General features: G+C 69.8%; 37 protein-coding genes. 16 read left to right on the plus strand and 21 right to left on the minus strand.

Translation table 11 applies throughout. The features are described 5' to 3' along the window. Positions 1-192 precede the first annotated feature (192 nt). Positions 193-1,272: an IS30 family transposase gene (locus ACSDQ9_RS14120; RefSeq protein ID WP_435143774.1), complete on the plus strand. Its 1,080-nt coding sequence runs from the start codon at positions 193-195 to the stop codon at positions 1,270-1,272. A gap of 80 nt (positions 1,273-1,352) precedes the next feature. On the opposite strand, the gene ACSDQ9_RS14125 is transcribed toward ACSDQ9_RS14120, so the two are convergent. From ACSDQ9_RS14125 to ACSDQ9_RS14140, 4 genes are all read right to left on the minus strand, one after another. Then, on the minus strand, positions 1,353-2,207 hold the full coding sequence (locus ACSDQ9_RS14125) for a sugar phosphate isomerase/epimerase family protein (protein ID WP_435148026.1): 855 nt from the start codon (positions 2,205-2,207) through the stop codon (positions 1,353-1,355). Between the two features lie 48 nt (positions 2,208-2,255). After that, positions 2,256-3,470, minus strand: coding sequence for a Gfo/Idh/MocA family protein (locus ACSDQ9_RS14130; protein WP_435148027.1), 1,215 nt, complete (start codon positions 3,468-3,470; stop codon positions 2,256-2,258). Between the two features lie 68 nt (positions 3,471-3,538). Further along, on the minus strand, positions 3,539-4,549 hold the full coding sequence (locus ACSDQ9_RS14135) for a Gfo/Idh/MocA family protein (RefSeq protein WP_435148028.1): 1,011 nt from the start codon (positions 4,547-4,549) through the stop codon (positions 3,539-3,541). Positions 4,550-4,841: 292 nt separating this feature from the next. Beyond that, entirely contained in the window at positions 4,842-6,017 is a 1,176-nt protein-coding gene (locus ACSDQ9_RS14140; RefSeq protein ID WP_435148029.1) for an MFS transporter, read from the minus strand. A gap of 79 nt (positions 6,018-6,096) precedes the next feature. On the opposite strand from ACSDQ9_RS14140, the gene galE reads away from it, so the two are divergent. Together galE and ACSDQ9_RS14150 are read left to right on the plus strand one after the other, a co-directional pair. Continuing rightward, complete coding sequence (gene galE, locus ACSDQ9_RS14145; RefSeq protein WP_435148030.1) at positions 6,097-7,086, plus strand: UDP-glucose 4-epimerase GalE; 990 nt, start codon at positions 6,097-6,099, stop codon at positions 7,084-7,086. A 71-nt stretch (positions 7,087-7,157) separates the two neighbouring features. After that, on the plus strand, positions 7,158-7,286 hold the full coding sequence (locus tag ACSDQ9_RS14150) for a DLW-39 family protein (RefSeq protein ID WP_435148031.1): 129 nt from the start codon (positions 7,158-7,160) through the stop codon (positions 7,284-7,286). A gap of 22 nt (positions 7,287-7,308) precedes the next feature. Here the strand turns inward: ACSDQ9_RS14150 and ACSDQ9_RS14155 are convergent, their stop codons facing one another. Then, complete coding sequence (locus ACSDQ9_RS14155) at positions 7,309-9,165, minus strand: hypothetical protein (protein ID WP_435148032.1); 1,857 nt, start codon at positions 9,163-9,165, stop codon at positions 7,309-7,311. Positions 9,166-9,357: 192 nt separating this feature from the next. Here ACSDQ9_RS14155 and ACSDQ9_RS14160 point away from each other — a divergent pair, with 192 nt between their 5' ends. The 3 genes from ACSDQ9_RS14160 to ACSDQ9_RS14170 all read left to right on the plus strand — a co-directional run bounded on the left by ACSDQ9_RS14160 (position 9,358) and on the right by ACSDQ9_RS14170 (position 12,599). Beyond that, a complete protein-coding gene (locus ACSDQ9_RS14160) occupies positions 9,358-10,611 on the plus strand; it encodes a sensor histidine kinase (RefSeq protein ID WP_435148033.1) in 1,254 nt (417 codons plus the stop codon). 37 nt (positions 10,612-10,648) lie between these two features. Then, positions 10,649-11,308, plus strand: coding sequence for a response regulator (locus tag ACSDQ9_RS14165; protein WP_435148034.1), 660 nt, complete (start codon positions 10,649-10,651; stop codon positions 11,306-11,308). A gap of 133 nt (positions 11,309-11,441) precedes the next feature. Continuing rightward, positions 11,442-12,599, plus strand: a complete 1,158-nt coding sequence (locus ACSDQ9_RS14170; RefSeq protein ID WP_435148035.1) for a Gfo/Idh/MocA family protein — start codon at positions 11,442-11,444, stop codon at positions 12,597-12,599. A 51-nt stretch (positions 12,600-12,650) separates the two neighbouring features. Here ACSDQ9_RS14170 and ACSDQ9_RS14175 read toward each other — a convergent pair whose 3' ends face one another. Beyond that, on the minus strand, positions 12,651-13,760 hold the full coding sequence (locus tag ACSDQ9_RS14175) for a hypothetical protein (protein WP_435148036.1): 1,110 nt from the start codon (positions 13,758-13,760) through the stop codon (positions 12,651-12,653). 287 nt (positions 13,761-14,047) lie between these two features. On the opposite strand from ACSDQ9_RS14175, the gene ACSDQ9_RS14180 reads away from it, so the two are divergent. Together ACSDQ9_RS14180 and ACSDQ9_RS14185 are read left to right on the plus strand one after the other, a co-directional pair. Further along, positions 14,048-14,923 carry an ABC transporter ATP-binding protein gene (locus tag ACSDQ9_RS14180; protein WP_435148060.1) on the plus strand — a complete coding sequence of 292 codons (876 nt, stop codon included), beginning with the start codon at positions 14,048-14,050 and terminating at the stop codon, positions 14,921-14,923. Beyond that, on the plus strand, positions 14,923-17,433 hold the full coding sequence (locus ACSDQ9_RS14185; protein WP_435148037.1) for an ABC transporter permease: 2,511 nt from the start codon (positions 14,923-14,925) through the stop codon (positions 17,431-17,433). The genes ACSDQ9_RS14180 and ACSDQ9_RS14185 overlap by 1 nt, the downstream gene beginning before the upstream one ends. A gap of 58 nt (positions 17,434-17,491) precedes the next feature. On the opposite strand, the gene ACSDQ9_RS14190 is transcribed toward ACSDQ9_RS14185, so the two are convergent. Beyond that, the gene (locus ACSDQ9_RS14190; protein WP_435148038.1) at positions 17,492-18,334 is read right to left on the minus strand and encodes a MerR family transcriptional regulator; all 843 of its coding nucleotides are present in this window, start codon (positions 18,332-18,334) and stop codon (positions 17,492-17,494) included. 196 nt (positions 18,335-18,530) lie between these two features. On the opposite strand from ACSDQ9_RS14190, the gene ACSDQ9_RS14195 reads away from it, so the two are divergent. Beyond that, positions 18,531-19,343: a DUF4397 domain-containing protein gene (locus ACSDQ9_RS14195; RefSeq protein ID WP_435148039.1), complete on the plus strand. Its 813-nt coding sequence runs from the start codon at positions 18,531-18,533 to the stop codon at positions 19,341-19,343. Between the two features lie 321 nt (positions 19,344-19,664). On the opposite strand, the gene ACSDQ9_RS14200 is transcribed toward ACSDQ9_RS14195, so the two are convergent. Continuing rightward, the gene (locus ACSDQ9_RS14200; RefSeq protein WP_435148040.1) at positions 19,665-20,054 is read right to left on the minus strand and encodes a hypothetical protein; all 390 of its coding nucleotides are present in this window, start codon (positions 20,052-20,054) and stop codon (positions 19,665-19,667) included. A 391-nt stretch (positions 20,055-20,445) separates the two neighbouring features. On the opposite strand from ACSDQ9_RS14200, the gene ACSDQ9_RS14205 reads away from it, so the two are divergent. After that, entirely contained in the window at positions 20,446-21,804 is a 1,359-nt protein-coding gene (locus tag ACSDQ9_RS14205; protein WP_435148041.1) for an MFS transporter, read from the plus strand. A gap of 20 nt (positions 21,805-21,824) precedes the next feature. Here ACSDQ9_RS14205 and ACSDQ9_RS14210 read toward each other — a convergent pair whose 3' ends face one another. The 9 genes from ACSDQ9_RS14210 to ACSDQ9_RS14250 all read right to left on the minus strand — a co-directional run bounded on the left by ACSDQ9_RS14210 (position 21,825) and on the right by ACSDQ9_RS14250 (position 30,431). Continuing rightward, entirely contained in the window at positions 21,825-24,527 is a 2,703-nt protein-coding gene (locus ACSDQ9_RS14210; RefSeq protein ID WP_435148042.1) for a LysM peptidoglycan-binding domain-containing protein, read from the minus strand. A 22-nt stretch (positions 24,528-24,549) separates the two neighbouring features. Then, positions 24,550-24,945: a TadE/TadG family type IV pilus assembly protein gene (locus ACSDQ9_RS14215; RefSeq protein ID WP_435148043.1), complete on the minus strand. Its 396-nt coding sequence runs from the start codon at positions 24,943-24,945 to the stop codon at positions 24,550-24,552. A gap of 32 nt (positions 24,946-24,977) precedes the next feature. Further along, positions 24,978-25,358 carry a TadE family protein gene (locus ACSDQ9_RS14220; RefSeq protein ID WP_435148044.1) on the minus strand — a complete coding sequence of 127 codons (381 nt, stop codon included), beginning with the start codon at positions 25,356-25,358 and terminating at the stop codon, positions 24,978-24,980. Between the two features lie 4 nt (positions 25,359-25,362). Then, entirely contained in the window at positions 25,363-25,569 is a 207-nt protein-coding gene (locus ACSDQ9_RS14225) for a hypothetical protein (RefSeq protein ID WP_435148045.1), read from the minus strand. A gap of 78 nt (positions 25,570-25,647) precedes the next feature. Then, positions 25,648-26,553, minus strand: a complete 906-nt coding sequence (locus ACSDQ9_RS14230) for a type II secretion system F family protein (protein ID WP_435148046.1) — start codon at positions 26,551-26,553, stop codon at positions 25,648-25,650. Next, complete coding sequence (locus ACSDQ9_RS14235) at positions 26,550-27,413, minus strand: type II secretion system F family protein (protein ID WP_435148047.1); 864 nt, start codon at positions 27,411-27,413, stop codon at positions 26,550-26,552. Before ACSDQ9_RS14235 ends, ACSDQ9_RS14230 begins: the two co-directional genes overlap by 4 nt. Beyond that, entirely contained in the window at positions 27,401-28,969 is a 1,569-nt protein-coding gene (locus tag ACSDQ9_RS14240) for a CpaF family protein (protein WP_435148048.1), read from the minus strand. Before ACSDQ9_RS14240 ends, ACSDQ9_RS14235 begins: the two co-directional genes overlap by 13 nt. Further along, positions 28,966-29,748 (minus strand): hypothetical protein, encoded by a 783-nt coding sequence (locus tag ACSDQ9_RS14245; RefSeq protein ID WP_435148049.1) that lies wholly within the window; start codon positions 29,746-29,748, stop codon positions 28,966-28,968. The genes ACSDQ9_RS14240 and ACSDQ9_RS14245 overlap by 4 nt, the downstream gene beginning before the upstream one ends. Then, positions 29,748-30,431 carry an SAF domain-containing protein gene (locus ACSDQ9_RS14250; protein WP_435148050.1) on the minus strand — a complete coding sequence of 228 codons (684 nt, stop codon included), beginning with the start codon at positions 30,429-30,431 and terminating at the stop codon, positions 29,748-29,750. Before ACSDQ9_RS14250 ends, ACSDQ9_RS14245 begins: the two co-directional genes overlap by 1 nt. Before the next feature lie 200 nt (positions 30,432-30,631). On the opposite strand from ACSDQ9_RS14250, the gene ACSDQ9_RS14255 reads away from it, so the two are divergent. Beyond that, complete coding sequence (locus ACSDQ9_RS14255) at positions 30,632-31,459, plus strand: hypothetical protein (RefSeq protein ID WP_435148051.1); 828 nt, start codon at positions 30,632-30,634, stop codon at positions 31,457-31,459. Positions 31,460-31,556: 97 nt separating this feature from the next. Here the strand turns inward: ACSDQ9_RS14255 and ACSDQ9_RS14260 are convergent, their stop codons facing one another. Then, positions 31,557-31,751 (minus strand): hypothetical protein, encoded by a 195-nt coding sequence (locus ACSDQ9_RS14260; RefSeq protein WP_435148052.1) that lies wholly within the window; start codon positions 31,749-31,751, stop codon positions 31,557-31,559. 13 nt (positions 31,752-31,764) lie between these two features. Here ACSDQ9_RS14260 and ACSDQ9_RS14265 point away from each other — a divergent pair, with 13 nt between their 5' ends. From ACSDQ9_RS14265 to ACSDQ9_RS14275, 3 genes are all read left to right on the plus strand, one after another. After that, on the plus strand, positions 31,765-32,172 hold the full coding sequence (locus ACSDQ9_RS14265; protein ID WP_435148053.1) for a sortase domain-containing protein: 408 nt from the start codon (positions 31,765-31,767) through the stop codon (positions 32,170-32,172). Positions 32,173-32,258: 86 nt separating this feature from the next. Continuing rightward, positions 32,259-32,846: an ECF RNA polymerase sigma factor SigK gene (gene sigK / locus ACSDQ9_RS14270; RefSeq protein WP_435148054.1), complete on the plus strand. Its 588-nt coding sequence runs from the start codon at positions 32,259-32,261 to the stop codon at positions 32,844-32,846. Then, positions 32,843-33,571 carry an anti-sigma factor gene (locus ACSDQ9_RS14275; RefSeq protein WP_435148055.1) on the plus strand — a complete coding sequence of 243 codons (729 nt, stop codon included), beginning with the start codon at positions 32,843-32,845 and terminating at the stop codon, positions 33,569-33,571. The genes sigK and ACSDQ9_RS14275 overlap by 4 nt, the downstream gene beginning before the upstream one ends. A 51-nt stretch (positions 33,572-33,622) precedes the next feature. On the opposite strand, the gene ACSDQ9_RS14280 is transcribed toward ACSDQ9_RS14275, so the two are convergent. The 3 genes from ACSDQ9_RS14280 to ACSDQ9_RS14290 all read right to left on the minus strand — a co-directional run bounded on the left by ACSDQ9_RS14280 (position 33,623) and on the right by ACSDQ9_RS14290 (position 40,732). Continuing rightward, positions 33,623-37,093 (minus strand): hypothetical protein, encoded by a 3,471-nt coding sequence (locus ACSDQ9_RS14280; RefSeq protein WP_435148056.1) that lies wholly within the window; start codon positions 37,091-37,093, stop codon positions 33,623-33,625. A gap of 187 nt (positions 37,094-37,280) precedes the next feature. Further along, positions 37,281-38,429, minus strand: coding sequence for a glycoside hydrolase family 43 protein (locus ACSDQ9_RS14285; RefSeq protein ID WP_435148057.1), 1,149 nt, complete (start codon positions 38,427-38,429; stop codon positions 37,281-37,283). Then, positions 38,426-40,732 carry a family 43 glycosylhydrolase gene (locus tag ACSDQ9_RS14290; RefSeq protein WP_435148058.1) on the minus strand — a complete coding sequence of 769 codons (2,307 nt, stop codon included), beginning with the start codon at positions 40,730-40,732 and terminating at the stop codon, positions 38,426-38,428. The genes ACSDQ9_RS14285 and ACSDQ9_RS14290 overlap by 4 nt, the downstream gene beginning before the upstream one ends. A 118-nt stretch (positions 40,733-40,850) precedes the next feature. Between ACSDQ9_RS14290 and ACSDQ9_RS14295 the strand changes: the two genes are divergently transcribed. Next, positions 40,851-41,870 carry a LacI family DNA-binding transcriptional regulator gene (locus ACSDQ9_RS14295; RefSeq protein ID WP_435148059.1) on the plus strand — a complete coding sequence of 340 codons (1,020 nt, stop codon included), beginning with the start codon at positions 40,851-40,853 and terminating at the stop codon, positions 41,868-41,870. Positions 41,871-42,170: 300 nt separating this feature from the next. Then, positions 42,171-43,250 carry an IS30 family transposase gene (locus ACSDQ9_RS14300; RefSeq protein ID WP_435143774.1) on the plus strand — a complete coding sequence of 360 codons (1,080 nt, stop codon included), beginning with the start codon at positions 42,171-42,173 and terminating at the stop codon, positions 43,248-43,250. Positions 43,251-43,262: the final 12 nt, after the last annotated feature.

Genomic DNA, 43,262 nt, shown 5'->3' on the forward strand with positions numbered 1-43,262 from the left:
CAGGGTGGAGTCAGGGTGTCAGTGCAACACGTTGTTCGGAGGTGTTGCATGCGTCGTGGGAATCCGGGTTACCCGGGGTGGATGCGGGAGTGGGTGCTGTGGTTGGCGGCGTCGGGGTACTCGGCGCAGAGGGCCGCGGATCAGGTGGGTGTGAGCGCGGGGACGGCTGCTGGTTGGTTGCATGCTGCTGGCATGGATCTGAAGCGTGGTCGTCATGGCGGTCTGGTTGTTGAGGTCGAGGTTGTACGGCCGGTGCTGCCGCACCCGGCGCCGTCACACGGGGCCCGGTTGTCGTTGGCGGATCGGACGTTGATCCATGTCGGGTTGGTCCAGCGGTGGTCGTTACGGCGCATCGCCGGCCAGCTGGGGGTGTCGGCGTCGACGGTCAGCCGAGAGATCGCCCGCAACTCGACACCGACCGGGTATCGGGCTGAGGCTGCCGAGACCGCGGCCGCGGGCCGTCGGGGACGTCCGAAACGGTCAAGGTTGGACGATCCCGTGCTGCGGCAACGGGTCGTCGAGGGGTTGAACTCTCACTGGTCGCCCCGGCAGGTGTCGATCCGTCTGGCGGCGCAGCATGGCAAAGATGGTTCCGTGAGCCACGAGACGATCTACCAGGCCCTCTACGTCCAGGGCAGGGGTTCCCTGCGCGAGGAACTGAGGATCGACAAGGCACTGCGATCCGGACGGACCCACCGCATCCCCCACTCGAAGCTACCGCCCCGGACGGGACGACCATGGCTGCAGGGTCATCACATCTCCACACGACCGGCCGAGGCAGCCGATCGAGCGATCCCGGGCCACTGGGAGGGTGACTTGGTCCTCGGAGCACGCAACCAGACCGCCATCATCACCTTGGTCGAACGCGCCTCACGGTTCGTCCTGCTCCATCGGCTGCCCGACCAACACGACAGCACCACCGTTGTCGACGCGTTGATCGCCATGGCCGCCACCCTGCCAGCGCAGATGCAGATGAAGTCACTCACCTGGGACCAAGGATCCGAGATGGCCGAGCACCCCACGTTCAGCCTCGCCACCCACACCCAGGTCTACTTCTGCGACCCCCACAGCCCGTGGCAACGAGGCAGCAACGAGAACACCAACGGCCTGATCCGCGACTTCTGGCCAAAACCCACCGACTTCGCCCAGATCACCGACGCCGAGATCCTCCACGTCCAGAACCTCCTCAACGACCGACCCCGCGAAACTCTCAACGCCCTCACCCCACGTGAGAAACTGCAACAACTACTCACCGTTGCACTGACCGATTGAGACCACCCAGGAAATTTCCTGGGGGTCGCACTCTTTCGTAGGAGTTTGCGCACTGATGGGGGCGGACGAACCCCGGCCGATCAGTAGCCGATGGAGGCCAGGTACTCCTTGGAGTCCTTCAGGCAGTCGAACGGGTCGCGGCCGTAGGTCTCGTCCTGCTCGACGAAGAAGTAGCTCGCGCCCGACTTCTCCGCGGCCGGAATGATCGCGGGCCAGTTCATCGTCCCCTGACCGACCTCGGCGAACTGCACGACGTCGTTGCGGAAGATGTTGAAGAACTCACCGCGCTTGTCGGGGTCGGCCAGCAGCTCCAGCGACTCCGGGGGCAGGGTGCGAATCCGGTAGTCCTTGAGGTGGATCAGGTCGCAGACGCCCGTGTACTTCTCGAGCATGTCGACGGGGTTCATGCCGCCGCGCTGCACCCAGTGCAGGTCGACCTCGAAGTGCAGGCTCGGGGCCACACGACGGACGATGTCGAACAGCGTCTCGCCGTCGAACTTCGCCAGGTCGACGTGGTGGTTGTGGTAGCACAACTGCACCCCCTCGGCGAGCAACCGCTGGGCGGCCTGCTCACACTCGGCGGCCCACTCCTCGCAGGCCTGCTTCGAGGCCATCGCGGTGAACGGCATCATGCCGATGCGCACGTGGATGACGCCCAGCCGCTTGCAGTCCGACACGATCTTGTCGAAGTGCTCCTCGAGGTTGTCGCCGGTGGCGGTGGGGCCACCCTTGAGCGCCACCGAGAGGGCGCCCACCTTCAGCCCGAGCTCGGCGACGCCGCGCTCGAGGTCGGCGGTGTTCTGCTCGTCCATGGGAATCTGCGAGACCTCGACGGCCTGGAATCCCAGGTCGGCGATCCGCTGCAGCACCGCGAACATGCCCTGCTCCGCGACCTGCTCCTTGACCATCATCATCTGCACACCAATGACTGCCATGTGTGTCCTCTTCTCTTGCGTCGTGTCGTTGTTCGTGGAGTCGGTCGCTCAGGAGCGGGACGGCCAGTCGCCGCCCTCGGCCGAGATGCGCGCGTTGAGCTCGGTCAGGTAGGCGTCCTCGTCGAAGTCGTCGATCGAGACCTCGCGCCCCTGCCAGCTGGACAGGTGGATGGCGTTGGCCAGGCGCACGCCGTGGATGCCGTCGGCACCGGGAGCGATCAGCTCCTCACCGTCGAGCACGGCGGCCGCGAAGTTCTTCAGCACCGTCGAGTGCTGCTGCCCGAACGCCGAGGTGTACTCCTTGGTCTCGGTGGTCAACAGCGAGCCCGAGTCGAGCTTGCCGCGGAAGAGCTCGCGCACCTCTTCCATCGACATCTCCTGGCTGAGCTGCTGCTCGGGCTTGGCGAAGCGGGTGATGGTGACGGTGCGGGAGTTGTCGACGACGATCTTGCCCTGGTCGCACAGGATCTCGAGACGGTCGGTGCCGGCGAGGTCATGGGTGGCCGTGATGAAGGTTCCGGTCGCACCGTTGCCGAAGTCGACGAGGGCGTTGACCTCGTCCTCGACCGCGATGTCGCGCTTGAAACCGTAGGCGACCTTGGCGAAGACGCTCTTCGGCACACCACAGAGCCACTGCCACAGGTCGAGCTGGTGGGGAGCCTGGTTGACGAGCACGCCGCCACCCTCGCCGCCCCAGGTCGCGCGCCAGGCGGACTGGTTGTAGTAGCCCTGCGGACGCCACCAGGTGGTGATGATCCACGAGGTGTGGCGCAGCGCGCCCAGCTCACCGGAGTCGAGCAGCGCCTTCAGGTCCTTGTAGAGCGGGTTGGTGCGCTGGTTGAAGAACACCCCGAAGGTCTGCTCGGGCTTGCCGGCGGCGTGGTCGATGACCTCGCGGGCCTGCTTGGTGTAGACGGCGACCGGCTTCTCGAGCAGCGCGTGCAGCCCGGCGTCGAGGGCCTTGATGCCCATCTCGGGGTGCAGGTAGTGCGGCACGGTGGTCACGACGGCGTCGACGGCGCCCGAGGCGATCAGCTCTTCGTAGTTGGTGAAGAACGGCACGCCCAGCTCGTCGGCGCGCTCCTTCTTCGACTCGTCGACGTCGGCGATGGCGCCGATGCTCATGTTGGGCACCTGGCCGTCGCTGATGAGGTTGGCGTACATCGAGCCCTCGGTGCCGAGGCCAATGATGCCCAGTCGCACCGTGCCCTCGTTGCTGGGGCCCTCGGTGCTGGTGGCCTGCTCGGTGGTGGTGTCGGTCATGGGGTTCCTTCCGTAGAGGTGCTCGGGATGTGGGAGATCGGGGTGTGCGTGGTGTGACGGACGAGGGCTCAGCCCGCGACCATCGGGTGATCGAGGTGGCCGCCGGAGCGGAAGATGTCGCCGATCATGCGCATGGTCACGTCGGCCTCGCGGGCAGAGATCCAGAACGGCTCGTCGGAGCCGAGCTGGGAGTAGAAGTCGCGGATGAGCAGTTCGTGGCTGAAGCCCCAGTACGCCTTGCCGGCCGTCGGCGAGACCTGGTCGGGGGTGAACTCGGTTCGTCCGCTGTCGAAGTGCGTGACGGTCAGGCCCTCCGAGATGCGCGCGTGCGCGTCGGTGCCCCAGACCTCGATCTCGACCGGACGATGCACCGGCGTGTTGAGCGTCGCGAAGAAGGTCGACTCGGCCCCGCTCGGGTGCTTGATGTAGGCGGTGGCGGTGTCTTCGACCTCGATGACGTCGGCGAACTTGGTGGTGGTGCCGTCGCCGGTGACCTCGGTGACACCGCCGAGGAACCACTGCACCAGGTCGAGGGTGTGGATGGACTGGTTGATGAGCACGCCCGAGCCGGCCTCGGCGAGCTTGCCGCGCCAGGGGCGACGGGCGTAGTAGTCGGCGGTGCGGGTCCAGACCACGTTGGCCCAAGCACCCTTGATCTCGCCGAGCGCACCCTCGTCGATCAGCTTCTTCAGCTGCACCGACGAGGCGTTGTAGCGGTTCTGCAGGCAGACGGCCAGCTTGCCGTGGGCCCGGTCGGCGGCGGCGACGAGGGCGTCGGCGGCCGAGCGGGAGTTGGCCAGCGGCTTCTCGAGCAGCACGTTGGCGCCGGCGTCGAGCAGGTCGATGGCCACCGGGGCGTGCTGGTGGTGCGGGGTGGTGACGTGCACGACGTCGGGATGAATCTCGCGGTACATCTCGAGGTGGTCGCTGAACACCGGCACACCGTGCTCGCGGGCGGACTCGGCGCGCTCGGGATCGCTCTCGACGAGGGCCACCAGTTCGGCGCCCTCGATGGACGCGATGGCTTCGAGATGGACGACGGAGACATCTCCGACGCCGACGAGTGCTGCTCTGGTCATGTGAACTGCTGCCTGTCCGCTGCGGTGCAAGAGACCCACGCATGGTGGGGGTGGGCTTTCCAGCCACCCTAGGCAGGGGTGTCCGAGGCCCCCATGGGTTGCCAACACTTGCCGGTGGCGGCCCGCGCGGGTGTGGTTGCGGCGGCTCCCCGATCCGTAACGGTGTCACGGTGCGAGTTTTTTTCCCCCCCCGGAACAAGCCCCCCCACGGTGACACCGTTATGGGGCGCGGAAAGCTGGGGACCCCCGCCAGAGAGCTGGATGCCCACCCCCGGGAGAGGTGGAAAGCCCCTCAAGCAGCGGCCACGCGTCCACTGCGCCGCGCCGCCAGCAGCGTGAACCCCAGCGCGAGCACCATCAGTACCAGGCACAGTGGGAACACCCAGCGGTAGTCGCCCAGGGTGCCGCCGGCCAACCCCAGCAGTCCGCCCGAGATGATGTTGCCCACGCGCCGGGTGTTGGTGTTCAGACCAGCCGCCAGACCCGGGCGGGGAATCATCTGCTGGAACAGGGTGATCCCCACCCCCGAGATCGTCGACACGAACCACGCGTTCAACACCTGGGCCGCCAGCAGCACCACGGGGCCGGTGGCCATCCACATGACCAGCGCGTAGAGCATCCCGGCCACGGCTCCGGAGGCAACCAGGGCCAGACTCGAGAAGCGGGTGACCAGTCGTCCGACCACCAACAGACCCGGAATCTCGAGCCCGGCGGCCAAACCCAGCGCCAGACCCGCCCACCACAGCGGCAGGTGCAACGACTCGACCACGAACAGGTTGATCACCGAGGTGACGGTGGCGCTGACGGCGCCGAGCAGCACGAAGGCGGCCACCACGAGCACCACCACCAGGCGGGGCAACGACAGCTGGTCGTCGTGGGCGACCGGCTTCATCCCGGCGGCCTTCAGCTGCATGTGCTCGCGGGCCATCAACCAGGTGAGGACGAGGTTGCCCACGGCCACCGCCGCCACTGCCCAGAGCACCGCCTTGTTGCCGAAACCGCTGATCAACCCCGTGGCGAGCGGGGGTCCGATCACCCACGCGAGCGAGTTCACGGTGCGGGTCTTGACCACGTCGGCGGTGGGCAACCCCGAGGCACGCAGGTGCCCGTAGAGCATCGACATGCCCACGCCGGCGGGCCCACCGAAACAGACCAGCCCCGCCACCACCAGCGGCAGCCGGGTCGTGCTCGCGAGCACCGCCACCAACCCCAGGGTGAGCACACTGGCGACGGCGAGCCAGCGCAGGTAGTTGCGCTGCCGGTCGGCCAAGGCGGGCAGCACCAGCGCAGCCACGAAGCCGCCGGCGTTGTAGATCGCCAGCGTCCAGCCCATCTCGGCCGCGGACATGTCCAGCAGGGCCACCAGGATGAACGCCAGCGCCGGGGTCAGGAAGGCGAAGTGCAGCCCCCACAGGCCGGCGGCGGCGGAGGCGGTGATGCGGTTGGGTACGCGGTCAGGGGAGCTCACGAGCGCCAACGCTAATCGGGGCTGATCGCGCCAGACAGGTACTGCCATACCCCGGCAGTCGTCCCACTAGGGTGAAGCCATGCGCATTCTGATCACCGGCGGCGCCGGCTACATCGGATCCACCGTCGGCTCGGCCTGCGAAGACGCCGGCCACGAGGTCGTGGTGCTCGACGACTTCTCGACCGGACGACCCGAGTTCCTGCTGGATCGCACCCTCTACCAGGGCGATTTCGCCGACCGGGAGCTGCTCGACCGCGTGTTCACCGAGCAGCAGATCGACGCCGTCATCCACTGCGCCGCGAAGATCCTGGTGCCCGAGTCGGTGGCCCAGCCGCTGGCCTACTACGAGAACAACGTCGGCAAGACCCTCGACCTGCTGACCGCCATGCGCGACCACGGGGTGAACCGCATCCTGTTCTCGTCGTCGGCCTCGATCTACGCCACGGACGAGAACTTCCAGGTCACCGAGACCTCGGCCCTCGACCCGCAGTCGCCGTACGCGACCACCAAGTTCATGGTCGAGATGATCCTGCGCGACGTCGCCCACGCCAGCGACCTGCACGTGCTCAGCCTGCGCTACTTCAACCCGATCGGCACCGACCCGCAGCTGCGCACCGGTCAACAGATCGAGAAGCCCAGCCACGTGCTCGGCAAGATGATCGAGGCCTGGGTCAACCACGCCACCTTCACCGTCACCGGGGTCGACTGGCCCACCCGCGACGGCTCGGGCATTCGCGACTACATCCACGTCTGGGACCTCGCGCAGGCGCACGTCGCCGCCGTGGAGAAGTTGGACGAGATCACCCGCGACGACAACTACCAGGTGATCAATGTCGGCACCGGCAACGGGGTCACCGTCAAGGAACTGGTGCGGGCCTTCGAGGCGGGCACCGGTGAGCCGCTCGACGTCGAGTTCGGGCCGGCTCGTCCGGGCGACGTGGCCGGCGCCTACACGATCTCGAACCGGGCGACGGAGTTGCTGGACTGGAAGCCGCAGTTCACCGAGGCCGACGGTGTGCGCGACGCCATTGCCTGGCTGCCGCGCCGCAAGGAGCTGCTGGGCTACTGAGCCGCGGCTCGTCCCTCACCCCCGACTGCCCCGGCTCCGACCACGCAGACCGGACGACGTAGGCTGGGCGCATGAACAAGACGCTGCTGCTGATCGCCGCGATCCTGGTCGCTCTCGGCTTCCTCGCGGCGAAGCGCCGGGTGCGCGAGGCCGAGCAGGAGGCCGCCCTCTGGGCCGAGGCCACCGACCCCCTGGAGTGAGACCACCCCGCTTGATCAGGGCTCAGTGCTCGTCCCTCGTACCCGCCATCCAGTCGAGCGTGAGGGTGGACGAGGTTCCGCGCACCACGCAATGGGTGCCCCCACGGGGCATGTCGACCCACTCCGTCTCATAGCGCGGGTGGTCGCTGGCATGGGTCACCCCGTTCACGCGGAACTCCGAGTGCCAGCCCAATTCATAGACGTGCCGCGCGGAAGAACTGCCGAACCCCGCCACGTGGCGCGCCGACAGCACGAGCCCGGCTCGTCCGAGATCGAGACTCCACTGCGTGGCCGCCGCGACGAACTGCGCGAAGTTGGGGAACTCGCTGCGGTCGGCGAGCACGACCCCCCAGGCGGTGACCGGCCCCCGCTGCAGCACCTCGTAGTCGCTGACCACCTCGTAGGGGTGCGCGGTGAGCACCGCCAGGTAGGAATCGCCCTTGCGGCCGAGCAGCGCGCGGTCGGTGAGCGTGGTCTCGTCGAAGGCAACGATCGGGAAGTGCAGGTGCGACAGCTCCGGCCGGCGCCCCTCGAGGTAGCCCTTGCGGGCGCGTAGGTCGTGCAGCACCAGCACCACGTTGTCGGACTGGGCGATGTCGGGGTTGATGCCGTTGCCGATCCAGTCCGAGGGGGTGGCCGGGCGCGACTCGGCCTTGGCCCCGACCGAACCGGGGTTGGTGGAGAACACCACGATGCCTCCCGGCAGCGCGGCCTCCCACAGATGCTGTTGGTCGCCGAAATCGCGCGGACGGTAGTGCTGGGCGCTCGACAACAGCAGGTTGGGGGTGCGGAAGGTGGTCACGTCGACCCGCCCCAACTGCATGCCGATGGTCACCGGGTTGATGCCCCGCACCAGTAGCGGCGCCATGCCCGGATTGAACTTCCGAAACGGACGAAGGCCCGCGAAGAAGCTGTTCTCCCACATTCCCAGCCGGTTGATCACCGCGATGGTGTCGCCGATGATCTCGGGATCGGTGATGGCCTGCATCGACCAGCACGCCCGCACTCGTTCGACGGCCAATTGGGCCGATGAGATCGCCGGCGTGCGGGCCCGGTGCCGCTCCTCGGTCTGGACGATGGTCTCGTCGATGCTGCGGCCGTGGCTGACGTGAATGCGATGGGCGCCCCCCTGCAGGGCGATGTCGATCACCGCCTGCGGAACCCGATAGCGCCGGCGCGAGCAGAAGATGCCCGAGAGCTGGTCGACGCGGAACGGCTGCGGTTCACCGAAGGCGTCCGCGACGATGGCCGAGACCTCCTGCACCGTGGGGTCGACCTTCTGCCGTCGGTAGGCCCGCCCCTGGGAGCCGTGCAGGCGTCCGTCGAAGTGGTGCAGGGCGAGGTCGAGCATCAACAGGTCGAGCACCATGCTCGCGCGGTGGGCCAGCTCCTCGTCCGCGTGGTCGACCAGCAGGGTGAGCGCCACGGCGTCGAGCTCGTAGTAGGTCGCCGACAGCCATTCGGAGAATCCCCAGCGGAAGCGGTCCTCGAGCCAGTCGAGCAGGCGCCGCCGGGCCGCCTCGGCGTGCGCAGTGCCGGATCGTCCGTCGTTGGTGAACAATCGGTCACCGAGCAGCCGGCCGGCCAGGTACTCACCCGCGCCGAACAGCACCTGGTGGTTCTCGCTCCACGAACACATGGAGTCGTCGCCGGGCTCGGTGAAGGAGTACTTGAAGCCGGCCAAGCACTTGTCGATGGCGGTGCGCAGGTCGTCCGGGAGCAGGGCGCCGGCCTCGATGCGCAACTTCAGCAGCACCAGCAGGCGGTGGTCGGCCAGGTCGCGGCGCTCGTCGAGCATCGTCATCAGGCGGCGCACCCACTCGTCCGATTCGCCCATCGCGAGCAGCGTGGCGGCAGCGCGATACGCATTCGGGGTCATCGCCACCTCCTCGCCCACCACCTCGCCACCCTGCACTCGGTCACGCTACCGGCTGAACGCCCCCTCGGCGCCGCCGTGGGAACAACCGGGAGCCCCGGCCCCACCCCCTGCCGTGGTGGCACACCAGCCGTGCGCACGTCGCGACCCTCGTCCGATGTGGGCACCGGCCCCGCCGCCTAGGCTGGAACAACCATGTCTGTCCCGCATCGCCCCGATGGGCTCCTCGGCGATCGGCCGCGCTCGCGCGACGCCGACATCGTGCTCGCCGTCGTGCTGTTCGGGGTGCTCTGCGGCCCCTACGTGCTGTTCGGGCTCACCAGCCACGCGGGCTACGAGCTGTTGTTGGCCGGGGTCACCACCGCCATGATGTGCGCGGCGATGGTGTGGCGGCGCAGTCGTCCGACCCTGATGCTGGGCATCGTCACGCTCGCCGGGGTGCTGCAACTGCTGGTGCTGCGCTACCCCACGACCTCGGTGATGATCATCCCGCTGGCCTGCTACTCCTTCGCGCGTTGGACCGACGGCAGCCGGTCGCGTCGGGTGCTGCCGTTGGGCGCGGCGGCATCGCTGCTCGGCCCGTTCACCTGGATGCCCGGGTTGGTCGGCTACGACAACCCCCTTGACTACGGCGGCGTCGGGCTGCTGAGCGTCGCCATTCTGTACGGCATCACCGTGATGGTCTGCGCGGGCTTGGTGATCACCCCCTACGCGATCGGGCGCCGCATTCGCGAGTCGGCGCTCACCAAGCAGCAGGCCGAGCAGGCCGAACTGCAGCGCTACCAGGCCGCCCTGCACCAGCGCGAGGCCGCCGGACGCATGGCCGAGGCCCGCGCCCGCGCCCAGATCGCCCGCGAACTGCACGACATCGTCGCCCACTCACTGTCGGTGATGATCGTGCAGGCCGAGGGTGGCCGCGCGATCGCCGCCAAGCGGCCCGAGAAGGCCGCCGAGGTGCTCGACACGATCGCGTCGACCGGACGAGATGCCCTCGGCGAGATGCGGCGCATCGTCGGGGTGCTGCGCGGCACCGACGAGGGCGACGCCGAATATGCCCCCACCCCCGGGCTGGCCGACATCGCCGAGATGGTGGAGCGGGCCGGCGACCGCATCTCGTTGACCGTCACCGGCGAGGCCCCGGTGGTGCCCGACACCCTCGGGCTGACCGTCTACCGGGTCGCCCAGGAGGCGGTCACCAACGTGCTCAAGCACGCCGGCGCCGATGCCCACGCCGAGGTCACGCTCACCTATCTGCCGACCATGATCGTCGTGCAGGTGACCGACGACGGCCCCGGTTCGACCCCCTCGGACGGCAAGGGGCACGGCCTGCGCGGCATGCACGAGCGCGTGCAGTCGATGGGCGGACGACTGCTGGCCCGCCCGCGTTCGAGCGGCGGCTTCCTGGTGCGCGCCCAGTTCCCCCTGCCCGGGCACCGGCTGGTGTCATGATGACCACGATCCCCCCATCCATTCTTCGGAGGACACGATGACCGCACCCATCCGCGTGCTGCTCGCCGACGACCAGGCGCTCGTGCGCAGCGGGTTCCGCATGCTCATCGAGTCCGAGGACGACATGGAGGTGGTGGGTGAGGCCAACAATGGCCTCGAGGCGCTGCAACTGCTGCGCACCACCCCGGTCGACGTCGTGCTGATGGACATCCGCATGCCCCAGCTCGACGGCGTCGAGGCCACCAAGCGCATCGCCGCCTCGCCCCTGCCCACCCGGGTGTTGGTGCTCACCACCTTCGATCTGGACGAGTACGTGTTCTCCGCGTTGAAGGCCGGGGCGTCGGGGTTCCTGCTGAAGGATGCGCACCCGCACGACCTGCTCAACGCCATCCGCAATGTCGCCGCCGGTGACGCCGTGGTGGCACCCAGCGCAACCCGACGCCTGCTGGAGCAGGTGGTGCCGGGGTTGCCGTCGTCCCCCGGGCAGACCGACGAGCGGCTCGACCTGCTCACCGAACGAGAGCGCGAGGTGCTGGTCGAGATCGCCAAGGGGGCCAGCAACACCGAGATCGGGCAGCGGCTGTACATGGCCGAGGGCACGGTGAAGACCCACATCGGGCGACTGCTCAGCAAGTTGCAGTGCCGCGACCGGGTGGGGCTGGTGCTGTTCGCCTTCGAGGTGGGCCTGGCGCGCTGAGGGCACGGGTCCAGATCGCCGGGCTGCGGTGCTCACCTCGTGACCTGCCCTTGCCGCCCGGCTGCGCCCGTGATCGGGTGATGCCAGCACGCCCAGCCGGCGAGGAACCCGCAGGCACGAAGAAGGAGTCACCATGGGACAGTTCGCCATCATCGGGGCGGGCGACCGCTCGTACCTCGGTCAGGTGATCAGCAAGGTCGATCCCACGTCGCGGGTGACCGACGTGGTCGACCCCTTCCCTTCGGGCCGGGAGCGCGCTCGCGCCATGTTCGGCGACGATGTGCGCCTGCACGACACGGTCGCCGACCTGCTGGCCGCCCGCCACGCCCTCTCCCAGCAGCACGAGGGCGCCGAGCAGCTCGACGGCGCCCTGGTGACCTCGCCCGACGCGGTGCACGCCGAACAGGCCCGCGAGTTGCTGCGCGCCGGCGTCACCACCTACCTCGAGAAGCCGATGGCCATCACCACCGAGGACGCCGACGACTTGCTGCGGCTCGCCGATGAGACAGGCACCCGGTTGTTCGTGGGCCACAACATGCGCTTCATGGGGGTCGTCACCATCATGAAGCGGTTAATCGACGAGGGTCGCATCGGACGAGTGCAGGCGATCTGGTGCCGCCACTTCGTGGGGTTCGGCGGCGATGCCTACTTCCGCGACTGGCACGCCGAGCAGCGCTACGGCAACACCCTGCTGCTGCAGAAGGGCGCCCACGACCTCGATGTCATCCACCACCTGGCGGGTGCCTACACCGAGCGGGTGCAGGCATTCGGACGACTGGCCGTCTACGGCGACACCACCGATCGGAATCCTTCGCAGGGCCTGGACTGGGTGAACCGCCGCCCCATGACCAACTGGCCGCCGCGCGAACTCACCGGCCTGAACGCCGAGCTCGACATGGAAGACCTCGCCCAGGTGAACCTGCAGTTGGCCGGCGGCATCCTGGCCAGCTACCAGCAGTGCCATTTCACGCCCGACTACTGGCGCGACTACACCGTGATCGGCGATCTCGGACGCATCGAGAACCAGGGCGACGGCGAGGGTGGGGTCGTCCGGCTGTGGAACCGCCGCGTCAACAGCGCCTACGAACCCGACGAGGAGTTCCCGATCACCGGTGACGCCGGCGGTCACCTTGATGCCGACGAGAAGATCATCTCGGAGTTCCTGGACTACGCCTTCGGCCGCATCGACGAGACCCGCGTGCCGTCGATCGCGGCACGCCACGCCGTGGCGACGGGCGTGGCGGCCGCGTGGTCGATGCGCAACGGCGGGGTGCCGGTCGACGTCAGCTGAGCCAGCTGCCCCGAGTGAACCAGGTGTCGCCGATCACCCAGTACGAGAACCTCAGTTGTCGCGGGCGGCCGTCGCGAACCCGGTCAACTGCTTGCCCGGGTTCTTGGTACCACCCGCCACCACCACCTGAGACCCCCCGGTGGCGGTCGACTGGGTCACCAAGAAGCCCTGGTCACCGCATCCCCCGACCCGCACCACGGCGCGCGTGGCTCCGGCGTAGAAGTCGACCAAGCTGCGCTCGCCCCCTTGGTTGGGGATCGCCGTCCAGCGGGTGCCCGAGACGAAGCCCCACTGGGCCGCCCCACAGGTGGGGGTCTTCGCCACGGCCAGCCCCTTCGCGGTCTGGCGGGCCCCGATGTAGCCGTACGGTGCGCGCGGGAGCGACCCGCTGAGGGAGGTGAATCGTCCGGTGTTGGTGTCGTAGCGGTAGACGGTGGCCGCATTGGCGCCGATGCAGCTGACGGTCACCGACACGTTCGACAGCGAGTACCCGGGTTGGCAGTACTGGCCGGCGGGGGTCGCCGAGGTGCGCATCAGCCGCCCGGTGGCGTTCGAGCTCACGGTGATCTTCCCGGCGGACGACCGCCCCACCACCAGCACGCCGTCGCGGGTCTGCACCAGGCTCTCGAGCGGCGAGGCACCGGGGAAGGTGGCTTGGAGTCGTCCCTGCAGGTCGCGCCGCTGCCACGACGTGTCGGTCGCGACCAGCAGATTGAGGCCACTGGGATTGGTGAACCGCACGGTGTTCAGACCGGGAACACTCCACGAGGTCTGCTGGCGGGTGAGGGTGTCGACGATGATCACCCGCGTCGAGCCGCCGCTGGTGGCCGCGGTGAGCACGACCCGTCGTCCGTCGTTCGACAGGTCACCGACGTTGGCACCCGTCGGCACCGTGCCCAGCGAGGTCTGCACCGCCGTCGGTGACGCCATCACCAGCGTGCTGGCGCCGGTGGGTCGGCCCTGCGAGTCGACGGACGAGAGCGTGGCCGCGGTCCAGCCCTCGGGGTGGGAGATCCAGCCCGGGGTGGTGACGGCGGACGAGGACGACGACGACAGCCCGGTGAGGGCGATGGCCGCGACCGCGGCGACGGCGGCGCCCGTACGGGTGACCGAAGTGCGGGTGACCGAGGTGCGGGTGAGGGCGGGGCGGGCGATGACCATGGGGAACTCCTGGGCTGGGTGGGTGAGGCCTGTGAAACTGAGGTTCACCTGCATCACTCCCCGGGGGCCGTCGTCGTTGCCGAGTTGCGCATGGGAATCGGCTGAGATTGTCCGGCGCCTTTCTCAGCCGACCCGTGCCGGCCCGACCCGTCCCCGGTTCCTCGTTCAGACCCCGGTCTGACCCCGAACCACGCGATTCACACCCGTGGCGGGGGGCCGCGCGCCACCGTCGCCTCCTAGGCTGGCGAGTGCTCCGCACCACCGTTCGAGCTCCGACAGAGAGGCCCATCGTGACCCAGCAGCATCCGACCGACCAGAATCCCCGTCGGGCGATGACCGAGACCGTCGACGAGCCCCAGCAGTCAGCCGCCGCCGAGCCTCAGCACGGCATCGTCCCTCGTGGTGACGGTCTGCGGGGCACCGCCGTTGCCACCGGCGATGACATCGTCGCCGAGGCGCGCGAGCTGGTGAAGGTCTACGGCTCCGACAAGACGCAGGTGGTCGCTCTCGACCGGGTGTCGGTGAGCTTTCGGCGCGGCTCGTTCACCGCGATCATGGGCCCGTCGGGTTCGGGCAAGTCGACCCTGATGCACTGCCTCGCCGGCCTGGACCGCATCACCGACGGCCAGGTCTTCCTCGCGGGCGAGGAGCTCAACCGTCTGCCCGACTCGAAGCTCACCAACGTGCGCCGTGACCGGCTCGGGTTCGTCTTCCAGAGCTTCAACCTGCTGCCGACGCTGACCGCGCGCCAGAACATCGTGCTGCCGCTCGACCTGGCCGGCAAGCGCCCCGACGAGGCCTACTTCACCCAGCTCACGCAGTCGCTGGGCCTCACCGAGCGCCTGGCCCACCGCCCGTCCGAACTCTCGGGTGGCCAGCAGCAGCGCGTCGCCATCGCCCGCGCCATGGTGACTCGTCCCGACGTGATCTTCGCCGACGAACCGACCGGCGCCCTCGACTCGAAGACCGGCACCGCGCTGCTCGACTACCTGCGCCGTTCGGTGGACGATCTGGGCCAGTCGATCATCATGGTCACCCACGACCCGAAGGCCGCCGCCTACGCCGATCGCGTGCTGGTGCTGCTCGACGGGCACATCGTCGACGACCTCGCCGACCCCGACGTCGACCAGGTCACCCACGCACTCGCCTCGCTGGAGCGCTGATGTTGCGCAACGCACTCGCCGAGATCCGGCAGCATCCCGGGCGCATGCTCGCCACGCTGGTCGCGATCGCCATCTCGGTGGCCTTCATGGCCGGCACCTCGATCTACCTGGGCACCGAGAAGAAGGGCCTCGCGGGTCAGCTCAACCGGCAGGTGGTCGCCAGCGACGTCATCGTCCGGCAGTTGCCCGAGCCGGCCCCCACCGACGACCCCGCCACCGTCGACCAGCAGAAGAACGCGGACGCCTTCGCCGCCACCCTCGCGAAGGTGCCCGGCGTCAAGGCGGCCGAGGCGGTCAGTTCGACCGGCGGCACCCTCGACAACGGCAACCAGGTGGTCTTCCTGCAGTTGTTCGTGCTGACCGGTGACGACTTCCGCTGGGCGAGCGTCACCGACGGCCGCTGGCCCGAGTCGGCCACCGAGCTCGCCCTGCCGCCCGACATCGCGCGCAAACTCGGCCTGTCGGTGGGTGACACCGTCACGTTCAACGGGCAGGTCGAGCTCACGCTCGTCGGCATCACGGACGATCCCAAGAGCCTGCTGAACCCAGCGGGCTACGTGTCGAAGGCGGCCGCTCAGGCGTCCGGTGCCTACCCGAGCATGGTGCTGGTCAAGGCCGAGCCCGGCACGTCCGCCGACACCCTGACGACCGCCGTGAAGGCCGCGGTGCCCACCGAACTGCGCGACGGGGTCGTCTCGAAGCAGGCGTTCATGGACGAGCAGTTGCAGGAACTGACCCAGGGCGTCGACGCGATCCGCACCTTCCTGATGGTGTTCGCCGGCATCGCGCTCGTGGTCGGCATGATCATCATCTCGAACACGTTCACGATCCTGATCACCCAACGGCGGCGCCAGATCGGCCTCCTGCGGGCGGTGGGTGCCAGCACGGGTCAGATTCGCGGGCAGCTGCTCGTCGAGGCGGTGCTCACCGGGTTGATCGGCTCGGTCGTCGGCGTGCTGGTCGGGGCCGGCCTGGCCGCGGCCGGCGCCACCTACACCGGCTCGATCTTCTGGGGCATGGAGTTCCCCATCGGCGAGATCGCCATCGAGATCGGGGTCGGCGTGCTGATCACGGTGCTCGCGGCGCTGGCGCCGGTGTGGAAGACCTCGCGCGTGAAGCCCCTCGAGGCCTTGCAGCCGGTGCTCAATGCCGACGCCGCCAAGAAGGTCTCGCTGGTGCGGGGCATCATCTGCGGCGTGCTGTTCGCCATCGGGATCGCGTTCATGGTGATGTCGCTGATGCAGGGCATCAACCGCGACGGTGACCAGACCAAGGCGCTGGCCACCATCGGTTTCGCGGTGATCGCCGCCGCCTTCATCGCGATCGCCGTGCTGGCCGCCGCGCCGCTGTATGTGTCCGGGCTGATCCGGCTGGTCGGCAAGGTGACCGGGCTGACCGGCCCGACCGCGCGCATGGCCACCATGAACGCCTCCCGCAACCCCAACCGGGCGGCCGCGACGGCGGTGGCGCTGATGCTCGCGATGGGTCTGATCGTGACCCTGCAGGTCGCGACCTCGAGCGTGCGGACGACCGTGCTGCAGCAGATCGACGAGCGCTACCCGGTCGATCTGCAGGTGACCGCCACCGGTGAGGCCGGGCTGACCAGCGAGGTGATCGCCAAGCTGGACGCCCTGCCCGGGGTCGAGCGCAAGGCCGTGCTGCCCGGTGGCATGGTCGAGACCAGTGACGGCAACCAGTTCTACGTCAGCGGCCTGACCGCCGATGCCCGAGCCGTGGCACCGACCCTGCCCGCCAACCTGCCCGACGGCAGCGCCCTGGCCAATGGCGAGACGGTCACCTACGCCAAGCAGGCACTCGGCGGCGACACCATCACCCTGAAGTCGGGCACGACCACGGTCACGGTGAAGCTGGTGAAGAACAATGCCGCGCCGTCGCAGGGGATCGTCGTGAACGAGGCCGTGCTGGCGAAGCTGGTTCCCGACGCCAAACCGAGCTCGTACTGGGTGAAGCTCACCAACCGAGACGACTTCGCCCGCACCCTGCTGCAGTTGGAGTCGCTCCCCCAGACCGAGGGCAACTACCTGATGATCTCGGGTGGGGCCACCGAGGCCTACATCATCAACCAGGCGCTCAACATCATGCTGGCGATCGCCACGGCCCTGCTCGGCGTCGCGGTGCTGATCGCGCTCGTCGGCGTGGCCAACACGTTGGGGCTCTCGGTGATCGAGCGCACCCGCGAGTCGGCGCTGCTGCGGGCCCTGGGCATGCACAAGTCGAAGCTGCGACTGATGCTGTGGCTCGAGGCGGTGGCCCTCGCCCTGGTCGGCGTCGTGGTGGGCATCGTGGCGGGCTCGTTCTTCGCGTGGCTCGGGGTGGGCGCCATCTTCCGCGGCACCGGCCTCGACGCCGCCCAACTGAAGTTCTCCATCGATCCGTGGCAGACGGTGGCCCTGGTGGCGATCGCGGTGATCGCGGCCTCGCTGGCCTCGATCCTTCCCGGACGACGCGCCGCCAACGCTGCTCCGACGGAGGCGCTGGCGGCGGACTGATCGGGTCCGACTGATCGGGTTCGTCCGATCAGGGACAGCAGCAGGCGGTGGTCAGGGCTCAGGCCTTGGCCACCGTCGCCGCTATGGCGGCGGCCGCATCCGACAGGGTGCCGGGCAGGGTGATCGCCGCGTCCACCCCGGACGCGGCTCGTCCACCGACGAAGACGTGCCGCAGCCCGGCTGCGTGGCACGCACGCACCGCCTGCTGGCCCGAGTCGACGTCGGCGACTGTCGCGACCCCTACCACGGCGGCGGCGGGACGATAGCGGTGGGCCACCACCTGCCAACTCTGCGCGGGCACGTCGGCCCCGAGGTAGATGACGTTGACCTCGAGGCGGCGCAGGCACAGGGCGAGCGCCAGCGCGGGCAGTTCATGGCGCGCCTTGGCGGGCAGTCCCACCGCCACCCTGGGGCCCGAGGCGCGGGTGGCGGCGTAGAAGGCGGCCAGGCGGTGCATGACGGCCGCACTGATGAGGTGCTCGGTGGCGACGTCGAGCTCACCGGACGACCAGGCCTCTCCCACCCTTCGCAGCGATGGCATCAGCCACTGGTCGATCACCGTCTCGACCTTGCCCTGGGCGAACTGTCGGTCGATGAGTGCCTCCAAGGCCTGGGGGTCGCGCGGAGAACGCAGCAAGGCCTCGTGGTCGAGCAGCGCCGATACTGGTGGCGCCCCGGGCGTGATGTCGAGCAATTGGGCCGCCTTGCGGGGAGGGATGCCGGCCTCCACCAGGTCCCGCATTCGACGCAGCCGGGCGACCTGCTCGTCGTCATAGCGACGGATGCCATTGTCGTGGCGGTGCGGCTCGACCACGCGGTAGCGCGTCTCCCAGGCCCGCAAGGTGGCGATCGGCAAGCCCGTCAACCGGGCCACGTCGCCGATGGCGTGCGGTGCGTCCATGATCGTCCTTTCGCCGGCTGAGCCCCGGCCCACTACGCAGCCTAGGGACACCGGGACAAAAAGCTAGACAAAACAGCAGTCTGTCTAGATTCTTTGTCGAGCTTTGCGCAGTATGGAGCTCACGAGGAGGGGGGTCGAGGATGACCATTCGCCTCGCACCACCGACCCAGACGCACCACCTTCCAAGGAGACTCCCATGCGCACCATTCGTCGAGTAGTGGCGGCCCTCAGCGCCACCCTGCTCGCCATCCTGGGGATGGCACTCACCTCACCCGCGGCACACGCGGCACCCCAGACCTCCCAGGTCAGCGTGCTGCACGCCGTGCCCGGCGCCACCGTCGACGTGTGGGCCAACGGCAAGCCGCTGCTCACCAAGTTCACTCCCGGCACGCTCACCCAACCGATGGCGTTGCCCGCCGGCAGCTACGACATCAAGATCGTCAAGGCCGGCGATCCCGCCACCGCGGCCGCCGTGATCGAGGCCAAGGGCCTGAAGGTTCCCGGGGGCGCCAACCTCACCCTCGTCGCCCACCTGGATGCCATGGGCAAGCCGGTGCTCACCGCCTTCGCCAATGACACCAGCGCCTCGTCGAAGGGTGCCCGGCTGACGGTGCGCCACGTCGCGGCAGCCCCGGCGGTGGACGTTCGTGCTGGCGGCAAGGTCGTCGTCCCCGGTTTGGTCAACCCGAAGCAGGCTGCCCTTGACCTCATGCCCGGCACCGTTTCAGCCGACGTCGTGCTTGCCGGCACCGACACCGTGGCCATCGGCCCGGCCGACGTGAAGCTCAGCCAGGGTCACAACACCATCGTCTACGCGTGGGGTTCGGCCGAGGGCAAGAGCCTCGCGCTGGCCGTGCAGCAGGTGAGGCTGTCGGGCGTTGGACTGCCCCACACCGGTGTCGCCGACGAGCCCACCAGCAACACGCTGCCGATCGTCGCATCGGCCGTGATGGTCGCGCTCGTCGGAGCCCTCGCGCTGCGGCGCACCCGCTCGGCGGTCCGGAACTGACAGGTCGCCCCCCGGCGAGGCCGTGGCTGAGAATATTCAGTCACGGCTTCGCCGCGTGAACGCCCTGACCGTGAGGGAAGTGGCTTGTCGCATTCGCAGAACCGGTCAACTCGCGGCGGGCAACGCCGCCGCATTCCTTGACGGAAGCTGAGACCGCATGCATCATTGTCACAAGCTTGAAGTGAGACACGGTGCAGGTGGCTCCTTGACAGGCTGCACAGACGCCCGGGGGGCTGTTGGGGGTGACCAGCAGTCCCCCGGTGCATGTCCTGGGCCATGCCTCTTCCGCACCGACCCGACGATGTCGGATGTCCCAGACGGTCAGTTGGCCAGTCGCCAGGCCAGGAAGTCGGCCAGGTCGCCGGCATCGCCGTCTCGTCCGCCGCGATTGACGACCAAGACCGGTTGGGTGGGCTGCAACCGCACCCCGCGCAGGCGATCCATCAGCGACCCGGGCACGGTGAGCTGGTAGAACTCGCCACCCTCGCCGATCGCCAGCGACTTGTTGGCGCGGATGTACCAGCCGCTCTGGTCGGTCTTCACCACCTGCCCGGTCATCAGGCGGGCCTTCAGCGGCTCGGGAGCGATACCTCGGGCGCGGCAGGTGTCCACGAACTCGTCGATGAGCTTCTGCGCGGCCACGGCCTCGTTGCGGGCCTGACCCTGGCTCAACTCGAAGCGGAGTTTCGCATCCTCGCGGCGCTGGTTCATGCCTCGAGCGTAGTCACCGCGCGGGCTGGGTGGGAGGTGGCCGGGGTGGGTCGGCAGCGGGCGGGGTGGCGCTGGCGGCAGGTGCTGGGGGGCGCTGCAGCGGGCCGGGCGGGCTGGTTGCGGCCGAAGAGCGATCCATAACGGTGTGGGGTGGGGACCGCTCGTGCCAATGCCCGAGGCGAGGGGCCGAGAGAGGCTATGACCGTGGGAGCAGGGCCGGGCCGCCAACCCCGGTTCATCCCGGACGAGCCCGAGCGCCCCTGTGCAGGCGACGCCGGGGTGGCGCGCCCGGCGGCTAGGCTGGCGCCGTCGGCCGCTGACCACAGCCGCCCGCGAGTCCCGTCGCCGATCCCGAAGGACCTTCGTGCAGTTCTGGCGCAGCATCAAACGCATGGCGCGGCACCCCAAGTTCAAGCGGTTGCTCGCCGTGCGGATCGCCACGCAGGCCTCCGACGGCACCTTGCAAGTGGGCATGGCCAGCTACGTGCTGTTCAGCCCGCAGTCCCAACCGAATGCCGTGGCCATCGCGACCGTGCTGGCGATCACCCTGCTGCCGTTCTCGTTCCTCGGCCCCTTCGTCTCGGTGGTGCTCGACCGCTGGTCGCGGCAGCGGGTGGTGGTGTGGACCGACGCCCTGCGCGCCGTGATCGCGCTGGCGTTGGCCGCCCTGGTGTTCACCGGGAACCGCTCGCTCGAGGTGCAGGCCGTGATGTTTGGGCTGCTGCTGGTGGCGATGAGCGCCAACCGGTTCCTGCTGGCCGGGTTGACGGCCGGCCTGCCCTACACCGTGAACAAGTCGGAGTACCTGACGGCCTCGTCCATCATGCCGACCATCGGCCCGACCGGCGTGCTCATCGGCGGTGCCATCGCCGGTGGGCTGCGGCTCGCGCTGGCGCCGCGGTACCTGGCCACCCATCAGGCCGACGCCGTGGTGTTCGTGGTGGCCGCACTGATGTTCTGCACCTCCGTGACCCTGGCCTTCGGCTTCGGGAAGCACGAACTCGGCCCCGAACCGGGTCTTCCCCGCGCCCGGATGACTCCGTGGCAGTCGGCCCGCAAGGTGCTCGCCGAGCTGCGCGACGCCCTCGTGCACATCGGCCAGCAGGGCCCGACGGGGGTGTCGCTGGCGACCATCTTCGGCGCCCGGGTCTGCTTCGGCCTGATCTCGGTGGGCGTGATCCTGGGCTACCGCAACTACTTCCACACCGTCTCGCAGGTGAACAAGGCGATGGCCGACATCGGGCTGTGGGGGGCGCTGACGGGCGTCGGGTTCGTGCTGTCGGCGGCGTTGGTGCCGCCGCTGGCACACCGGTTCGGGCTACGCCGGACGATGCTGGTGCTGCTGGTCGCGAGCGGTTTGGTGCAGGCCATTCCGGGGTCGATCTTCCACCGGGTGCCGCTGCTGATCGCCGCCTTCGGCATCGGGCTGTTCGCCCAGTCCATCAAGATCGTGGTCGACACCGTCTGCCAGATTCACGTCGACGACCACTACAAGGGTCGGGTCTTCGTGATCTACGACATGATCTTCAACGCCGCGATCGTGGTGGCGGCGGCGCTGGCGATCTGGGTGCTGCCGGCCGACGGTTTCAGTCACGCAGCGTTCATCGCCACGGGAGTGGCGTACCTGGTGCTCGCGGCGTTCTTCTGGTGGCGGACGAGTCGCCGCGGTGGCGATGAGGCCTTCAACCACGGCCAGCACGGGTCGGGGCACGTGCGCGAGGACAGCGACGGGGTGGTCACCACCCGCTGACCGACTCCCAGTCAGGCGAGTCAGGCGTTGCGGTTGCGCAGTCGTCCCTCGATCACCTGCTGGATGAGTTCCACGGTGTCGGCGCGCAGGTCATGGCCACTGGTGCGGGCGTGCTTGGTCAGGTGCATCACGTAGCGCTCCGCCTCGGTCTGGTTGCCGGCACGGTGTTCGGTGCGGATCAGCGTGGTGATCAGCAGTTCGTCCGTCGGCGCACACACCAGCCCACGCCGCAGGGACCACCGGGCCACGTCGAGATCGCCCGAATCGAGGCTGCGATCGGCCACCACCAGGGCGATGTCGCGGATCGTCCCGATCATGTCGCGGCGCCACTGTTCGGCCCAGTGCCACTGCCCCGGTGCCGCGTCGGCGAGCGGTTCGCCGCGCACCAACCCGAGGGCCTGCACCAGCACCTGGCTCGGCGTGCGGTTCACCCCGGCCTGCACCAGGTTCTGCAGTTCGTCCCAGTCGCTCGAGACCGCCGGATGCAGTTCGATGCGCCCGGTGTAGGCCTCGGGCAGGTACTGGCGGCCGGAATCGTCCTCACCCAACCAGACGCGCAACCGGCTCATGTTCGACCGTCGCGTCGGCTCGGCCACGAACAGCGCCTGACTCATGCGGCTGCTGAGGCTGCCGGGGTTCTCGAGCAGCCAGCCGCAGTACTCCTGGCACTGCTTGACCGCCCGCGCCGGTTGGGTACCGCGCGCCCCGGTGAGCTCGATGGGGCCGAGCAGCAGCAGCGTCGGGTGGTCGCGGTGTGCGTCGACGGTGGTCATGCTGGCCTCCTCCAGGATCTCGGGCGGGTTGTGGATGGTGGAGATCCGGGCCGGCGGGTCGTCCGCCCACCACGGGGCCCGCGTGGTCTGGTCGCTGGTGGTGGTGGCGTGCAGTTCCACGAGGGCACGCCGCGCGGGCTCGCCGATGAGACTGGGCTGGAAGTCCGGCCCGTCGTCCACGCGGGCGGTGGTCTCGTCCTCCAGTCGGACGACGCACCCGCCCGCGGTCCACGGGGTGGTGCCGGCATCGTCCAGCACGACGGCCGCCATGCCGGGGGTCTCGTCCATCAGGTCGATCAGCAGGTCACGCTCATCGGCGGTGAGGGGGTCAGAGAACAGCAGCACCTCATGGCTGTCGGGGTCGAGGTCGGCCCCGGCGAGGCGCCGATCACGGGCGCGGCGAGCGGCCCGGGCAAGCTCGACCGTGGCATCGGGGGTGTGGCGCAGCATCGGCGAGTCGAGACCGACCGCCCAGGCCAGGCCGCGACCCACCACCACGACATCGGTGCCGGCGCTCCACTCGGCCGACACCAACGAGGTGCAGACCGCCCCGAGCAGCTGCACGGTGTGGGCGGCGTCGCCCCGCAGCACAGTGATGCCACTCAACTCGACGGTGACGGGCTGGCCCTCATCGCGGTCACCGACGACCACCGTGGTCGCGGTGACTCCGTCGGGGTCGGCCGCGCCATCGGCCATGGTCGCCCAGACCGACTCCAGTCGGCGGCTGGCCTCACTGGCGGGCACGGGGCGGCGCCCGAGGTCGCGTTGGTCGTGCTGCAGCCGCCGCCGCACCAGCAGCCCGGCGGTGACCGCGGCAGCCAGACTCGCGGTGAGACCGCCCGCCAGGCGGCGCAGCGGGTTGGCCGTGACGGGGCTGGTGGGGGTGCTGGACGACGACTCCGTGGTGCTCGAGGTCGTCTGGGCTGAGGTCGTCTGGGCCGGGGTCGCCTGAACCGGGGACGCCTCGGTGGTGGGGGCCTGGCTCGAGGGGACCTCGCTCGGCCGAGGCGACGTGGACGTCGAGCCGGTCTCGTCACTACCCGGCGTCGTGGGCTGGGCCTGGGGGGTTCCGGGGCGTTCCTCGGTCGGCGAGTCGACCGACCGACCCACGGAGCCCGCGGGCAGGCTGAGCACCCAGCCGACATCGATCTGGTCGGGGTCGGTGACCAGACCGGGATTGAGGTCGGCGATCTCGGGCCAGCGCTCGGGGTCGCCGAGGTGTCGCTCGGCCAGCGACCACAGGGTGTCACCGGCGACGACCACCACGGTCGTGAGTCCGGGCTGGGACTCCCCCACCCCCGGAGCCGACAACGGGGCCGGTGCCGCGGGCAGGTCGGGCAGGGTGAGCGAGCCGCCCACCACGAGCGCGCTGTCGGCCGTCAGTCCGTTCGCTCGCGCAATCTCGCGCCACCGCTGGCCGTCGCCATAGTGGTGCTCGGCGATCGTCCACAGTTCGTCGCCCGGCGCAACCACATGGGTGCCCGTGGGGGCGAGTCGCTGCTCGCCCGACGACGCCGCAGCGCCCGCGCCAGCCGTGGCCGTGGCGGAAGCGGCCGGTTGTCCCCCGCCGGCCGCGGACGAGCCCGACCCACCCGTGCCCGGGTGACTCGAAGCCAGTCCGATCACGACGGCGGCCACCAGCACCGAGGCCAGCGGTTGCAACGATCCGGCTCCGGGAATCCTGAGGCGCACCCGGCCGGCGGTCAGCACCGCCATCACCTCGGCCACGACGCTGACCGTCAGCAGGGCCCAGCAGACCCACGCCACCACGGTCACCACCGCGACCACCAGCGTCGAGGTCACCGGTTGCTGCACGAGTTGGGACCACCGGGACGGCGCCAGCACCGAGACGTCGCCCCACGCCAGAAGTGCCACCGGCACCCCCGCGATCAGCAGCGTCAGCAGCAGGCCGGCTCCCAGCGCCCGCAGGCCCCTCGCCAGACTCGTCATGTCAGCTCCGTTGTCGTGGTGGTCATGGTCGCCTCTCCCTGAACCGATCCAGCACGGACGACCCGGTCGCGCTCGCATCGACCGTTCCCGGCATGCCGGGAAGCAGCAGGTCGTCCAGGCCGACCGTGCACGCGATGTGCACCCGCACGCTCGCGTCGCCCAGACGGGCGAACCCGGTGGTGTCGACGTCGACCCGGCTCGAGCGGCACGGCACCCCTCGCAACTGCGAGCCGGCCACCTCGAGGGCCCGTTGTCGGGCGATCGTGCCCGAGGCCTGCAGGCTTGCGGCCCGCGCGGACGCCTGGGAGGCGTGTCGCACGTCGGTGCGTACCGACCAGATGCGCCACCCCGCCACCATCGCGGTCAGCACCATCACGATCACGGGAATGATCAGTACGGCCTCGGTCGCCAGCGACACCCCGCGTTGGTTCGTCGTTCTCGCCCGCCGCGTCATGGCCCCTCCAGCGGCATCACGGCATGTCCCTCGACCCGCCCGAGACCGAGGTCGAAGAACAGGGGGGCTCGTCCGGTGATCGTGACCTCGACGGTGCCGCGCCCGCGGACGATGGTCGTCGACACCTGCTGCAGACCGACGGGCGCGATGACTCGCTGGGCGACGGCACGGCCGTCGCCCACCTGCGCGCCCAGCAGGGACTCCGCCTCGGCCGCCGCCATCGCCGCTTGCCGCACCGTGGTGCGGGCGTGCAGCACCACTCCCGCCTGGATCATGCCCAGCACGGCGAGCATCACCACCGGGGCGAGCAGCGTCCACTGCACCGATGCCGAGACACCCCGGTCACGGGACCGGCGGCTGATGGCGGGAGCGGTCACGGGATCACCGCGGCAGGTTGTTGCGCACGTAGACGGTGATCACGGCGACGACGATGCCCGCGACGGCGACCGCTCCGGCCAGCAGGATGGCGTTCTCGGTGGACTGCGACAGCCCGCGCTCGGCTCGGGAGCGCGGAGCGCGCCGGCCGTTGGGCGGGCCGACGACCAGCAGGGCCACCAGGCCGATCGCCGTGTGGATCAGACGGTTCATGGGAGTTCCTCTCGATGTTGTGCGGTGGGCCGGTCGGCGCGCCGCGGGATGGATGAGGTGTCAGCAAACGGCGAACGGTCAACTGCCGCCGACGAGTCGGATGAGGGGTGGGATCAGGAAGATGAGGCCGAAGATCATCGCCGGGATCACCATCCAGATGGTCAACGACTCCGACACCTCCTGCGCGGCGACCTTGTCGTGCATCAGCTGCCTGTCACGCAGTTCGGCCGACCGGGCACGCAGCACACCACTGAGGGCGGCGCCCTGCTCGTCGAGGCGCATCACCTCGGCCAGATCGACCAGTTGTTGCAGGCCGAGGTCGGTTCCCACCTGGGCGAGCGCCTGCCACGCGGGCCGCTGCTCGAGCATGGTGCGTTCGAGCGCCAACTGCAGTTCGCGGAACAACGGCGCCTGCGAGACCGACGCCGCACGGTGCAGCGCCTGGGTCGACGACTGGTTGGCCAGCCGCTCCAGCGTCACCAGGTCGACGAACGTGCAGATGGCTTCGCCGGTGTCGGACGAGGTCGCCGCCGCCTGGTTGCGGAGCCGCAGGTCGGGCACGAACCACCCCAGCACCGCGCCGGCCACGCCGACGCCGAAGGGGGCCCAGCCGATGCCCAGGCGCAGCGCGAAGGCCACCGCCCCGAAGACCACCGGCGTGAGGAAGCCGAGGGCCGCCATGATCGCCTTCTCGGCGGCGAAGTCGCTGAGGGTGCGGTTCTTGAGCGTGAGCATGCGCGCGGTGCGCGGACTGATGGGCAGCCGCAACCGCGTGAGCACCCAGTGGCCCAGTCGATCACCGCGATCACTGTCGACGGGCAGGGCCATCCGCGGGCTCGCAACCTGGCCGTCGAGGTGGTCGAGTGCGTCACCCAGGCGCACCGGACGACGAACCGTCCCCGCCACCACCAGACACAACCCGAGCGCGAGCAGCGCTCCCGATCCCGCGATCGCCAGCCACGGCACTTGCCCCCACCCACTCATCGCCCGGGCTCCCCCACGAGAATGCGATCGCGCTGGCGGGGCATCGTCCGCCGTCGCAACATCACCAATGAGCCGACGTAGGCGAGCAGCAGCAGTGCGAGCAGCAGCTGGCCGACCGGTGACGAGTACGGGTCGAAGTAGCTGCCGCCCAACAACAGCGCGGCGGCGATCACCACCATCGTGATCAGGGTGACCTGCCGCACCACCACGCGCGGCTTGGCGCGTTCCGCCTCGATCTCGCGGAGGGCTCGAAGTCTCGCCTGGAGCGACTCGGCCAGGGCGTGCAGGGTGACGGTCGCGCCGGTGCCGCCTCGTTGGCTGGCCAGCGCCAGGGCGGCCAGGCAGGCGTCCGCGTGGGGCGAGTCGAGGTCGTCGGCGATCGCCCGCAGGGCATCGGCGGCACTCCAGCGAGCATCCATGCGCAACACCGCCGTGGTGACCGCCGGGGCGATCGCGGGCGGAGCCTGGCGGCGGGTGGCTCGCACGGCATCGGCGATCGACTTGCCGGTGGGAACCGACGACGCCAGCCCCCTCGTCCAGCGTTCGAGGGCGACCAGCAGCTCGAGCTCACGATTCGGCGGGGCCCCGAGCAGCCAGGGCACACCCACCACTGCCGCCGGGCCGAGGACGATCATGATCGGCCAGCCGGTCAGCACGCCGGCCACAAGCCCGAGCAGCAGACCGAGCCCCAGTCGCAGCCAGGTCGAGCGGGGCAGCGATCGCAGGCGAGCCAGACCGGCGGTGAGTCGTCCCGGCGACGAGTCGGGGGCCGGCACGTGCACCCTCAGCAGGCCCATGACGACCAGGGCGAGGCCACCCGCCAGCAGCGCCCCGGCCACGATCACCATCAGCCCGTACATGCGCGGCCTCGCATGGTGCCCAGGTCTGGCCGCAGCCCACCGACCCAGTCGGTGTCGAACGGGGTCAGCCTCGCGACCAGTTCCGGCTCGGGGTGGAACACCTCGGGTTCACCGTCGCCGGCGGCCCGGTAGACCAGGTGCGTCAACGGACGGTCACCCTCGATGGCCCCCGTCAGGGCGCGAATCTCGGAGATGTGGCGACGCCGCACGCCTCCCCGCCAGGTGTCGTCGACCAGGGAGACGTGAATGATCAGCGAGATGTTGTGCGCGATCTGCCGGTAGGCCTCGGGAATCGTCACCGACCCGCCCTGGGCCACGCGACTGGCCAGCCGGTCGATGGTCGACGCCGCCGAGTGGGCGTGGGTCGTGCTCAAGGTGCCGGCACCCGACATCATGGCCTCGAACATGGCGCCCGCCTCGCTGCCCCTCACCTCGCCGACGACCAGTCGGGCCAGGTTCTGGCGGAGCGCCTCGGGAATCAGGTCGGCCACGCTCCAGGAGCCGAGGGCACGCCCGTCCTGGGTCTCGCCCAGCCCCACCCTCGCCTGCAGGGCCAGCATGTTGCGTCGCCTCGGCTGCAGGTGGGTCAGCAGCTCGTAGTCGGTCTCGATGGTGCCGAACCGTTCCGTCGCGGGGATGGCATCGATCAGTCCGCGCAGCAGGGTCGTCTTGCCCGCGCCCTGATCGCCCGAGACCACCATCGACAGCCTGGCCCGCACCGCCGCCCGCAACAGCCTGGCCACGTGCTCGGGCATCAGCCCACCGGCCGCGAGATCGGCGAGGGTGATGTCGGTGAGGATGTGCTGACGGATGATCACCGAGGGTCGATGGCTCAGCCCGAAGCCGATGGCGTGCAGCCGGAACCGGTCGCCCACCGCGATGGTCATCATCGGGTGGGCATCGTCGAACGGACGAGGGGGCGAGGCCACCTCACCCAGGAATCGAATGGCCTCGACCAACTCCTCGTCGGAGTCGGCCACCGGTGCGAGGTTCTCACGGTGGCCGTCGCCGTACTGGGCGACGACGGAGTCGTAACCGTGGATCTCGATGTTCTCGGCCTCGGGCAGCTCAAAGACGGGCTGGAGTCGTCCGTAGCCGTAGATGGCGTCGTGCACCGCCTGCACGTGCGCCTGCTCACGGTCGGCATCCCACAGTTCGCGGCCCGAGGCGGCCAGTTCCTCGGCGCGCCGGTGCACCACCTGTCGGATCACCGACCTGCCGCGAGCTCGCCGATCGTCCTCCGCCAGGGTGTGGGAGGGGTCCCGCCGGTCGGCCTCGAGCAGCCGGGTGATCTCGTCGGAGGCCCGCCGCCGCAGTTCGACCGTCTCGGACCAGTTGACCGCCTCGGACCGGTTGACGGGCCCGGACGACCCTGCAGCTCGCGCCGGGGGCACCGGGGAGGCGGGGGCATCGGCCGGCCTCGGCTCGGCGCGGGGCAGCCTCACCGACGGCGGCGTCGTGGGCGAGGTCGGTGGTTGCTCGAGGCGACGAAGGGCACGACCCAGCGCCACCGTGGTCGACTCCCGCAGCGGCGACTCGCCGCGTTCCGGGCTCATGGGGCCACCGCCTGCACGCGCGAACGACGCCCCACCCGGTGGGCGAGCCGCTGGGCCAGGGCGATCCCGCCGCGCACGAGGGCGGAGCGTTCGAACCGGCGCCGGGCGGGCGCACCATCGATCAGATGGGCCGCCGCGGGCGGGTCGTGCGGGAGCGTTCCGAGGATCGGCACGCCGAAATGCTCACCGACCTCGTCGGCACTGTATGGCTGCCCGGCGCCGATGAGCAGCAGCCCGCATTCGGCCTGCGGAGCGTGCTCACCGACCTGCTCCACGACCATCGGCAGGCTGAGCCGAAGGGCTGCCAGGGCCCGCAGGCTCGTCCGGGTGGCGACCAGCACCGAGTCGGCGTGCCGCACCAGCGCCGTGGGCAGCCCGGCACCCACCCGCCCCGCGTCGATGATCACATCGACCCCGGCCGCCTCGAGCTCGGCCACCGTGGCACCGAAGTCGTCCCAGACGGGGGCGAACAGGTCGGCGGCACCGGGGTGACTGAACCCGCTGAGGAACCGCCGGGTGGGGGCGGTCTCCTCGACGAGCGGCACGGACTGCTCCCACAGAGCCCGCGCGAGCGTGGCCCGGCCGCGGTGCTGGGCGAGGGCGATCAGTCCGCGCGACGCGTGGTCGCGGTCGCGCAGGAATCCGGACTCGATGGCCTGCGTCGGCACCCGGTCGGCGTCGACCAGCAGCACGTCACGCGGCCACTGCAGGGCCATCAGCAGGGACGAGGTGGTCGCCCCGGGCGAGCCGACGACGGAGCTGAGGACGATGACGGCCATCAGCGTTCCCCCTGCCTGACCACCACCAGTGCGTCGGTGGCGGCGAGGCGGGCGACGGTCACGGCCTGGCCATCGGCCACCGACACGTCGAGCACCCAGGTGGCCCCGTCGGGCAGTTGCTGGGGTTGGGCGACGACGGTGGCGGGAATGGCGTCGCCGAGTTGCGAGGTCGACTTCTCGGCTCCGGGAGCGGCCACGGGCACCAGCAGCACGGTGGTGCCAGCCGGCAGCGGAGAGGTGGGCAGTCGTCCGGCCGCGAGCTTGAGACCCAGTTGACTGGTGCCCGCCGGGGTCACAGGGTCACCGATGGAGCCGGCGCCGACCAGCACGCCAGCGGGCAGGTCGACCAGTGCGTGCTTGCCGATCAGCTCCTGCAGCCTCTCGGCCGGGAACGACTCCACCCCCGGCGGGGTGCCGACGTTGGCGACCCCCAGGTCGGCCGCCTCGACGATCTCACCGCGGGCCACGTCGGCGACCAGCACCACCACCGGTTCGGCTCGGGTGGTCTGGGTCCAGGCGACGGCGGCACCCAACGCCCCGAGGCAGGCGACCAGAAGTCCGATGATCACCAGCCGAGGGCTGCGGCGCGGGCGCAGGGCCGCCTGCGTCGAGCGCGCGACGACCCCGCCGGAGGGCACGAACGGCTCCGCCGTCGTCCGCTGGCGCTCGTCGACCTGGCTCATGCCGGGAAACCTACGGAGCGACGGGGTCATTCGTGAACGACTTCACGCAGGCTGTGGACAACTCGGAGCGACACGCCCGAGTTGTCCACAGCCCGACCATTCGAGAACGTCACCTACCCCACCCATCCGATCGTCCCCCGGCTCCGAATCCCCACCAGACGCGTCGCGGAGTCCCGCGGCCACGATGGAGGGAAACCAACATGTCTGTTCTCAGGTCACCGAAGACCACGACCACGATGGCCGGGCTCGCCGTGGGAGCCGTGATCGCGCTGCCGCTGGCAGCACTCGGCACCCCGGCCCAGGCCCACCCCGGGCACCCTCACGAGGCGGTGACGATCCGGCTCGACGCCACCTTGGGCAGCGATGCCAGCGGCACCGCCACCCTGACCCCCACCTCGGACGGTGGGCTGACGGTGTCGGTCAAGGCCCAGGGCATGACCCCGGGCATGCCGCACGCCCAGCACATTCACGGTGACGTGTCGGGCCACCACTTCACCTGCCCCGGCCCTGACGCCGACACGAACAACAACGGCTACCTCAGCGTCGAAGAGGGACTGCCCCAGTACGGCGGCATCCACATCTCGCTGACCACCAAGGGCGACACCTCTCCCAAGAGCGGCCTCGCCGTCGACCGGATGCCGGTGGCCGACGCCAACGGCAACCTCTCCTACACCCGCACGCTGACCGCCGCCGAGTTGCCCCAGGGAACCCTGGAGCACCTGACGATGCTGCACATGGTGCAACACGGCATCGACGCCAACGGCAACGACAAGTACGACCTCGACGGGCTGGGTGAGTCGAGCTTCGCCAAGTCGCTCGGGGCCGCGGGCATTCCCGAAGAGGCGACCGATGTCGCCACCTGCGGCATGGTCGTGCCCAGCGGGGTCAACACCGGTGGTGAGGCGGGTGCCGGCGTCGAGAACACCGGCCTGATCGCCCTCGGTGGCGTGCTGTTGGCCGGTGCCGGCACCACCGCCCTGGTGGCGCGCCGGTCGGCCAAGGCCAAGAACGGATCCTCGTCGTCTTGAGGAGCCGATCAGGACGAGGCCCCGTGACCCGGCTCGCGTTGGTGGGGGCGGCCCTCGGGCTGGCCGGGGCGGTCGCGATCGCGATCGCTCTGGCCGGTCAACAACCCGGGCCTCCGGTGGCGATGGCGCCGAGCAGCGTCTCGTCGTCCGCTCCCACGCCGAGCACGTCGAACACTTCGCCGATGCCCGACCCGGCCACCTCGTCCGAGAGGTCACCGTCGCCGAGCGCACCCACGAAGCCCGCACCCGCGAAGCGCACGCTGACCGAGTCGGCACCCACGCGCCTCGACATACCCAGCATCGGGGTGCGGTCGGCCCTGGTCGACCTCGGTCTCGACGGGGGCGCCATGGAAACTCCCTCGAACCCCGATCTGGCGGGCTGGTTCACCGGGGCGCACACCCCCGGAGGGCCGGGCACGTCGGTGGTGGTCGGCCATGTCACCTGGAACCGTCGCCCAACCGTGTTCTACAAGCTCGGTCAGCTGACGGTGGGCAGTCGGGTGCAGGTGGCCCGGAAGGACGGCACCACCGCCACCTTCACGGTGCGCAAGGTCGGCACCTTCGCCAAGTCGGCGTTCCCCAACGGCGAGGTCTACTCCCCCGACCCGGCACCACGGCTGATCCTGATCACGTGCGGGGGTGCCTACGATCGCGCGACCAGTAGCTACGATTCCAACGTGATCGTCTGGGCAGACCTCACCTCGACACGATGAGCCACTCGCCTCGATGAGAGAGTTCGGCCCAACAACCCCCGCCGGGGCCACGACGTGGTTCCGGCCCGAGCGCCAAGGTGGTGAGCGTGCCGGACCCCGCCCCTCGCGCACCCCTGTCGGCGGATGAGCCCGCCGTGCTGCTCGACCTGTTGACCCGGGCCAGTGGTGGTGACGAGCAGGCCTTCGGTGAGTTGTACGACCGCACCAGTGCCCGTGTGTACGGTCTGGTTCTTCGTGTGCTGCGCGGCCCCGACCTGGCGGCCGAGGTCGTGCAGGAGGTGTATCTGGAAGTCTGGCGCCAGTCGGCGCGCTATCGAAGTGAGGCGGGATCGGTGATGGCCTGGATGTGCACGATCGCCCACCGACGCGCCGTCGACCGGGTGCGATCGGTGCAGAAGCAGACCGACCGCGACCAGCGCTGGCATCGCCTGACCGATGCCGAGCAGAATGACGAGGTGTGGACCACGGTGGAGCGCGGGCTCGACGCCGAGCAGGTGCGTGAAGGGCTGACCGCCCTCACCCCGGTGCAGCGGGAGGCGGTCACCCTGGCCTACTACCGCGGCTGGAGCCAGACCCAGATCGCCGACCGGCTGGGACTTCCGTTGGGCACCACCAAGAGTCGCATCCGCGACGGCCTCGCCCGGCTGCGCGACGTCCTGGGGGTGCAGACATGAACGACCCGCACGCCAACGCCGGCGCCTACGCCGTCAACGCCCTCGACGCGGACGAGCGCGCCGCCTTCGAACTCCACCTGCGGGGCTGCGAGCCCTGCACTCGTGAGGTGGCCGAGTTCGGCGAGACCCTCGCCCTGCTGGCCGCCGACGGGGCGACCGCCGCGCCCTCAACCCTGCGTGCCTCGGTGCTCGCGGGCATCGCGGACGAACCGATCCTGCCTGCCGCCGAGCCACGCGCGATCACGGATCGGCCCTCACCGGTCGGACGCCTCACCCGGCTCGGATGGTGGGTGGCCGCGGCCGCCCTCGTGGCCGCCATCGCGTTGGGGACCGGCGTGGTCTCACTGCGCCACCAGGAACACCAGCAGCAGATTCGGGCCCAGCAGGCCGAGCGCCAACGGGCCGAGTTGCTGGCGGCGCCCGACCTGCGCGTGCACCGGGCTGCCCTCACCGACGGTTCGCAGCTCACCTATCTCGTCTCCCAGCAGCGAGCCGCCGGAATGCTGGTCGCCAGCGACCTGGCCGATCCCCGCCAGGGCCGCGTCTGGCAACTGTGGACGATGCACGACGGCACCCCTCGTCCGGCCGGACTGGTGAGCTCGGGGGGCCGGGTGGAGGTCTGGATCACCGGCCTGGCGGGTGCCCAGGCGATCGCCATCACCGACGAGCCCGCCGGCGGGTCCGACCAGCCGACCACCACACCGCAGGCGGTCGCCGAGTTCTGAGAGAACCCGGCGACCGTCGCGAAGGCAACGAGCGCGTCAGCGGCCCTGTCGTCAGCGAATGGGCACCTCACCCGTCTCACAGGCCGCAGCCCCGTACGACCCCAGGTAGTGCACGATGAAGAACGTGGTCTCGTCGCCGAACTCGTTGTTGAAGTCGACGCCGAAGTGTCCGTCATCGCCCACCTGGGTGGTGACCGTGAAGGTCTTGCCGTCGGGTCCGACCACCTCGACCAGCACCGTGCCGCCCGAGGTGACTCCCGACTTGTCGTCGGTGAACACCACCTGCCCGGTCACGTAACTGGAGTTGAGGCGACCCACGTCGATGCGCGTCTCGCGGCCGGCATCGACCCGCATGCCCACGCCACCGGTCAGCGTGCGGGCACCACAGTCGGCCTCGAAGGGGCGCTCCGCCCAGCCCGAGACGCTCACCTGGTTGGGCACCTCCCACAGGTACGAGGGCGTGCGCCGGCGCTTCTTCTCCTCGGGGCTGTCGATGCCGATCCACCACTCCGGGTGGCCCCACAGCGCCTCGTCCCAGACCCTGATCGGCGCCTGCCCCTTACCGGGCACCGTCACCCACGTGTGGTCGACGAACAACCGGTGCTGCGGGTGCGTCTGCTCCACGCGGGCGTGCACCAGGGCCTCGTCCGCGAACGGGTTGGCGAGCAGCACCTCGGCGCCCACGCGCCCCGACGGTGAGGCCGAGGCCGAGATGAACCGGGTGTAGTTCGAGCGTGCCTCGTTGTTGAAGATGTTGTTGTCGACGACGGCGAGGTTGCCGGGGTCCTGGTAGAGCCGAATGCGCACGATCACGCAGTAGTGCCGACCCGACGCCGACGACGGCGCCCAGCCCGCGCTGAACTCGGTGGTGGCGCCGGGGCCGATGTCGCGCACATCGGTGCCCAACAACTGCCACGGACCGTCGCCGGTGGTGTACTCCGTGACGAAGAAGTCCACCGTCACCCCGCGCGCCAACAGGTCGCCCGAGTTGCGCACCTTCGCCACCAGCGTGTTGTCGTGACCGAGCCACGGCACGTTGGTGAAGTGGGCCGGGTCGGCGGCCGACTTGGCGTTGCGCACCTCGATGTCGGGGCTCTGCCAGGTGGGCCCTCCCGTCCACGGACGAATCCCCGGCTCGGGCTTGCCGTTCGAGCCGTAACTCACCCGCACCACCGCGTTGTCGGCGGCGGTCGAGACCACCTCGATCTTGAGGTCCATCTGCGTGCCGGGGTCCTTCTCGTCGTAGTCGCCACCGGTGCCGAGCAGTCGTCCGTCGCCGTCGAGGTCGTTGCGCACGAAGATGATCGGCGGACGAGCCATGGGCGCGGCGAAGGTCTCAGACGTGACGTCGGTGATCACCACCCGCCGGTCGGTGACTAGGGCGTCGGTGTCGGCGCCGGGCTGGATGGCCCGGTATTCCACGTAGTAGTTCCAGCCATCGCCCAACCTGATCTCGATGGCCCGGGAGCGACCGGCGGGCGGCGCGCCCAGCTCGGCGGCGTGCAGCGTGGTGTTCTCGGCCACCGCGCTCGACCCCGAGAAGTTGTAGAGCTTCAGGTGGGCCGGGTCGACCCAGCCCATGCGCATCTTGTTCGAGATCGTGTAGTGCGGCAGGCGGTCCCGGGAACCGGCCATCATGTCCCAGTCAGTCGTGAGCCGGCCGTCGACGTCGGCCGAGTACTCCGGGAACGAGTAGAGGTCGGGCAACCCCAGCGTGTGGCCCAGTTCGTGCGACAGCGTGGTGTGCATCTGTCGTCCGTCGTGGGCCGCGAAGTCGAGCGGCACGTACGTGAACGCCAGGTTGCGCCAGTCGGTCATCACGTTGGCGCCACACAGCAGGGTGGCGGAGTCGTTGGCATGGGGCCAGACGAACCTGGCGGGCGGGCCACCGGCGGCATCGGGCGACGCCACCACGACGATGATCACGTCGACGGCGAACAGGTCGGCTCGGGTGATCACCCCCGCGGTCAGGCCGCGACTGACCACCGTCTGCAGCGTGGTGCCGATCGACCCCCAGCGGTCGTCGGTGACCACCCCGTCCTTGACGGTCTGGGCGAAGTAGTCGGTCCAGCTGCCCGGCAGGCTGATCGGGCCGAAGGTCTGGTTGTTGCGCACCGTCAGCGTCAACCCCGAGGTGCCGGCGACGAAGTTCGAGTTCTCCTCGTAGTAGTCGCGGGCCGATCGGTTGGCACCGGCGGTGGCGAAGCCCGTGGTCACGTGCTGCAGAATGCTGGTTCGGTCATTTGCCAGGGCGGGGTCGGCGGTGGGCCATCGTCCACTCGACGTGTCGACCATCAGCACCAGCGAGCGCCACTCCCCCGTGTGGGGAACGGTGCGCACGTTCTGCGGAGTGCCGGGGCCACCGCCCCACCCGGAATCGCCCGAGAAGGTGGTGGCGTGGGGCACGAACCCCGAGGGCCCGATGTCAGCATGCTTCCAGTGGTCGGTGACCTCGAACTCGGTGTAGGCCAGCTCGGTGCCGGTGGCCACCTCGACCATCACCACCTTGTGCACACCCAGAGCCCCTCCGGCGACCAGCAGCGGGGTCGGCTCGGCCGCACCGTCCTGCCGGGCGTGCGACACGATGCCCGCCTCGGGACCGTCGGGCACCTCGAAGCGCACGTCGTGCGGGGTGAGGGCGGTGGTGCCCAGGTCGAACGTCAGCGGCACCCACGACCCCACGAACAGGGCCTCGGCGGGCGGGTTGACGACGGGGTCGCGGTGCAGGTCGGCCAGCTGGTCGACCACGGCGACGATCTCGCTGGTGACCACCAGCACGCGCCCGTCGCGCAGCCCGTGGGCCTCGAGCAGAGTGCCCGGCAGCGCCGCGGTCGGCCGCGTCTCGACCGCCCCGGTCGCCGGGGTGATGGACGACAGCTCGGCCGTCGCCGGGTGGGCCACGTAGAGCACGTCACCACTGGCGGAGACACCCAGGCGTCCGACCCGCGGCAGGGCGCCGGTGAGCGCCGACACGGTGCCGCCGACCAGCTGACCCACCACTCCGCCGCCGATGCGCAGCGGGTTGCGGGCCACGAACGTGGTGACGGACGACTGCGCCACTCCCGTGGTGCCGCCCACGAGCAGGTCGGTGGTGGCGCCAGTGGCCAGGTCGACCTGGGTGAGGGTGCCCGATGACGACAGCCGGAACGGCGGGATGAGCACCCGTCCCACACGCGGACGAAGGAGCGGCACTCGCGTCGGCGTCACCAGCAGGGCCTGCCGGCCTCGACGGCTGACGGCCGCCTGCCCGTACGAGTCGCGGGTGTCGGCGAGGGTGGTGGCGGGGGCGGCGGGATCGTCCGGGTCGAGGGTGAGCACCTCGCCGGCGGCGGTGCACGCGATCAGGGTGCGGCCCAGCGCCAGACCGGTGGCCGGGCTGGCCAGCTGTTGGTGAGGGGTGTGCACGCCGTCGAGGGTGAGGGTGCCGAGGGTGCCGTCGGACTGGGCGACCCAGACGAGGTCACGGGCGTGGTCGACGGCGGTGGCGGTGATGGTCGGAAGGGTGGCGATGACGGTGAACATGGCTGCTCCTCGCAGGGTGGTTGCCTGCAGAGGAGGAGAGCACGCGCACTGGCCTGATACGTGCCCGGTTGTCCACAGGGGGTGTGGACAACCGGGTGGGTGGTTGTGGAGAACTCAGTCGGGTCTTCCGCGACGGGAGCCCTCACTGACCCAGACTTCACTGACCCAGACTTCAGTGACCCAGATTTCAGTGACCCGGCACGACCGGCATGGTGGCGGTCGGGGGCTCGATGGCGGCCTTGCGCCCGTCGAACGTCACCCTCCCCAGCCACAGCTGGCGCCCCTGGGCGGCGTCGCCCACCGCTCCCGGCGGCCAGGCGTGGTAGGCCGTCCACCACTGGTCGCCGACCTTGAACAGCTGGTTGTGCCCCGGGCCGGCGGCGACGTCGTTCGAGGTGAGCAGCGGCGCGGGGTCCTTCGTGAACGGCCCGGTGGGGGCATCGGCGACGGCGTGCCCGACACCGTACTGGTCGGTCCAGAAGCCGTTGCCGGAGTAGAACAGGTGGTAGACGCCGTCGACCTTGACGACGGCCGGGCCCTCGACCAGCGGACCCTCCCAGGCCTGGTCCTGCTTGAACAGCTTCGTCGGCTCCCCCACCAGCGAACGCCCGTCGTCGGAGAGCCGCTGCACCTTCATCCAGGTGTCGGCGTCGATGGCATTGCCGTCGTTCTTCCAGTAGAGCCAGGCGGTGCCGTCGTCGTCCACGAACGGCGACGCGTCGATGGAGCCGCCCTCGTCGGTCTCGCAGACGATCGGGGCGGACGAGGTGTCGGTGTAGGGGCCGGCCAGCGTGTCGGACGATGCCACCGATACGCACTGCACCGGCTCTGTCGAGGACGACGGGGACACGGGGGCACGGGTGGTGTAGTACATCCGGTACCCGCCGCCCAGAGCCTCGGGCCAGGCAATGATCTCGGGCGCCCACACCTTGCCGGGGGTCGACCATTCGGCCACCCGGGGCAGGGCATCGTCCGCCTGTTCCCAGGTGACGAGGTCATCACTGGTGAGGGTCTGCACATTGCTGCCGGCGCCGTTGGTGGCGATCGCGACCCAGTGGTCACCGTCGCGCAGCACCTGCGGGTCGGGGAAGTTGAACGCGTAGACGGGATTCGTGAAGCCCATGGGGGTCTCCTGGGACTGGGTGGCGTTGGTCTGGGTCTGGGTGGAATCGGTGGTGGTGGGGGTGTCTGGGGAGGGCTGGGACGAGGGCGAACAGGCCGCGACCGTGAGCGCGACCAGCACCGCCAACGCTGCGCGGGCTCCCCTGAGGGGGCGCCCCGCGGGGCGGGTCAGCCCACGGCCGACCCGCCCCGAGGAGTGCGCGCAGGTGGTCACCGAGGCCACGTGCCGGGGGCGGCCGAGGCCGCGGTGATGGTCGCGTAGTCGAAACGCGCCACCGCCTGGTGCTGCGATCCGCCGCCCGCATACAGCCCGATCTGCGGCGTGTCGCCGGCGGCCAGGGTCCAGGTGGCCCCCCACGTCCAGGTCAGGCCGTCCTTCGAGGTGGCCGCCCGGTACAGGTGCTCGCCGGCCGCGTTCTGGTGGTGCGCGACACGCAGCCAGATGGTCGGGGCCGTCGAAGAGACGATGGCGCCGCCGTAGATCAGCCGCGGATCACCGGGAGCGACGGCCAGCTCGCGCCCGTACTCGATGGTGCGGGTGCCCCAGATCGAGACCGTGCCCAGCCGGGCGAAGTCGTCGTCACTGCGGCGCACGATGATGCCCGCCTGCTGGTAGTTGCGGAACTCGTTCTCGCCCAGGTCGAGGTTCACCTTGGTCTCGAAGATCCAGTCCGTCGAGGTCGGCGGCGTGGTCAGCAGCAGGGCGCCGTTGTTGGTGGTGCCCGCCACGTCGACGGCCCTCAACGGGAAGTTGAGTGCCCCGTCACCGACGCTCACCGCGGCATCGGGACGTACCCACGACCACTGCGGGCCGACCGCCGTGCCGTCGCCGGAGCCCGAGAACTGCTCCGAGAGCAGCGGCTCGCCGGCGGCCACCGGTTGCGGGGTCAACGTCGTGGCCTCGACGGCGAGCCGGTTCACCGAGAGGTTGTCGACCATGCCGGCACCCCCGAGCACCAGCGGCGCCGCGGCGGAGTCGATGGCCTGATCGGCCACCACCACACGGGCGCGCGGGTCGCCGAGGTCGGAATCGGCCACCTCGGCCGTGAGCACCTTCTTGTCGAGGGTGATCCGCAGCGTGCGCCAGTGATCGGCCGGCGCCAGATCATCGGACGACCCCGCCTGCCCGGGCGTCTGCACGGTCAACGAGGAGGCCGACACGGTGACCGTCGACTGCTTGCCCGGCTTGCCCACGGTCACCGACAGCGGCGGCTCGGTGCCCTTGAGGTCGAGCCGCAGCTCGAGATTGCCGCCGGGCAGTCGGTCGAGGCTGGTGGCCCGTCCGTTCACCACGGCGACCGCACCACCCAACGCATCGGTGCCCCGGGTGGCACCCGAGAGCGTGGTGGTGGGGTCGTCCACCTGGCCGCGCAGCATCGACCCGGTCACCGGCAGCGGCTGCGCCGTGTCGGAGGGGCCGCCGCCGGCGTTGACGCGCGGCCAGCCGTCGACCCAGTCGATGCGGTCGATCAGCATCGGCCGCTGGTTGATGCCGGTCGGGTTGGTCAGCCACGGATCGTCGCGGGGAAGGCCGTGGTAGACGAGGAAGTCGCGCCCGGCCAGGTCGCGGAACGACCCGTTGTGGCCGGGGCCGATGAACCGGTTGCCGTTCTGGGTCACCACCAGGGTGCCGCCGGTGTTCGACGCGGTCAGCTCGAGGCCGTCAGCGTCGACGAAGGGCCCCATCGGGGAGCGCGATCGTCCGGCGAAGACCGAGTAACCGGTGGCCGGTCCGGCGCAGCAGTTCGCCGACGAACCCATCAGGTAGTACCAGCCGTCGTGCTCGGTCACCCAACTGCCCTCGTACCGATCATTGGCGCCCACCTGGGTGGTCTCGCCGACCGCGGTGAGGCCGTCGGCCGAGAGCCGGGTCACGTGGGTGCCGCCGTAGTAGTTGCCGAAGTAGAGGTAGTTGTCGCCGTTGGTGTCGGTGAATCCGGCCGGGTCGATGGTGTTGAACCAGTTCTTCGAGTCGGGGTTCCAGCGCGGCGCGACCACCGGAGCGTCCGTGGGGGTCCAGGGGCCCGCGGGAGTGGGGGCGGTGGCGACTCCGATCGCAGGGTCCCACGAGCCAGCCTCGGCGCGGGTGTCGGTGACCGTGAAGTACATGACGTACTGGCCGCCGATGTAGCGCACGTCGGGCGCCCACAGGAAGGACGACCGCTCGGCCCAGCTGGGCCAGTTGGCGTCGGAGAAGATCTCGCCGACGTACTCCCAGCTGGCGAAATCGCGGGTGCGGGCGATGTGCCCGATGCCCGAGGGCGAGCCGGCCTTCAGCGGGTCGGCGGTGGCGTAGGCGTAGTACCAGCCGTCCTTGCCCTGGATCAGCATCGGGTCGGCGTAGGTGTCGGCGAACGAGTCCGACACGGCGTTGGTGTACGTGCCTGCGGAGGTGCGCGCGGTGGTGTCGGCGACGGCTCCGGGCACGGACGAGCCCAGCGCCGCCACGCCCAGGCAGAACGACAGCGCGAGGGCGGCGAGGCCCTTCTTCGGGGTGAACAGGACGGGTGGCTGCATGACGAGTCCTTCGGGGGGGTGGGTTGTTTACAACGTTGTAAAGCACGACCAGTCTGCCGGTTCGAGCGGCCACTGTCAGATGATCGCGACAATTCCGCGAAGGGATACAGTCAGCACCATGGCGGCGCGATTGCGTGACGTGGCCGAACTGGCAGGCGTCTCGGTGAAGACGGTCTCCAACGTCGTCAACGACCACCCCCACATCCGCGACACCACCCGCGCCCGCGTCGAGGCGGCCATCGCCGAGCTGGGTTATCGTCCGAACCTGTCGGCCCGGCAGTTGAAGAACGGACGATCGGGCTTCCTCGCGCTGGTCGTTCCCGAGATCGAATCGCCCTACTTCGCCGACCTCGGTGCCAAGTTCTCCGCCGCCGCCTCGGAGCGCGGCTACTTCACCCTGTTCGAGACCACGCACGGGTCACGCAACTCCGAAGAGACGATCCTGCGCGGGCTGCCGCGGCTGGCCGTCGACGGCATCGTGTTCTCACCGCTGGTGGTCGATGCGGCCACCATCGAGGAGCGCGCCACCCAGACCCCGATGGCGCTGCTCGGCGAACGAGCCGTCCCCGCCGGGGTGCCGCTGGTGAGCGTCGACTCGGTGCCGGCCTCCCACGCCATGACCGAGCACCTGATAGGCCTGGGCCGGCGTCGGATCGCGGCGATCGGTCGCGAAGTGATCGCCCCGGACGGGCAGGCGACGTCGTCCGTTCGTCTGCAGGGCTACCGACAGGCGCTCGCCGAGGCGGGGCTGCCCTACGACGACGCGCTGGTGGTCGGGGTGCGCGAGTACTCCCGCGGGGACGGGTACGCCGCGATGCGCACCCTGCTCGACCTGCCCGAACCGCCCGACGCCGTGTACTGCTTCAACGACCTGATGGCGATTGGGGCCATCCGTGCCTGCCACGACGCCGGGTTGAGGGTGCCGGACGATGTCGCCGTCGCCGGTTTCGACAACATCACCGAGGGCCGCTATTCGACGCCCCGGCTGACCACGATCGCTCCCGACCTCGACGCTCTGGTGGCGGCGGTGCTGGACGAGCTGATCGGGCGAATCACGGGCGGGATCCCGCCGAATCAGGGGGCGCGGGTGCACGTGCCGTGGACCCTCGAGGCCCGGGAGTCGACCCTGGGCCGCTGAGCCGCGGTCCCCCTCGCGGTGTTGCCAGGGAGCGCCGGCAGGCCGTCTCGCCCGGGGGTCTCGACGCGGCCACCCCACCCGCAAACTCGCACCCAAGAGTGCGACCCCCAGGGTGGAGTCAGGGTGTCAGTGCAACACGTTGTTCGGAGGTGTTGCATGCGTCGTGGGAATCCGGGTTACCCGGGGTGGATGCGGGAGTGGGTGCTGTGGTTGGCGGCGTCGGGGTACTCGGCGCAGAGGGCCGCGGATCAGGTGGGTGTGAGCGCGGGGACGGCTGCTGGTTGGTTGCATGCTGCTGGCATGGATCTGAAGCGTGGTCGTCATGGCGGTCTGGTTGTTGAGGTCGAGGTTGTACGGCCGGTGCTGCCGCACCCGGCGCCGTCACACGGGGCCCGGTTGTCGTTGGCGGATCGGACGTTGATCCATGTCGGGTTGGTCCAGCGGTGGTCGTTACGGCGCATCGCCGGCCAGCTGGGGGTGTCGGCGTCGACGGTCAGCCGAGAGATCGCCCGCAACTCGACACCGACCGGGTATCGGGCTGAGGCTGCCGAGACCGCGGCCGCGGGCCGTCGGGGACGTCCGAAACGGTCAAGGTTGGACGATCCCGTGCTGCGGCAACGGGTCGTCGAGGGGTTGAACTCTCACTGGTCGCCCCGGCAGGTGTCGATCCGTCTGGCGGCGCAGCATGGCAAAGATGGTTCCGTGAGCCACGAGACGATCTACCAGGCCCTCTACGTCCAGGGCAGGGGTTCCCTGCGCGAGGAACTGAGGATCGACAAGGCACTGCGATCCGGACGGACCCACCGCATCCCCCACTCGAAGCTACCGCCCCGGACGGGACGACCATGGCTGCAGGGTCATCACATCTCCACACGACCGGCCGAGGCAGCCGATCGAGCGATCCCGGGCCACTGGGAGGGTGACTTGGTCCTCGGAGCACGCAACCAGACCGCCATCATCACCTTGGTCGAACGCGCCTCACGGTTCGTCCTGCTCCATCGGCTGCCCGACCAACACGACAGCACCACCGTTGTCGACGCGTTGATCGCCATGGCCGCCACCCTGCCAGCGCAGATGCAGATGAAGTCACTCACCTGGGACCAAGGATCCGAGATGGCCGAGCACCCCACGTTCAGCCTCGCCACCCACACCCAGGTCTACTTCTGCGACCCCCACAGCCCGTGGCAACGAGGCAGCAACGAGAACACCAACGGCCTGATCCGCGACTTCTGGCCAAAACCCACCGACTTCGCCCAGATCACCGACGCCGAGATCCTCCACGTCCAGAACCTCCTCAACGACCGACCCCGCGAAACTCTCAACGCCCTCACCCCACGTGAGAAACTGCAACAACTACTCACCGTTGCACTGACCGATTGAGACCACCCAGGA

It is taken from the genome of Aestuariimicrobium soli (genome assembly GCF_051192575.1).
Classification (GTDB): Bacteria; Actinomycetota; Actinomycetes; order Propionibacteriales; family Propionibacteriaceae; genus Aestuariimicrobium; species Aestuariimicrobium soli.

Bases quoted from the DNA above. Each gene is read 5' to 3' on its own strand.
- ACSDQ9_RS14150 (WP_435148031.1), top strand. From the start codon at position 7,158: ATGAACAAGACGCTGCTGCTGATCGCCGCGATCCTGGTCGCTCTCGGC.
- ACSDQ9_RS14250 (WP_435148050.1), bottom strand. From the start codon at position 30,431: ATGAGCCAGGTCGACGAGCGCCAGCGGACGACGGCGGAGCCGTTCGTG.
- ACSDQ9_RS14175 (WP_435148036.1), bottom strand. From the start codon at position 13,760: ATGGTCATCGCCCGCCCCGCCCTCACCCGCACCTCGGTCACCCGCACT.
- ACSDQ9_RS14165 (WP_435148034.1), top strand. From the start codon at position 10,649: ATGACCGCACCCATCCGCGTGCTGCTCGCCGACGACCAGGCGCTCGTG.
- ACSDQ9_RS14280 (WP_435148056.1), bottom strand. From the start codon at position 37,093: ATGTTCACCGTCATCGCCACCCTTCCGACCATCACCGCCACCGCCGTC.
- ACSDQ9_RS14260 (WP_435148052.1), bottom strand. From the start codon at position 31,751: ATGTCGAGGCGCGTGGGTGCCGACTCGGTCAGCGTGCGCTTCGCGGGT.
- ACSDQ9_RS14135 (WP_435148028.1), bottom strand. From the start codon at position 4,549: ATGACCAGAGCAGCACTCGTCGGCGTCGGAGATGTCTCCGTCGTCCAT.
- ACSDQ9_RS14195 (WP_435148039.1), top strand. From the start codon at position 18,531: ATGCGCACCATTCGTCGAGTAGTGGCGGCCCTCAGCGCCACCCTGCTC.
- ACSDQ9_RS14290 (WP_435148058.1), bottom strand. From the start codon at position 40,732: ATGCAGCCACCCGTCCTGTTCACCCCGAAGAAGGGCCTCGCCGCCCTC.
- ACSDQ9_RS14255 (WP_435148051.1), top strand. From the start codon at position 30,632: ATGTCTGTTCTCAGGTCACCGAAGACCACGACCACGATGGCCGGGCTC.
- ACSDQ9_RS14185 (WP_435148037.1), top strand. From the start codon at position 14,923: ATGTTGCGCAACGCACTCGCCGAGATCCGGCAGCATCCCGGGCGCATG.
- ACSDQ9_RS14235 (WP_435148047.1), bottom strand. From the start codon at position 27,413: ATGTACGGGCTGATGGTGATCGTGGCCGGGGCGCTGCTGGCGGGTGGC.
- ACSDQ9_RS14125 (WP_435148026.1), bottom strand. From the start codon at position 2,207: ATGGCAGTCATTGGTGTGCAGATGATGATGGTCAAGGAGCAGGTCGCG.
- ACSDQ9_RS14295 (WP_435148059.1), top strand. From the start codon at position 40,851: ATGGCGGCGCGATTGCGTGACGTGGCCGAACTGGCAGGCGTCTCGGTG.
- ACSDQ9_RS14170 (WP_435148035.1), top strand. From the start codon at position 11,442: ATGGGACAGTTCGCCATCATCGGGGCGGGCGACCGCTCGTACCTCGGT.
- ACSDQ9_RS14205 (WP_435148041.1), top strand. From the start codon at position 20,446: ATGGCGCGGCACCCCAAGTTCAAGCGGTTGCTCGCCGTGCGGATCGCC.
- ACSDQ9_RS14130 (WP_435148027.1), bottom strand. From the start codon at position 3,470: ATGACCGACACCACCACCGAGCAGGCCACCAGCACCGAGGGCCCCAGC.
- ACSDQ9_RS14120 (WP_435143774.1), top strand. From the start codon at position 193: ATGGATCTGAAGCGTGGTCGTCATGGCGGTCTGGTTGTTGAGGTCGAG.
- ACSDQ9_RS14300 (WP_435143774.1), top strand. From the start codon at position 42,171: ATGGATCTGAAGCGTGGTCGTCATGGCGGTCTGGTTGTTGAGGTCGAG.
- ACSDQ9_RS14275 (WP_435148055.1), top strand. From the start codon at position 32,843: ATGAACGACCCGCACGCCAACGCCGGCGCCTACGCCGTCAACGCCCTC.
- ACSDQ9_RS14210 (WP_435148042.1), bottom strand. From the start codon at position 24,527: ATGACGAGTCTGGCGAGGGGCCTGCGGGCGCTGGGAGCCGGCCTGCTG.
- ACSDQ9_RS14200 (WP_435148040.1), bottom strand. From the start codon at position 20,054: ATGAACCAGCGCCGCGAGGATGCGAAACTCCGCTTCGAGTTGAGCCAG.
- ACSDQ9_RS14160 (WP_435148033.1), top strand. From the start codon at position 9,358: ATGTCTGTCCCGCATCGCCCCGATGGGCTCCTCGGCGATCGGCCGCGC.
- galE (WP_435148030.1), top strand. From the start codon at position 6,097: ATGCGCATTCTGATCACCGGCGGCGCCGGCTACATCGGATCCACCGTC.
- ACSDQ9_RS14190 (WP_435148038.1), bottom strand. From the start codon at position 18,334: ATGGACGCACCGCACGCCATCGGCGACGTGGCCCGGTTGACGGGCTTG.
- ACSDQ9_RS14240 (WP_435148048.1), bottom strand. From the start codon at position 28,969: ATGAGCCCGGAACGCGGCGAGTCGCCGCTGCGGGAGTCGACCACGGTG.
- ACSDQ9_RS14225 (WP_435148045.1), bottom strand. From the start codon at position 25,569: ATGAACCGTCTGATCCACACGGCGATCGGCCTGGTGGCCCTGCTGGTC.
- ACSDQ9_RS14245 (WP_435148049.1), bottom strand. From the start codon at position 29,748: ATGGCCGTCATCGTCCTCAGCTCCGTCGTCGGCTCGCCCGGGGCGACC.
- ACSDQ9_RS14230 (WP_435148046.1), bottom strand. From the start codon at position 26,553: ATGAGTGGGTGGGGGCAAGTGCCGTGGCTGGCGATCGCGGGATCGGGA.
- ACSDQ9_RS14155 (WP_435148032.1), bottom strand. From the start codon at position 9,165: ATGACCCCGAATGCGTATCGCGCTGCCGCCACGCTGCTCGCGATGGGC.